Annotated in this window: 55 protein-coding genes and 1 pseudogene (1 of these 56 running past the window's edge); 20 read left to right on the top strand and 36 right to left on the bottom strand. The window is 66.9% G+C overall.

Translation table 11 applies throughout. From position 1 onward, the window contains the following. Both JO236_RS11770 and JO236_RS11775 read right to left on the bottom strand, forming a co-directional pair. Positions 1-2122: arylsulfatase (locus JO236_RS11770; RefSeq protein WP_293329781.1), on the bottom strand; the 2122-nt coding region annotated here is incomplete at its 3' end. Positions 2123-2529: 407 nt separating this feature from the next. Further along, complete coding sequence (locus JO236_RS11775; RefSeq protein WP_293329784.1) at positions 2530-3201, bottom strand: GAP family protein; 672 nt, start codon at positions 3199-3201, stop codon at positions 2530-2532. A gap of 171 nt (positions 3202-3372) precedes the next feature. On the opposite strand from JO236_RS11775, the gene JO236_RS11780 reads away from it, so the two are divergent. From JO236_RS11780 to JO236_RS11810, 7 genes are all read left to right on the top strand, one after another. Then, on the top strand, positions 3373-3840 hold the full coding sequence (locus tag JO236_RS11780) for a hypothetical protein (RefSeq protein WP_293329787.1): 468 nt from the start codon (positions 3373-3375) through the stop codon (positions 3838-3840). A 137-nt stretch (positions 3841-3977) separates the two neighbouring features. Further along, positions 3978-4148 carry a hypothetical protein gene (locus JO236_RS11785; protein ID WP_293329790.1) on the top strand — a complete coding sequence of 57 codons (171 nt, stop codon included), beginning with the start codon at positions 3978-3980 and terminating at the stop codon, positions 4146-4148. A 44-nt stretch (positions 4149-4192) separates the two neighbouring features. Further along, positions 4193-4519, top strand: coding sequence for a hypothetical protein (locus JO236_RS11790; protein ID WP_293329793.1), 327 nt, complete (start codon positions 4193-4195; stop codon positions 4517-4519). Positions 4520-4714: 195 nt separating this feature from the next. After that, positions 4715-8848: a SpoIIE family protein phosphatase gene (locus JO236_RS11795; protein WP_293329796.1), complete on the top strand. Its 4134-nt coding sequence runs from the start codon at positions 4715-4717 to the stop codon at positions 8846-8848. Further along, positions 8845-9171 carry an STAS domain-containing protein gene (locus JO236_RS11800; protein ID WP_293329799.1) on the top strand — a complete coding sequence of 109 codons (327 nt, stop codon included), beginning with the start codon at positions 8845-8847 and terminating at the stop codon, positions 9169-9171. Before JO236_RS11795 ends, JO236_RS11800 begins: the two co-directional genes overlap by 4 nt. A 123-nt stretch (positions 9172-9294) precedes the next feature. After that, complete coding sequence (locus tag JO236_RS11805; RefSeq protein WP_416362225.1) at positions 9295-10137, top strand: acyl-CoA thioesterase domain-containing protein; 843 nt, start codon at positions 9295-9297, stop codon at positions 10135-10137. A 266-nt stretch (positions 10138-10403) separates the two neighbouring features. Beyond that, on the top strand, positions 10404-12581 hold the full coding sequence (locus tag JO236_RS11810; protein WP_293329805.1) for a glutamine synthetase III: 2178 nt from the start codon (positions 10404-10406) through the stop codon (positions 12579-12581). Between the two features lie 36 nt (positions 12582-12617). On the opposite strand, the gene JO236_RS11815 is transcribed toward JO236_RS11810, so the two are convergent. After that, complete coding sequence (locus JO236_RS11815) at positions 12618-13709, bottom strand: GGDEF domain-containing protein (protein WP_293329808.1); 1092 nt, start codon at positions 13707-13709, stop codon at positions 12618-12620. A 209-nt stretch (positions 13710-13918) separates the two neighbouring features. Between JO236_RS11815 and JO236_RS11820 the strand changes: the two genes are divergently transcribed. Further along, on the top strand, positions 13919-14812 hold the full coding sequence (locus JO236_RS11820) for a fructose bisphosphate aldolase (RefSeq protein ID WP_293329811.1): 894 nt from the start codon (positions 13919-13921) through the stop codon (positions 14810-14812). A 6-nt stretch (positions 14813-14818) separates the two neighbouring features. On the opposite strand, the gene JO236_RS11825 is transcribed toward JO236_RS11820, so the two are convergent. From JO236_RS11825 to JO236_RS11840, 4 genes are all read right to left on the bottom strand, one after another. Further along, positions 14819-15874, bottom strand: coding sequence for a DNA topoisomerase IB (locus tag JO236_RS11825; RefSeq protein ID WP_293329814.1), 1056 nt, complete (start codon positions 15872-15874; stop codon positions 14819-14821). Between the two features lie 137 nt (positions 15875-16011). Continuing rightward, on the bottom strand, positions 16012-16410 hold the full coding sequence (locus JO236_RS11830; RefSeq protein ID WP_293329817.1) for a heme-binding protein: 399 nt from the start codon (positions 16408-16410) through the stop codon (positions 16012-16014). A 272-nt stretch (positions 16411-16682) separates the two neighbouring features. Continuing rightward, positions 16683-17138: a hypothetical protein gene (locus JO236_RS11835; protein ID WP_293329820.1), complete on the bottom strand. Its 456-nt coding sequence runs from the start codon at positions 17136-17138 to the stop codon at positions 16683-16685. A 74-nt stretch (positions 17139-17212) separates the two neighbouring features. Next, a complete protein-coding gene (locus JO236_RS11840) occupies positions 17213-18340 on the bottom strand; it encodes a sensor domain-containing protein (protein ID WP_293329823.1) in 1128 nt (375 codons plus the stop codon). 36 nt (positions 18341-18376) lie between these two features. On the opposite strand from JO236_RS11840, the gene JO236_RS11845 reads away from it, so the two are divergent. Further along, complete coding sequence (locus tag JO236_RS11845; protein ID WP_293329826.1) at positions 18377-19111, top strand: 3'(2'),5'-bisphosphate nucleotidase CysQ; 735 nt, start codon at positions 18377-18379, stop codon at positions 19109-19111. A 79-nt stretch (positions 19112-19190) separates the two neighbouring features. Further along, positions 19191-20213, top strand: a complete 1023-nt coding sequence (locus JO236_RS11850) for an LLM class flavin-dependent oxidoreductase (RefSeq protein ID WP_293329829.1) — start codon at positions 19191-19193, stop codon at positions 20211-20213. A gap of 88 nt (positions 20214-20301) precedes the next feature. Here the strand turns inward: JO236_RS11850 and JO236_RS11855 are convergent, their stop codons facing one another. Continuing rightward, a complete protein-coding gene (locus JO236_RS11855) occupies positions 20302-21606 on the bottom strand; it encodes a flavin monoamine oxidase family protein (protein WP_293329944.1) in 1305 nt (434 codons plus the stop codon). 244 nt (positions 21607-21850) lie between these two features. Between JO236_RS11855 and JO236_RS11860 the strand changes: the two genes are divergently transcribed. After that, entirely contained in the window at positions 21851-22819 is a 969-nt protein-coding gene (locus JO236_RS11860; RefSeq protein ID WP_293329832.1) for an alpha/beta fold hydrolase, read from the top strand. Here the strand turns inward: JO236_RS11860 and JO236_RS11865 are convergent. From JO236_RS11865 to JO236_RS11875, 3 genes are all read right to left on the bottom strand, one after another. Continuing rightward, positions 22814-24160, bottom strand: coding sequence for a flavin monoamine oxidase family protein (locus JO236_RS11865; protein WP_293329835.1), 1347 nt, complete (start codon positions 24158-24160; stop codon positions 22814-22816). The genes JO236_RS11860 and JO236_RS11865 overlap by 6 nt on opposite strands. A gap of 76 nt (positions 24161-24236) precedes the next feature. Then, the gene (locus JO236_RS11870; RefSeq protein WP_293329838.1) at positions 24237-25352 is read right to left on the bottom strand and encodes a hypothetical protein; all 1116 of its coding nucleotides are present in this window, start codon (positions 25350-25352) and stop codon (positions 24237-24239) included. Then, entirely contained in the window at positions 25352-26506 is a 1155-nt protein-coding gene (locus JO236_RS11875) for a phosphotransferase family protein (RefSeq protein WP_293329841.1), read from the bottom strand. The genes JO236_RS11870 and JO236_RS11875 overlap by 1 nt, the downstream gene beginning before the upstream one ends. A 58-nt stretch (positions 26507-26564) precedes the next feature. Here JO236_RS11875 and JO236_RS11880 point away from each other — a divergent pair, with 58 nt between their 5' ends. Continuing rightward, the gene (locus tag JO236_RS11880; protein WP_293329844.1) at positions 26565-27167 is read left to right on the top strand and encodes a TetR/AcrR family transcriptional regulator; all 603 of its coding nucleotides are present in this window, start codon (positions 26565-26567) and stop codon (positions 27165-27167) included. After that, complete coding sequence (locus JO236_RS11885) at positions 27164-28033, top strand: SDR family NAD(P)-dependent oxidoreductase (RefSeq protein ID WP_293329847.1); 870 nt, start codon at positions 27164-27166, stop codon at positions 28031-28033. Before JO236_RS11880 ends, JO236_RS11885 begins: the two co-directional genes overlap by 4 nt. On the opposite strand, the pseudogene JO236_RS11890 reads toward JO236_RS11885, so the two are convergent. After that, positions 28030-28416: pseudogene (locus JO236_RS11890) on the bottom strand (DUF222 domain-containing protein); the annotation flags it as partial. The gene JO236_RS11885 and the pseudogene JO236_RS11890 sit on opposite strands and share 4 nt — an antisense overlap. An 84-nt stretch (positions 28417-28500) precedes the next feature. On the opposite strand from JO236_RS11890, the gene JO236_RS11895 reads away from it, so the two are divergent. The 6 genes from JO236_RS11895 to JO236_RS11920 are packed head-to-tail and all read left to right on the top strand — an operon-like array spanning position 28501 to position 33036. Then, positions 28501-28845, top strand: a complete 345-nt coding sequence (locus JO236_RS11895) for a VOC family protein (RefSeq protein ID WP_293329850.1) — start codon at positions 28501-28503, stop codon at positions 28843-28845. 55 nt (positions 28846-28900) lie between these two features. Further along, positions 28901-29875 (top strand): DUF4129 domain-containing protein, encoded by a 975-nt coding sequence (locus tag JO236_RS11900; RefSeq protein WP_293329853.1) that lies wholly within the window; start codon positions 28901-28903, stop codon positions 29873-29875. After that, a complete protein-coding gene (locus JO236_RS11905; protein WP_293329856.1) occupies positions 29872-30354 on the top strand; it encodes a hypothetical protein in 483 nt (160 codons plus the stop codon). The genes JO236_RS11900 and JO236_RS11905 overlap by 4 nt, the downstream gene beginning before the upstream one ends. A 23-nt stretch (positions 30355-30377) precedes the next feature. Next, a complete protein-coding gene (locus JO236_RS11910; protein ID WP_293329947.1) occupies positions 30378-31343 on the top strand; it encodes an AAA family ATPase in 966 nt (321 codons plus the stop codon). Beyond that, complete coding sequence (locus JO236_RS11915) at positions 31340-32596, top strand: DUF58 domain-containing protein (protein ID WP_293329859.1); 1257 nt, start codon at positions 31340-31342, stop codon at positions 32594-32596. The genes JO236_RS11910 and JO236_RS11915 overlap by 4 nt, the downstream gene beginning before the upstream one ends. A 2-nt stretch (positions 32597-32598) precedes the next feature. Then, positions 32599-33036 (top strand): hypothetical protein, encoded by a 438-nt coding sequence (locus JO236_RS11920; RefSeq protein ID WP_293329862.1) that lies wholly within the window; start codon positions 32599-32601, stop codon positions 33034-33036. Between the two features lie 14 nt (positions 33037-33050). On the opposite strand, the gene nuoN is transcribed toward JO236_RS11920, so the two are convergent. From nuoN to JO236_RS11990, 14 genes are read right to left on the bottom strand one after another with little or no spacing between them, the layout of a single operon-like run. After that, positions 33051-34640: an NADH-quinone oxidoreductase subunit NuoN gene (gene nuoN / locus JO236_RS11925; protein ID WP_293329865.1), complete on the bottom strand. Its 1590-nt coding sequence runs from the start codon at positions 34638-34640 to the stop codon at positions 33051-33053. Further along, complete coding sequence (locus tag JO236_RS11930; RefSeq protein ID WP_293329868.1) at positions 34637-36241, bottom strand: NADH-quinone oxidoreductase subunit M; 1605 nt, start codon at positions 36239-36241, stop codon at positions 34637-34639. The genes nuoN and JO236_RS11930 overlap by 4 nt, the downstream gene beginning before the upstream one ends. Beyond that, entirely contained in the window at positions 36238-38127 is a 1890-nt protein-coding gene (gene nuoL, locus JO236_RS11935) for an NADH-quinone oxidoreductase subunit L (RefSeq protein WP_293329871.1), read from the bottom strand. Before nuoL ends, JO236_RS11930 begins: the two co-directional genes overlap by 4 nt. Before the next feature lie 10 nt (positions 38128-38137). After that, positions 38138-38437 (bottom strand): NADH-quinone oxidoreductase subunit NuoK, encoded by a 300-nt coding sequence (nuoK, locus tag JO236_RS11940; RefSeq protein ID WP_044510267.1) that lies wholly within the window; start codon positions 38435-38437, stop codon positions 38138-38140. Beyond that, positions 38434-39222, bottom strand: coding sequence for an NADH-quinone oxidoreductase subunit J (locus JO236_RS11945; RefSeq protein ID WP_293329950.1), 789 nt, complete (start codon positions 39220-39222; stop codon positions 38434-38436). The genes nuoK and JO236_RS11945 overlap by 4 nt, the downstream gene beginning before the upstream one ends. 20 nt (positions 39223-39242) lie before the next feature. Then, a complete protein-coding gene (gene nuoI / locus JO236_RS11950) occupies positions 39243-39848 on the bottom strand; it encodes an NADH-quinone oxidoreductase subunit NuoI (protein ID WP_416362226.1) in 606 nt (201 codons plus the stop codon). Next, positions 39802-41064: an NADH-quinone oxidoreductase subunit NuoH gene (gene nuoH / locus JO236_RS11955; protein WP_293329888.1), complete on the bottom strand. Its 1263-nt coding sequence runs from the start codon at positions 41062-41064 to the stop codon at positions 39802-39804. The genes nuoI and nuoH overlap by 47 nt, the downstream gene beginning before the upstream one ends. Then, entirely contained in the window at positions 41061-43478 is a 2418-nt protein-coding gene (locus JO236_RS11960; protein WP_293329891.1) for an NADH-quinone oxidoreductase subunit G, read from the bottom strand. The genes nuoH and JO236_RS11960 overlap by 4 nt, the downstream gene beginning before the upstream one ends. Then, positions 43475-44812, bottom strand: a complete 1338-nt coding sequence (nuoF, locus tag JO236_RS11965) for an NADH-quinone oxidoreductase subunit NuoF (protein ID WP_293329893.1) — start codon at positions 44810-44812, stop codon at positions 43475-43477. Before nuoF ends, JO236_RS11960 begins: the two co-directional genes overlap by 4 nt. Then, positions 44809-45588 (bottom strand): NADH-quinone oxidoreductase subunit NuoE, encoded by a 780-nt coding sequence (nuoE, locus tag JO236_RS11970; protein WP_293329896.1) that lies wholly within the window; start codon positions 45586-45588, stop codon positions 44809-44811. Before nuoE ends, nuoF begins: the two co-directional genes overlap by 4 nt. Beyond that, positions 45585-46883 carry an NADH dehydrogenase (quinone) subunit D gene (gene nuoD / locus JO236_RS11975; RefSeq protein WP_293329899.1) on the bottom strand — a complete coding sequence of 433 codons (1299 nt, stop codon included), beginning with the start codon at positions 46881-46883 and terminating at the stop codon, positions 45585-45587. Before nuoD ends, nuoE begins: the two co-directional genes overlap by 4 nt. Next, positions 46883-47590, bottom strand: a complete 708-nt coding sequence (locus JO236_RS11980) for an NADH-quinone oxidoreductase subunit C (protein WP_293329902.1) — start codon at positions 47588-47590, stop codon at positions 46883-46885. Before JO236_RS11980 ends, nuoD begins: the two co-directional genes overlap by 1 nt. Then, on the bottom strand, positions 47587-48141 hold the full coding sequence (locus tag JO236_RS11985) for a NuoB/complex I 20 kDa subunit family protein (protein ID WP_293329905.1): 555 nt from the start codon (positions 48139-48141) through the stop codon (positions 47587-47589). The genes JO236_RS11980 and JO236_RS11985 overlap by 4 nt, the downstream gene beginning before the upstream one ends. A gap of 8 nt (positions 48142-48149) precedes the next feature. Continuing rightward, positions 48150-48527, bottom strand: a complete 378-nt coding sequence (locus JO236_RS11990) for an NADH-quinone oxidoreductase subunit A (protein WP_293329908.1) — start codon at positions 48525-48527, stop codon at positions 48150-48152. A gap of 397 nt (positions 48528-48924) precedes the next feature. Here JO236_RS11990 and JO236_RS11995 point away from each other — a divergent pair, with 397 nt between their 5' ends. Further along, on the top strand, positions 48925-50202 hold the full coding sequence (locus tag JO236_RS11995; protein WP_293329911.1) for a PPE family protein: 1278 nt from the start codon (positions 48925-48927) through the stop codon (positions 50200-50202). Between the two features lie 58 nt (positions 50203-50260). On the opposite strand, the gene JO236_RS12000 is transcribed toward JO236_RS11995, so the two are convergent. The 10 genes in view from JO236_RS12000 to JO236_RS12045 are tightly spaced (at most 32 nt apart) and all read right to left on the bottom strand, a layout consistent with a single transcriptional unit that may run on beyond the window. Then, entirely contained in the window at positions 50261-50662 is a 402-nt protein-coding gene (locus tag JO236_RS12000) for a hypothetical protein (protein WP_293329914.1), read from the bottom strand. 30 nt (positions 50663-50692) lie between these two features. Next, positions 50693-51229 carry a YceI family protein gene (locus JO236_RS12005; RefSeq protein WP_293329917.1) on the bottom strand — a complete coding sequence of 179 codons (537 nt, stop codon included), beginning with the start codon at positions 51227-51229 and terminating at the stop codon, positions 50693-50695. A gap of 32 nt (positions 51230-51261) precedes the next feature. After that, positions 51262-51687, bottom strand: coding sequence for a nuclear transport factor 2 family protein (locus JO236_RS12010; RefSeq protein ID WP_293329919.1), 426 nt, complete (start codon positions 51685-51687; stop codon positions 51262-51264). A gap of 19 nt (positions 51688-51706) precedes the next feature. Further along, positions 51707-52051 carry a DUF6285 domain-containing protein gene (locus JO236_RS12015; protein WP_293329921.1) on the bottom strand — a complete coding sequence of 115 codons (345 nt, stop codon included), beginning with the start codon at positions 52049-52051 and terminating at the stop codon, positions 51707-51709. After that, positions 52048-53010: a phosphotransferase family protein gene (locus JO236_RS12020; protein WP_293329923.1), complete on the bottom strand. Its 963-nt coding sequence runs from the start codon at positions 53008-53010 to the stop codon at positions 52048-52050. The genes JO236_RS12015 and JO236_RS12020 overlap by 4 nt, the downstream gene beginning before the upstream one ends. Next, positions 53003-54247, bottom strand: a complete 1245-nt coding sequence (locus JO236_RS12025; RefSeq protein WP_293329926.1) for an acyl-CoA dehydrogenase family protein — start codon at positions 54245-54247, stop codon at positions 53003-53005. The genes JO236_RS12020 and JO236_RS12025 overlap by 8 nt, the downstream gene beginning before the upstream one ends. 25 nt (positions 54248-54272) lie before the next feature. After that, on the bottom strand, positions 54273-54893 hold the full coding sequence (locus JO236_RS12030; RefSeq protein ID WP_293329929.1) for a TetR/AcrR family transcriptional regulator: 621 nt from the start codon (positions 54891-54893) through the stop codon (positions 54273-54275). Positions 54894-54898: 5 nt separating this feature from the next. Further along, positions 54899-55795, bottom strand: a complete 897-nt coding sequence (locus JO236_RS12035; RefSeq protein ID WP_293329932.1) for a hydroxymethylglutaryl-CoA lyase — start codon at positions 55793-55795, stop codon at positions 54899-54901. Further along, positions 55792-57009, bottom strand: coding sequence for a CaiB/BaiF CoA transferase family protein (locus JO236_RS12040; protein ID WP_293329935.1), 1218 nt, complete (start codon positions 57007-57009; stop codon positions 55792-55794). Before JO236_RS12040 ends, JO236_RS12035 begins: the two co-directional genes overlap by 4 nt. After that, on the bottom strand, positions 57010-57443 hold the end of the coding sequence (locus JO236_RS12045) for an alpha/beta hydrolase (RefSeq protein ID WP_293329956.1). 739 nt of this gene lie beyond the right edge of the window; 434 of the gene's 1173 nt are visible here — the last part of the coding sequence; its start codon lies beyond the right edge, outside the window; it ends in the stop codon at positions 57010-57012.

The following is a 57443-nucleotide window of genomic DNA, read 5'->3' on the forward strand; positions in this document are numbered from 1 at the left end:
GCCCTGCACCCACGGATGCGCCGTCGTAATACAGGGTGACGTCGCCGCCTTTGGCCAATCCGCCGCCATCGTAGGCGAATTCCATGCGCACCTGGTGCTCACCGGCGGGGATGGGCTGGTCGGCGGTGACCATGTAGTGGTGGATACCGAAGAAGTTGTAGCAATACTTCAGCCGGCCATGGTGGGTGTATAGAGTCCAGCCTCCGGCGCTGCCGCCTTGGGTGATGATGACACCGTGGGCTCCAGATTCCGGAATCACCAGGTTCGCGGTCACCGCGTGCGACTTGTTTTTCAGGGTGAGCACGCAATTCTCGCCGACGCGCATGCCCGCGAACAGGAGCTGGCTGTTGCCGCGGATTAGCTGCGGGCGACCGGCTAAATCGGGATTCAGTCGTTCAACGGAGCGATCATCCAGCGGCACGACGTTGTATTTGACGGCCTCAATCAGCCAGAGGCGCTGCAACTCGGCGAGTTTCTCGGGCATCTCGGCGGCAAGGTCGTGAGCCTGGGTCCAGTCCTCCGGGCCGTACAGCTCCCAGACGTCCTGGTCAAAGGGTGGCGGCGTGTCCCATTTCCACGGAGTGCGATGTTTGGTGACCGCGGTCCAACCCTGCTGGTAGATGCCCCGGTTGCCCATGATCTCGAAGTACTGCACATCGTGGGTTTCGGGCGCATCGACGTCACACAACGTCGCCAGCATGCTGATCCCTTCGAACGGTGCCTGCTGTATACCGTTGACGGAGTCGGGGGCGGGCAGTCTGGCCGCCTCCAACAACGTCGGGGCAACATCGATGACATGGTGAAACTGGTTGCGGGACTTGCCTTTATCGGCAATGCCGCTGGGCCAGTGCACGATGGCGCCGTTGCGGGTGCCGCCCCAATGCGAGGCGACCTGCTTAGTCCACTGATACGGGGTACATAGCGCATGCGCCCACCCGACCGCGTAGTGGTTATACGCCCGCGGGGTGCCGAAGTCGTCGATCTTGCTCAGCAGAAACTCGGTGGTCTCGATGCCGGGCATGCCGTTAAGTGAGCACATCTCGTTGAAGCAGCCGATGAGCGTGCCCTCGGCCGAGGCGCCGTTGTCACCGATGATGTAGTAGATCAGCGTGTCGTCAAGCACTGCCAGGTCTTGGATCGCGTCGATGACACGCCCGATTTCGTGGTCGGTCTGCTCGAGGAAGCCGGCGTAAATCTCCATCTGGCGGGCCAGCACCGGCTTGAGCTCGTCCGGCATGTCGTCCCAGGCGGGAATCTCGTCGTGGCGCGCGGTCAGTTCGGCGTGCTCAGGGATGACCCCGAGCTGCTTTTGCTTGGTGAAGATCTGCTCCCGCAGCACATCCCAACCCGCATCGAACTTGCCCTTGTACTTGTTGGACCACACGCCCGGCACGTGGTGCGGTGCGTGGGTGGCGCCGGGGGCAAAGTACATGAAGAACGGCTTATCCGGGGTGAGCGCCTTCTGCTGCCGCACCCAGGTGATAGCGCGGTCGGCCAAGTCCGCGGTGAGCGTATAGCCCTGCTCGGGTGTCTTCGGGGGCTCCACTGCGGTGGTGCCCTCGTATAGGCCGGGGTAATACTGGTTGGCCTCGCCGCCGATGAAGCCATAGAAGTACTCGAACCCAGAACCGGTGGGCCACTGATCGAACGGCCCCACCGGCGAGACTTCCCAGACCGGCACCTCGTGGCATTTGCCGAATTGGGCCGTCGAATAGCCGTTTAGCCGCAGGGTTTCGGCGATCGGTGCCTTGTCCTTGGGCCGGATACTGCTGTTTCCCGGCGCTGAGGTAGCGATCTCGGTGATTCCACCCATGCCGACCGAGTGGTGGTTGCGGCCAGTCAACAAGGCCTGGCGGGTGGGCGAGCACAGGGCGGTGGTGTGGAAGCGGTTGAGCTTCAGCCCGCCCGCGGCCAGCCGTTCGGCAATAGGCGTGTCGCATGGGCCGCCGAAGGCTGACGAGGCGCCGAAGCCGACGTCGTCGATCAGCACGATCAAGACGTTCGGGGCACCCTGTGGCGGACGAAGCATCGTGATCGGCGGATACTTCGTGTTCGGATCCTTCGCGTCGTAGGTCGTCAAACCGACATGCTTGTGATCCGGGATGGGTAGCGTTTGGCGCATAACGGGGTCCGGCTGATCGGTATCACCTCTCGATCGATCGGCTCGCGCCTTCGCTCCGACACGCGCCTCGCCGGCGCCAGAAGTTGTCGACATCGCGATCACCATCACCTTCCTAATCAATTGCGGCCGTTGATAATACGCTGTGCAGACTGCTTAAGATATGTTTTTGCCCAAACGCTCAGCGACGCCGAAGTGGCGACCCCATCAGCCTCGCCTTGCTGACGGTGGAGGCGCCGTTCATGCCGCCCGGCGGAGCGGCATATAAAGCAGATTCGACGGACGCCGATCGACCGGGTGCCACGTGCACCAAGCTGCGCGGCTATGGCACTCGCCGCGGCGACAACCCAGCGCCGCGCGGTCCGTTCGATACGTTGGATGGTGTGCGCGAAGGCGATCGGCACAGGTTGTTACAAAGCGTGAATTCCGTTGTAAAGCACCATTAAACCGATGACGACCAGGATTGCCGCCATCAACGCGGCGTTGTTTTTCTCCATCCAGTCTTTGAGTCGGACCATGGCATCGTCGAGACGGTGACCGGCAACCGCATAGGCCACTATCGGGATGGCGACTGTTGACGCGGCGATGGCGACGAAGAACGCCGCGGATATCCAGTCACCGGCGACGCCCAGGCCGCTGGCGCCGATTGCCAATCCGGCCGGAACGCAAATGAGAAGTACGTCGGGCCGCATCACCACCAGCGCGGCTGCTGTTATCGCCGCGCGCGCCGGGGTGATCGTCGCGAACGAGCGCATCCAGCCCGGCGACTCGGTCTGGCCATGCCGGGTCAGCCACCGAAAGATGCCGAACAGGATGAGCGCCACCCCCAGGGCCACGCGTAACCACGAAGCCCAGGTTGGCGGCGACTTGTGCAGACCGCCGAGCAGTCCGGAAGCCCCGACACAGAGCGCCGTCAGACCGGCCAGGCCCAGTAACCAGCCAGCGAGGAAAGCAAGGCCGCTCGGCCGCGGCCGCGCCGCCTGCAAGACCAGCACCGCTGGGATGACCGTGATCGGTGAGAGTGCGATGACCAAGCCGAGCGGAATGAGTCCGGTTAGGACAGGGCCCCAGCTTCCTGCCATGGGCAGCACTCTAGCGTGCCGCAGGGCGGCGCGATCATGCCTAGCAGCGTGCCGCTGCGATGGCGAACGAAGGCCGGGAATCGAGCCGGAGCCCCGGGCGCAGTGTGAACCCGCCAGGTTAATCCGCGCAGCACGACCAGCCTTGGGTAGACGAAGCAAGGTGGCGGCAATTTGAAGTCAGCAATAGTGAGCGCCGCGGTCACCGTTGGGCCGATCGCCATCGCCATCGCCACGCCCGCGCCGGCCGACCCCGCCGGCGCGCTGACTGTCGAGGTATTGAAGTACGTCACCCCCGAGTTCGGGGTGCGGTTGGCCGACCTGGTCAACGGGGCGCCCCCCTTCGACATGGACATCAAGGCGCCGCCCGACAACGAAAGAGACATGGACGGCGGGCAAGTCTCCCATTTCTATGTGGCGACACCCCGCAGCCAACCCTCCACCGCCTCGGCCGTTTACGACGTCGAACAGAACGGGCGGTTGCTCGGCAAGTTTCGGATCGACCTGAAACTCGGCTGGGGAGGCAACCCGAACAACCTCGAAGTGAGCTGCGATGAGCAGGATTCACCCATCGATTGCTACGCGTTCGAAGACCCATTTATCGTGCGGGTGTATCCCAAGGACCCAGCGCGCAGCGAGTAGGTGGATGGATCTTGTCGGACAAGCCTTGACTTGTGACCGGTGCCGCCTGGCGCGAGCCGTTGGCCGACGCATGGTTTGACCAGGGACGAAGCGGGTATTTGTCCGCCATCGTGGCGAGTAGAGGAACGGGGGAACTGATGACAATTGAGCACGGACATGCGCGGTGCCCGCGATGCATGGCGTGGGCGGAGTATCGGTTCCTGGACCACGGTGACAACAAGCTTGAGTATGAGGTGCAATGTGGCGCCTGCGGCAACATCCACTCCGAGGTAAATGTCCTCGCGACTCCCAACGCGGCTGCGGCGTAGTGGATTTCAGCCGCGCCAGACGGGAAGCTCGTGTCATCGAGCACATGCAGAGCGAGAACGTCCAGCAGTGGGACCGGACGATGGCGACGTTCAGCCACCCCCGCTACGAACTTCCCGACGGCAGCGTGATCGACGGCGCCCAGGACGTGATGCAGTACTGGATCGACGGCCGCACACTGGTCCCCGACCAGCGCAACGAACTCATCGAGCTCACTCATCTTGACGACGGCCAGGTCCAGATCGAGTTCTGGCTGCGCGGCACCCCGACGACGGGCAATCCGTTCGAGGTGCGCCTGTGGGCCGTGTTCGGCTTCGACGACGCCGACTTGATCACCGGCGAACGCGTCTACGCCCAGGCCCCCAGGGCGTAACAGATCACCGCCGAGTCCACTCCGTTGGCAGCACGGCGGCCGCAGGGCGGGCTCGGTTGAGTCTTCTGCCCTATCGAGGCCCGGTATAGGCTGCAGAAACGCATTGAGCAGCCAGTGCCCGGCGTTTGCCGCGAAACCTCTTGAAGCAACGATGGTGACCACCAAGCAGCCGTTCCTGGGACTGATCAGAGAGGGATGCCAGTGGTCTTCCGTGCAGACCAGGAGATCGGACGCGATCTAACCGCGGTCGACTGGTCGTCCACTCCGCTGGGCCCGGTCGCCGGCTGGCCACAAAGTCTTCGGACGGCCATAAATATCCTGCTGTCCTCGCAGTTTTCGATGTGGCTGGGGTGGGGCCCGGAGCTGACCTTCTTCTGCAACGCCGCCTACCGCCGCGACACGCTGGGCCGCAAATATCCCTGGGCACTGGGCCGTCCGGCGCGCGAGGTGTGGGCGGAGATATGGACCGACATTGGCCCGCGGCTCGACCACGTCCTGTCGACAGGGGAGGCAACCTGGGACGAGGCCTTGCTGCTCATCCTCGAGCGCTCTGGCTACCCCGAGGAGACCTATCACACCTTCTCCTACAGCCCACTGCGCGACGAGGCCGCGCAGGTGGTCGGCATGCTCTGCGTGGTCAGCGAGGACACCGATCGGGTGATCGCGGAGCGTCGCATGGCCACGCTGCGAGACCTGGGCTCCGATCCCAGCGTCGTGCGCACCGAGCAGCAGATGCTGGACTTCGCCGCCGAACAGCTCGGTGGCAATCCCTACGACCTTCCCTTCACGCTGACCTACCTCTTCGGTGACAACGGAGACGCGCAGCTGGCCGGCCTCAGTGGAATCGCCTACGGGCACCCTGCGGCTCCGGAGACACTTCCGAGCGCCGGCACCTCGATATGGCCGGTCGACAAACCCGCGCAAGGAAAAGCCGAACTCGTCGAACTCGATGGCGGTTCCTTCGACCTCCCCGTGGGCGCCTGGCCCGAGCCGCCCACCGGGGCGCTCGTGGTCCCGCTGTTGCAGCGCGGTGGCGCGCCAGTCGGATTCCTGGTCGCGGCGCTGAACCGGTACCGCCCGTTCGACGACGGCTACCGAGGCTTCGTCGAACTCCTGGCCGGGCATATCGCCGCAGGCGTAGCCAGCGCGCGCAGCTACCGCGCCCAGCAGCAGCGTGCCGAGGAGCTGGCCGAACTTGACCGGGGAAAGACCACGTTCTTCTCCAACATCAGCCACGAGTTCCGGACGCCGCTCACCTTGATCCTCGGACCGCTCGACGACTTGCGCGGCCAGACGAGCGGGATCGACGAGCACGCGCGCCATGAACTGGAGCTCATCCACCGCAACGGCTTGCGGCTGGCCAAGCTGGTCAACACGCTGCTCGACTTCTCGCGCATCGAGGCAGGCCGCATGCGGGCCCGCTTCGAGCCCGTCGACCTGGCCTCCGTCACCGCCGAACTGGCCAGCGTCTTCCGTTCGGCGATCGATCAGGCAGGGCTGGCGTTGGTCGTGGACTGCCCACCCCTCGACGAACCGGTGTACGTGGACCGCGAGATGTGGGAGAAGGTCGTGCTCAACCTGCTCTCCAATGCGTTGAAGTTCACCGTCGACGGCTCCATCGCCGTCCAGGTGGGCCGCCAGGACACCGAGGCGGTAGTCACCGTGACCGACACCGGTATCGGTGTGCCGGCCTCGGAGTTGCCCAAGCTCTTCGAGCGTTTCCACCGCATCGAAAACGCGCGCGCACGGTCTACTGAGGGCAGCGGAATCGGGCTGGCGTTGGTCAAAGAACTGGTCGGGCTGCATGGGGGCACGATCACCGTCGATAGCCGGGAGGGCGCCGGCTCGACTTTCACCATCCGCCTGCCCTTCGGGGCCGGGCATCTGCCGACCGATGAATTGGCCCCATCGCCGGGCGCCGGGGCGGTACCCGGCGCGATCGCCGAACCGTATGTGCAGGAGGCCTTGCGCTGGCTGCCCACCGACAACATCTCCGCGTCGCCCGGGCCGACCACGCCAACGACGACCGCCCCGCCGGCCGGGAGCGACGGTGAGCGGGCACGCGTGTTAATCGCCGACGACAACGCCGATATGCGCGAATACCTCACCAACCTGCTGCGGACTTCAGGCTATGCGGTTACTGGCGCCAGCAACGGCCAGCTGGCGCTGGAAGCCATCCGCTCCCAAGTGCCCGACCTGGTCATCAGTGACGTCATGATGCCCAGGCTGGACGGTCTGCAACTGCTCGCCGCGCTGCGGGGCGACCCGCGGACCGCGGCGCTACCCGTGCTGTTGCTGTCCGCGCGCGCCGGACAGGAGGACTCCATCGAAGGCTTGCTGGCAGGCGCCGACGACTACCTCGTCAAACCCTTCGTCGCCGCGGAGCTGCTGGCAAGGGTGCGCGCCAACATCGAGCTGGCCCGGCTGCGCAACTATCACGCTCGCTGGCGCACGGCCCTGGTGGACTCGCTGCAGGAAGCGTTCTTCGTCTGCGACGAACACGGTGCCGTCATCGAGATCAACACCGCATTCACCGATATCCTCGGCTACGGCCCCGAACAACTGCCGTACGAGCCCATCCACCCGTGGTGGCCGGACGCCGACACCGAGCCCGAATCCCGGCGGCAAGTCGAGACGGCCTTCGCGCGCATGCTGAGCGAAACGCACGGCACATTCACCGTTCCGGTAACCCACCGAGAGGGGCACCTGCTGTGGATCACGGTCAACTTCAACCATGCTGAGGACCCCGAATCGGGCCGCCGGATCATGGTCGGCACCTTCCGCAACGTCACCGCCGAGCATTACGCTGTTCAGGGCCAGACGGCATTGGCCGAGCTCAATCAGCAACTGGCTCAAGCAGATACGCTGAACGACGCATTGCACGGCGCCGCCGAGGTGTTGCGCCGGGTGTGGCAGGCCCGCCACGTTCTGGCGGTGACGTTCGTTAGCGACTCGCCGCGCGAACGCGCGCCGGACGTGGTGTGTGCCGGCGAGCCGACCGAATGGACCGACCTGTCGCCGCGTCGCCGGCACGCGATCGATGCGCTGCGCGACGCCGATCTGCTGAGCGTCAGCACCGCGGAAGCCGGCGTCGCCGGAATAGCGTTGCGGCATCCGCGCGGTGTGCTGGTCGTCTGGATCGAGTTGCCCGAACAACGTCCATTCACCCGGGAGGACGACACCCTGCTCACGGTGCTGGCTGGGCGCCTCGGGCAAGGCCTGCACCGCATCTACCAGTTGGATGAGCAACGCGAAACCGCTGTGGCGCTGCAGCATGCGATGCTTGGCCCGGCGACCCTGCCCGGGGGCTTCGTGGTGCGCTACCACCCGGCGAGTCACCCGTTGCAGGTCGGCGGCGATTGGTATGACGTCGTCGATCTGGGCGACGGGCGGGTGGCGCTTACCGTCGGCGATTGCGTCGGTCACGGCCTGTCCGCCGCCACCGTGATGGGTCAGCTGCGCAGCGCATGCCGCGCCCTGCTGCTCGAGCGGTCCAGCCCCAGCGGCGCACTCGCGGCGCTGGACCGCTTTGCCGCGCGCCTGCCCGGCGCGCGCTGCAGCACCGCGTTCTGCGCGGTGCTCACCCTCGAGACCGGCGAACTGGTCTACTCCAGCGCAGGCCATCCGCCGCCCATCATCGTGTTCGCCGACGGTGCCACCGTGATGCTAGAAGGTGGGCACGGACTTCCCCTGGGTCTGCGGACGGTACGGGACCGACCCGAGGCCAGCATCTTTATGCCGGCGCGCGCGACGTTGTTGCTCTACACCGACGGTCTGGTTGAACGCCGCGGCAGTTCGATCGACGATGGCATAACCCGCGCCGCCGACCTCGTTCAGGACGGTCGTTCGCAGGCGCTGGACGAGGTGGCAGACCATCTCATGTCGCAGCTGGAGCCCGGCGGCGGCTACCTGGACGACGTGGCCATGCTCCTCTACCGCCAGCCCGCACCGTTGGCGTTGGAATTCGTTGCCGACGCCAACCACCTCGCCGGGAGCCGTGCCGCGTTGCGCGGTTGGCTGACCCGTGCGGGGGTCGAGCGCGATCAGATTCAAGACGTGCTCACCGCCGCCGGCGAGGCCGTTGCCAACGCGATCGAACACGGCCACCGCGAGCGACCCGAGGGCACTATCTCCTTGCGTGCCACCGCAATCGTCGACCGCCTGCAGGTGACCGTCGCCGACACCGGCGCCTGGCAGGTGCCGCGCAAGGTCGTCGGCACCAGTCGCGGGCGGGGTATCTCGCTGATGCGCGTCCTGATGGACGAGTGCAGCATTTACTCCAGCGAGATCGGCACCACCGTTCAGATGCACGCGAGGATCACGCCATGACCACACCGCTCAACCTGACCACCGATCGCGGCGCCGACGGAACGCCGCGGGTCATCGCCGCCGGGGAGATCGATCTCAGCAACATCGGTGTGTTCACCCGGGCGCTTGCTGACGCCAGCGGGGGCACCCGCGGACCGATCACCGTCGACCTCAGCGCGGTCAAGTACGTCGACAGCGCGGGCATCAACGCGCTTTTCGACAAGGCCGACGAGGTCGACCATCTGCATGTCATCGTTCACCCGTTGCTGATCCGGGTCCTCACGATCAGCGGTCTGTCCGATATCGCGACCGTCGAGGCCGCGACCGCAGACGGACGGGACTAGTCGTAGCCCGGCGAGAACGCCGCGCAGGTGGCGCGAGGATCCCCGAGGACGGCGTGGGATCGTTGACGGCGTGGTGATTGCTACCGAACTTGTGGCCTGCGTCAGGATGATCGCCGGCGTTGAATGGGCGGCTGCGGAGTGACCCAGCCCAGCGCCGTGCCCGATGAATCGTCGGCATCGCTGCCGTACCTGCTGCGTGACGACGAAAACCGTTATGTGCCAACCGTTAGCGCGCGCGGAGGCTGGGGCCCGTCGGTGTCCGGCCACGTCGTTGGCGGTCTGTTGGGCTGGGCGGTCGAACGCGCGGTGGGCGACCCGCAACTGCAACCGGCGCGGCTGACGGTCGACCTTCCGCGGCCGACCACCCTCGAACCCGTCGAGGTGCACACCCGGATCCGGCACGACCGACGCCGATTGCGCCTCGTCGAGGCCGTGCTCGTGCAGCATGGCAGTCCCGTCGCGCAGGCTAGCGCGCTGTTCCTGCGACGCGGCCCACAGCCCGACGGACACGCGTGGTCGCCATCGCTGCAGATGCCGCCGCTGCCGACCGACGGCACCCACCCCTCGCTTTTCATCCGGACCTATGGCTGGGGTTCGGGGGTCCAGAATCCCGACCCCGACTGGCCACACGCTTCCGGGCGGAAATTCACCTGGTTGCACGAAACACGCCCGTTGATCGACGGCGAACCGTTCACCGCCTTCACCCGCGCGGCGATGGCGGCCGATATCACGGCCTCGATCGCCAACTGGGGCACCCGGGGGTTGCAGTTCATCAACGTCGACTACACCCTCACGCTGAGCAGGCTGCCCGAGGATCCCCAGATCGGGTTGGCCTCACTGACTCACCACAGCGACGACGGCGTCGCCACCGGCTCGGCCACGCTCGTCGACCAACGAGGACCGATAGGCACCGCGGTGTCGAGCGCGATCGCGCACTCCGGATTCCGTCCAGTACCGAATACATGAGCGGGACGTTCTGGACGCTGATCACCGAAGCGGCGCAGCGTGATTCGGTACGGCCCCGCTGGCCGACGAGTACGGCCGGAGCCTGACCGCGCGCGAGCTGCACGACGCCGCGTCCGCGACGGCCGCCGCGTTTGCCGAACGCGGGATGCTGACCCACGTTCGCAACCGTTGCAGCGCTTCTTTTGACGCGCGCGTAACAAGTTTGCCATCGAACGTTCCTAGGGTGAGTCGGTCCATCTTGGACTTACACAGTGATAGGAACTCAATTGAGCGGAAACGCGGCCCGCCTGCAGGCGATCAACAACGTCGAGGCATATGTACCCCCAGCCATCAGTTTCGTAGCGGGTGAAGCCCCCGGCGAGATCTTCGGCTCCAACGTCTTCACCAAGGCCGAGATGCAGGCCCGACTGCCCAAGGCGGTCTATAAGTCCGTCGTGGCGACCATCGAGAAGGGCGCCAAGCTTGACACCGCCGTCGCCGACGCGGTCGCGGCGGCCATGAAGGACTGGGCGCTGGAGAAGGGCGCCACCCACTACGCGCACGTGTTCTACCCGATGACGGGCTTGACCGCGGAGAAGCACGACAGCTTTTTGGAACCCATCTCCGACGGGCAGACGCTCGCCGAGTTCGCCGGCAAGACACTCATCCAGGGCGAGCCCGATGCCTCCAGCTTCCCGTCCGGCGGCCTGCGGAGCACCTTCGAGGCGCGCGGCTACACCGGCTGGGATGTCACCAGCCCGGCCTACATTCTGGAGAACCCGAACGGCAACACCCTTTGTATCCCAACGGTTTTCGTCTCGATGACTGGCGAGGCGCTGGACTACAAGACGCCGCTGCTGCGTAGCCAGCAGGCGATGGGCGTGCACGCCGAGCGCATCCTGAAGTTGTTCGGTCACAAGGACCCCGAGAAGGTTGTCTCGTTCTGCGGTCCGGAGCAGGAGTACTTCCTGGTCGACCGGCACTTCTTCCTGGCGCGGCCCGACCTGGTCAACGCCGGCCGCACGGTATTCGGCGCCAAGCCGCCCAAGGGGCAGGAGTTCGACGACCACTACTTCGGCGCGGTGCCCGAGCGTGTCCTGGGCTTCATGATGGACACCGAGCGGGAGCTGTTCAAGCTCGGTATTCCGGCCAAGACCAGGCACAACGAGGTGGCCCCGGGCCAATTCGAGGTTGCGCCCATGTTCGAGCGGGCCAACCTCGCCTCCGACCACCAGCAGCTGCTGATGACGGTGTTCAAGACGCTGGCCAAGAAGCACGGCATGGAATGCCTGTTCCACGAGAAGCCCTTCGCCGGTGTCAACGGCTCGGGCAAGCACGTGAACTTCTCCGTGGGCAACGCCGAGCTGGGCTCGCTGCTGGTCCCGGGTGACACCCCGCACGAGAACGCACAGTTCCTGGTGTTCTGTGCCGCAGTGATCCGCGCCGTGCACAAGTTCAGTGGGCTGCTTCGGGTTTCGGTCGCCTCGGCCACCAATGACCACCGGTTGGGCGCCAACGAGGCACCCCCGGCGATCATCTCGATCTTCCTCGGCGAGCAGCTCGCCGACGTCTTCGAGCAGATCGCCAAGGGCGCGGCCACGTCGTCAAAAGGTAAGGGCACCATGATCATCGGTGTCGACACACTGCCCCCGTTGCCCACCGACCCTGGTGACCGCAACCGCACCAGCCCGTTCGCGTTCACCGGCAACCGATTCGAGTTCCGTGCGCCCGGCTCCGGGCAGACGGTTGCGGTGCCGATGATCGTCTTGAACACGATCATGGCCGACTCCTTCGACTACATGGCCACGATCCTGGAGAGCGCGGTGGACGACGGCGAGGACTTCGACGTGGCGGTGCAGAAACTGCTTACCGAGGTCATCACCGAACACGGCGCGGTGGTGTTCAACGGCGACGGGTATTCGGAAAATTGGCAGATCGAGGCGGCCGAACGGGGCCTGCCCAACCTCAAGACGACGCTGGATGCCATCCCGGAGCTGATCAAGCCGGACGCGGTCGAGGTCTTCGAGAAGTATGGGGTGTTCACCGAACGCGAACTGCACAGTCGTTACGAGGTCCGCGTGGAGCAGTACGCGCTGACCATCGCGGTCGAGGCGAAGCTGACGCTGGAGATAGGCACCACGGTCATCCTGCCGGCCGCGGTGCGCTACCAGACTGAGCTCGCGCAGAACGTCGCCACCTTAAGGGCGGCGGGTGTGGAGCCCAGTCTGTCAGTGCTGGAAGCGGTTTCGGCGCCGCTCACCGATCTGACCGCGGCGCTGTCGACGCTGAAGGCGGCGCTGTCCGATCACTCGGCGACGTCGGCGCTCGAGGAGGCGATCCACGCCCAGCAGGCGCTGCTGCCGGCGATGGAGGCGGTGCGTGCCGCGGTAGACGTGCTGGAAAGCGTTGTCGCCGACGACCTGTGGCCGCTGCCCACCTATCAGGAGATGCTGTACATCCTCTGAGGGATCCCGACCCCACGTCCGGCGATCCGTGGCAACTCAGCCGCGCTGGTCGTGGTCGCAGAGGCCCTGGTGGTGGGATTGGTTGCCGCCGTTGCGTTTCGCGTGGTACATGGCCGCGTCGGCGGCGCCGATCAGATGATCGAGCAGGGCCCGGTAGGTGTGCTCGGCGCGGCCGTCCATTGCCGCGCATACGGTTCCGACGCTGGCGGTAATCCGCGCGGGCAGCATGGCGATCGAGTCGCAGATCTGCCGGGCGAGCGCGGGCGGATGGTGCGGTGACTGGACCGTGTCGGCGATCAAGAATTCCTCGCCACCGCTGCGCGCGATCACCGCGCTGTGCGCGGTGGCCGCCCGCAGCGCGTTGGCGACCTCAATCAACGCCTGATCACCCGCGGGGTGGCCGTATTTGTCGTTGAGCATCTTGAAGCGGTCGAGGTCGACCAACGCCACCAACAGATAGGTGTCGGGACGCCGACTCAACAGCAGACCGAGAGTCTTGTGGTGAAACGCGCGCCTATTGAGCAAGCCGGTGAGGGGGTCAAGGTCGGCATTGACAAGATCGTCACCCAACGCGCGGACCAGAATCTGGATCGCCAGCGGCATCGAGATGTTGATCTGCAGGACCAACCACAGATCCACGCCCGCCAGGCTGAGGTGTCCGGCGTGCGCAAGCCGTACGGCTTGGAAGATGGCCACCGCGGTAGCTACGACGAAGTTGATCAGCACCAACGGCGCCGGGAGGAAGAAGGCTACGTAAGCCCCCGAAGTGGCAAAGGCAATGCAGCCCAACAGGGCGGCCAACGGATTGGGGTACGCGGCGCAGGCCAACGCGATCGCGGCGATGGTCACCACGCCGTATGCCGTCGACTGTGCCCGGTTCGGCCAGCGCCATGCCCACAGCGCCGTTCCGAGCACCCCACCGCCGACCGCGATCCAGGTCATGGTGACCGCGACGGGGTGCACGGGACCGTCGGACGGGGATCCCAGCAGTGCGAGCAGACAGAGGACCATCGCACCGGTGACGAATCCCATCAGCGCCCGCGTCGCCGTGATCATGCCGTGCGCTTGGAGGTAACCACTGAACCATTCGTAGTGGTCGGCTGATCGCTGCCACCGCTTCGTCCGCACCCTGTGCCGCTCCCTGCCCCGTACGTTTCCACGCATCATCCACCAATCTGGACATCCCGCGGCGCAAATGGACCAAACACTCGACCGATGACCAGTAGTCGTACTCATACGCGCGGTTGCGCGGGCACACGTTCGGCCTGAACAACGGCCGAATATGATCGACACTCGTCGGGCCTGATGCGGCGACCGCGAAAGATGGGGAGAGTTTCATGCCGAACGAGAAGCAAGCGGACCGAATGACCTCGGGCAAGGGATTCATCGCGGCCCTGGACCAGAGCGGCGGATCGACACCAAAAGCCTTGCGCCTGTATGGAATCGAGGACAGTGCATACTCCTCGGAGGAGGAGATGTTCGATCTCATCCACCAGATGCGATCGCGGATCATCACCTCCCCGGTGTTCAACGGCGACCGGGTGCTGGCGGCGATCCTGTTCGAGCAGACCATGGACCGCGAAATCGCGGGGCTGCCGTCGACCACCTACCTCTGGGAGACCAAGGGTGTGGTGCCCATCCTCAAGATCGACAAGGGCCTGGCCGAGGCGTCCAACGATGTGCAGCTGATGAAGCCGATCCCGGGCCTCGATGAGTTGCTGGACCGGGCCGTCGGCAAGGGGGTCTTCGGTACCAAGGAGCGCTCGGTCATCGGCGGGGCCAACGCCGACGGCATCGCCGCGGTGGTCGCCCAGCAGTTCGAGTTGGCCCATCAGGTCCTTGCGCACGGCCTGGTGCCCATCATCGAACCCGAGGTCACCATCTCGATTCCCAACAAGGCGCAGGCCGAGGACATCCTCCGCGACGAAATCACCAAACAGCTCGAGACGGTGCCCGAGGGGCAACGGGTGATGCTGAAGCTGACGCTGCCCAGCCAGGCCAACCACTACAGTCCCTTCGTCGAGCACCCGAAGGTGATGCGGGTGGTTGCCCTCTCGGGCGGCTACTCGCGCGAAGAGGCCGACGAGTTGCTGGCTGAGAACACCGGGGTGATCGCCAGCTTCAGCCGCGCGCTCACCGAGGGTCTATCGGCGGAGCAGTCCGACGAGCAGTTCAACGCCACACTGGACAAGTCGATCCAGTCGATCTACGACGCGTCGATCGCCGGCTGAGCAGTCTCACGCACTCTTGGCTAACGCCGGGGGTCCAGAAGCGCTGTCGTCCTTGGCCACTCGCCGAATCAGCATGCGGGTAGCCTTCTCCAGAATTTCCTGCGCCGCTCCAGCTCGGCGCGCACGCTCGGAGCGGCGCACGGCTTTGGTGATCGTCAGCCCATGCTCGTAACCGATGACCACGCGCGGATCCACGTAGGAGCCACGTGCCACGGCGGGCGTGTTGCCCAGCGACTCGGCGACTTGCCGCATCACCGCCGCCTCGACACGCTTGGTCACCCTTTGTGATACGGGCGGGTCGGCATCGGCGAATGCCACGGCGGCCAGGACCGTCCCATGCCAGGTTCGCAGATCCTTCACGGTGTATTCGGCGCCGACAAGCTCCTTGAATCGGGCGTTGAGATCGTCGGCCTTGACGTCTGCCCAACCGGATGCGTTGCGGCACACGAGGAGACGCTCGGTGCGTGCGGTACGACGCATCAGCGCGCGCACGGCGCGTACCACCTCGGGGTCCTCGATCTCCAGGGTGCGGCGCACACCGCTCTTGGCGGGGTAGTCGAATTCGACGGCGTCGCGGTGCACGGTCACGTGCTCACACAGCAGGGTGGCGATCCCGTAGGACTCGTTCTCCTCGGCGTACTGCTCACCGCCGGCCCGGAAGTAGCCCTGGTCAAGCAGGTGCAGCGCCAATGCCAGCACCCGGTCACGGGTCAGACCCCGCCGGGTCAGATCCGTCACAACTTGGCCACGCCACGCGGGTAAGCGCTTGGACATTTCCAGGACGCGGTCGAACTTCTCCTCGGCCCGCTCCTGCTGCCAGGCCTGGTGGTACAGATACTGGCGACGGCCGGCCGCGTCGGTGCCCACGGCCTGGATGTGGCCGTTGGGGTACGGCGCGATCCATACCTTCTTCCATGCCGGGGGAATCACCAGGTCCTTGATCCGCTGCAAAGTATCCGGATCGTCCAGCAGGTCACCCGTCGGCCCGTAATACGCAAACCCCTTACCCCGGCGCTTGCGGGCGATGCCGGGCCCGCTCAACACGCTACGACGTAGCCGCATTTAGATCTCCCGTCCCGTATGGCTGACTGGAAATTACCCGCGCCGCGGGCGGTTCACACCGCGCACTGAGAAGAATGAATTCGCTGTAGACGCAAAACGGCCCGCCACACCGTTGTGGCGGGCCGTTGCTGACTGGATCAGCCGGCCATGAACTCGTGGTAGGCCGATTCCAGATTTGCCGGCAGCGCCGACACATTGCATTGACGTTCGGTGTCACCGATCGGCGCCAAAATGCCGCGCAGGTCGTAGTACTCCTGCGGGTGCGCGGTGAAATAACTGCGCAGGCTGGCCGCCGCTTCCGCGCGCGGCTGGCCGTAGGCGGCGGTGACCACCTGGTTGGCGCCCGGGTGACCGGCCAGATACGCCTGGGCCGAGGTCTCCGCCGACGTGACCGTGGCGTTCACGCCATCGGGGCTGCAGTCGGGTGCCGCTGCGGCCAGCGGGGCGCTGACGACGCCCATGGCCATACCCCCGAGGACGCAGGCTGCGCCGAAGCCGGCTGCGTGCCGGCGCGCGACGATACTACTGATTTTCATGATCAGTTTGTCCTTCGAATTGATCAGCTTGATCCGAATTGATGGGCGCAACTTCTCAACCCCCGAAACCCAAAGTAGCCGAAGCGAATGGACCGATCCGTGGTCGTTCGCTCTCGACGAACGGCCGCGTGACGCGTTATCGCCACACGCGTCACAATTCGCTAAGCCAACATTCAGATCGGCGAGGAAACGCTGAGAACTCTCAGAAATACGGCCCACTTCTTAGGGGATCGTGATCTCGATCGTGACAAAATTGTGATCGTGTGGTGCCGTTATCCGCGTCGATTTCGTGCTCGCCGCGGGCCGGCCTGTGCCTCGTCCATCCATTCGTGTTCGACCCGACCGATTTCAAGCGACAGCAACACCACGGTTGCGTTGTCGCAGTTGACGTCCTGCGCGGTACGGAATTGTGCGCCTGCGTCGCTGCTGGACAGGTGCGGACGCAGGCCTTCGAACCACTCGTCGCCCACCGCGTTCGGCGGATCGCCATCGCGCGGTCCGGCCGCCCACTGCCGGTAGCTGTCGCGGGCACCGGCCAGGCCGGCCCGCCACCGCTGCACCGTGTCGGCACGTTGTTGTTGCACGGTGGCGAGCAGCTGGTGCCTGTGCTCGTTGTTTGCCGCCATGCCCGGGTAGTACATCTGGGCGATCGACCTTGCGGCGCCCACCATGCCCACGGCTGACGCGCCAACAACCGTGCCGAGGATGCCCATCATCGCTGCACTCATGCTCCGAGTATCTCCGAGCGGTCGCCAAAGCGCGGACGCCAGGGCAAGGCTCTAGTTTGTCGGCGAGGGAGACGTCAGGCGGGGATCTTGCCGAGAATGTATTTGGCGATCGCGACGGCGGTTTGCTTCGGACGATCGGTGCTGTCCTGCGAGCCGACGTAGGTCACGTCCAAGTCAAAGATGACGTTGGATCTGGTACCCATCGCCCGGACCGAGCGCCGCGACTGTATCCCCTGGGTTTTGCGCCCCAAGGTGGTGATTCCGTCGCCGGCATCGGTGGGAACGCCCACCGTAAACGTCAACGCCTGCCCGGAAGGAAACGTCACCTTCAGGTCCGTGCCTCCACATTGCTGCCATCCCGCCAGCAGGTTCGACAGTTGCTGTTGGGCTGCCGCCGCGTCGCGCAACGCCGCGACTCCCTGGATGACTTGGATCGCGTTGTCGGGCTCGGACGGGTCGGAAAACGACGAGGCATAGAAACCGAACAGCGCTTCGACGTTGTAGGCGTCCGGGCTGCCCGGCACGACGCTTCCCCAGCACTCCGCACGGTCGATGGTGCCTTCCTTGTCGTATCTGACGAGGTGGTCCCGGGTTTCGCCGGTCGTCAGGCTTCGATCGCCCGTGATGCGCCTGACCTCGTCGATGCCGGGCAACAGCTTGGCCAAATCGCCGGCCGACACCGTGGGCGGTGCGGCGGTGCCGGCTGCGGGAGGCGTTGCGGTCCTGCCGGCGCCGGTGACGTCCACCGTGGTCCACATGATGAGCCCCACCGCCGCGACGGTGATTACTACATACGAGAGCGCCATTCCGGCCACCGCGCGGCCGCGGCCCCGTTGGCCGCTACGGCGGATCTGCGCCAGGCCCAGATGTCCCAGGACGGCCCCCGCGGGCGCGAACAACAACGCGAACAGCAGCGACAGCGTCGCCAGCGTGTTCACCGGCGGCAGATGCCGCGGCGGGGGAGGCGCGCCGAACGAATCGTCGGCCGGATAATCGACGACGTGATCGCTGGCCGGATATTCAAGGATCGGGTCGTCACCAAACCCGTCGTCACCAAACCCGTTGTTACCCAACCTGTCGTTACCAAACATGTTGTGCCCGAACGGATCCTGGGGGTAGGTCATGGCGGTGGCCCCCGTTCGCATGTTGACGTTCGCCACAGTCGAATATACGGTTACCCATAACCCTATAAATCCGGTCAAGACTACCAACTTATCCGAGTTATTGAGGGACCGTGTATGGATGACCACACACTGGCCGCCCAGCTGGCCGCCGAGGCAGGTCGGCTGCTGCTGCGGGTCCGGGAGGAATTCGCCGGAGCCACCGCTGGCGAGCGAAAAGCCGCAGGCGACAAGCAATCCCACGACTTCTTGATGGAGGCGCTGGCCGGTCAGCGGCCCGCCGATGCGGTGCTGTCGGAGGAGGGCGCCGACGATCCGGTGCGATTGCGCTCCGAGCGGGTGTGGATCGTCGACCCGCTCGACGGCACGCGGGAGTTCTCCGAACTGGAGCGGCAGGACTGGGCTGTGCACGTGGCCCTGTGGAGTGCGGGTGAGCTCGTTGCCGGGGCCGTGGCGCTGCCGGCTCAGGGGATCACCCTGGCGACGCCGCGGGTTGACTCGCCGCCGGACCCGCCCGGCAAGCCGCGCGTCGTCGTATCCAGAACCCGCCCGCCCGCCATCGCGCTGGAGGTCCGCGACGCGCTGGGGGGCACCCTGGTAGAGATGGGTTCCGCCGGAGCCAAGGTGGCGTCGATCGTCCAGGGCCGGTCCGACGTGTACGTGCACGCCGGAGGCCAATTCGAATGGGACTCGGCCGCCCCGGTCGCGGTGGCCCGCGCGGCGGGCCTGCACACTTCCCGCATCGACGGCTCCGCGTTGGCCTACAACCAGCCGGACCCGAAGCTGCCTGATCTGGTGGTCTGTCGTCCCGAGCTCGTCGACGCGGTGCTCGCCGTTACGCGTGCGAGTTGAACCCGCAGCGATTGCCGGGCGGAAAGTGGCACCCTCGTAGCGTACGTGGAACGAAATTTAGGTCATCTAGGAGTCGCCGTTGTTTACCATTCGGTTCGACATGCGCGCCCCGGCGTTTGGGGCCGCCCCGGCTGAGCTGTACGCGGCCGTCCCCGAGATGTGCGCGTGGGCGGAGGGTCGCGGCTGCCTGGCCGCTGTGTTGTGCGAGCACCACGGGTCCGAGGACGGCTACCTGCCCGCGCCGCTGATGCTGGCCCCCGCGATCGCCGCCCGCACCCAGCACCTGTCGTTGAGCCTGATCCTGATCCTGCCGTTCTACGATCCGATCCGGTTGGCCGAGGACATGGCCGTCCTCGACATCCTCAGCAAGGGGCGCGCGTCGTATGTCCTGGCGCTGGGGTACCGGCCCGAAGAGTACGAGCTTTTCGGCCTGTCGCTGCGCGATCGCGGGCGTATTGCCGACGAGAAGCTCAGCTTGTTGCGCCGACTGCTGGCGGGCGAAACTGTCGATCACGATGGCCGGCAGATCGCGGTGACGCCCAGACCCCTGACGCCAGCCGGGCCGGGTTTGATGTGGGGCGGCGGCACACTGGCGGCGGCCCGGCGGGCGGGCAGATACGGCCTGAGCCTGTTGGGGAACGCCAACCTTCCCGGCATGCGCGAGGCGTATGAGGACGCCTGTCACAGGCACGGCCACGCGCCCGGCGCGACTTTCCTGCCCAGCCGCGATCATCCCTCGGTCTGCTTCGTCGCAGAGGATGTCGACCAGGCCTGGTCGGAGCTGGGCGAGCACCTCCTGCACGACGCACGAACCTACGCAGCGTGGAATCCGGGAGACCAGACGACGGCGGGTTTCAGTCATGTCGACACCGTGGAGGAGCTGCGCGAGGCAGGGGCGTCGCACGTGATTATCTCTGTGCCGGAAGCGATTTCGCGTGTCCGTGCCGGCCAGTCGCTGGCCCTGTCGCCGTTGTGCGGCGGGTTGCCACCCGAGATCGCGTGGCCGTACCTCAAGCGCGTCGGTGAGGTCGTGGTGCCCGAGGCCCGTAAGTCGGGGTCCGGCGAGGCGCTCGACCCTCTGCTGTTGGACCGCAAGGCCTGATCGTGGCCGGAGCCAGCGCGACCGAGATGTACTACGACCCGTTCGATTTCGATATCGACGACGACCCGTACGGCGAAGCTTCCGGTGTTCACCGGCTAGGGCCGCCCAGTCGCTGCATCAGCTGGTTGGCTGCGTATTGACCGCTGCGCAGGGCGCCGTGCACGGTGGAAGGGTTGTCGACACCGACGGCCTCACCGGCCAGGTAGAGCCGGTCGCTGATGGGTTCCTGCAGCCGGCGTCGGTCGTCGAGGCCCGAACCGACCGCGTGAAACGAGTAGCTGCCGCGCGCGTAGGGGTCGGTGGTCCAACTCGACGTTCGGATCTCGACCGGCGTGGTGTCGTCGCCGAAAAGTTGGCGGGCGAAGGGCGCCGCGCTGGCCAACAGATCACCGGGAGCGGATGACTCCGCCGATCGGCCGCGCTCACCGGCGTTGAAAGCCAACACAATTGGCCCCGCGGCGCTAGGCAGGGTGAACCATTGCGCCCACTTCCCCGATTCGGGGCCCAAGTATTCATAGAAGGCGTTCTCCTGCTTCCAGGTTCGCCGGCTGAACCGAAAGTAGCTTTTGGACAGCACACCGAAGCCCAGGGCTTGCACGGCCTGCAGATGCCCGTCGGGAAGCACCGGATCGAAGGTGATCGCCCCGGATTTAAGCACCCCGAGCGGCACCGTCACGATCGCTGCGGAACCCTCGAAGGACCGGTCGCCGGCTCGCACGGTGACGGATTTGTCCTTGCGCTGCACGGCCGTGACGGGCGCACTCAGCACGATTTGCAGCCCGTTGGCGAGTAGCTTTGGTAGCGCGTCGTAGCCGCTGGTGATGGCGACCTGATCGCCACCGCTATACGTTCCCAGGTCAAATGTCTTGGCGGAGAGCTGGTTTGCGTCGGCGGCGTATTCGTCTTCGATCTCGGTGCTGACATAGAAGGCCAACTGGGCGCGCTCGGATTCGGAGAGTTCTTCGCTGCTGGCCGCCGCGTTGACGGCGTCACCCAGGCTGCCGCCGTCGACCTGGTCGCGGGCCCGGTCGACGAATGTTCTCCAAGTCTTCTGGTGGTAGTCCAGCGGACGTAGTTGGGGATCGACGGTGATCTGCGCGGGCGTGTAGTAGTCGGTCGGAACGAGCTGGGCCTGTGCCTTTTGCGCCAGCTCGTTGAGCGGATTGTCCTTGTCGCCGTGGATCCAGGAGGCGCCCATTTCCAGCGGGCAGCCCCAGTCGCGGGTCGTGTAGATCCGGCCCCCGATGCGGTCGCGGGCTTCGATCAACCGCACCGGCCATCCCGCATCGGCAAGGCGGCGCGCGGCCGCCAGGCCCGCCATGCCGGCGCCGACGACGAGGACCGCCTTGGTGTCCGATGCCGGTGGTTGGTCTCGGGCGCAGCCGGTGGCCATGCCGGTTGCCAGTGTGCTTGCCGTTGCCGCCAGGAATTCCCGACGCGACACCCGGGGCAGCCGGGACAGCCGATACACCCGAGACACCCGGCCAGCGTCTCACATCTGGGCGGGGCCGAAGCCGCAGTTGGCGGGCATTTTCTGGGCGACGCGTCCGCCAAACCCGCCTGGCCGGTCGTTACGTTCGGGTAAACTCGCCGGTATCCAGGAGGCGGCAATGCGGCCGTATTCGAGGGGAACAGCGATGAGTACTCGGAAGTCCACCCGCGGCAGCGCGGTGAGCCAATTGCCCGATCTCCCTGCGCCGGCTCGCACTCTTTCCGTCCGCGCTTGCGACGGCACACCGCTGAACACCCAGGTTTTCGGTCCGCCCGATGGCTATCCGATCGTGTTGACGCATGGTTTTGTCTGCGCGATCCGGGCCTGGGCATACCAGATTGCCGAGCTGGCCACCGACTACCGGGTGATCGCGTTCGACCATCGCGGGCACGGGCAAAGCGGCATTCCGCGGCGCGGCAACTATAGCCTCAAATACCTTGCGTCCGATCTGGATTGCGTGCTGGATGCGACGTTGGCCCCGCACGAGCGCGCGGTGCTGGTCGGGCATTCCATGGGCGGCATAACCATCGCGGCCTGGTCGGTGCGCTACCGCCACAAGGTGCACCGGCGCGCCGACGCTGTGGCGCTGCTCAACACCACCACCGGGGACCTGGTGCGGAAGGTGAGACTGCTGTCGGTGCCGCGGGAGTTGTCACCGGCCCGAGTTTTGGTCGGCCGAGGCCTGATCAACACGTTCGGCGGATTCCCCGTCCCAGGTGCCGTCCGGTTCCCGGCCAGCCTCCTGGTCGCGATGATGGCGGTCGGCGCCGGGTCCGACCCGAGCGCGGCGAGGCTGGTCTACGAGTTGTTCGCGCAGACGTCGCCGGCCGGGCGCGGGGGCTGCGCAAGGATGCTCGTCGAGGAAATGGGCACCCGGCACCTCAACCTGGACGGTCTCACGGTGCCGACCCTGGTGATCGGCAGCGAGCGAGACCGGCTGACGCCGATCAGCCAGTCGCGCCGGATCGCCCGCATCGCGCCCAACGTCGTCGGCCTCGTCGAACTGCCCGGCGGCCATTGCTCGATGTTGGAGCGCCACCACGAGGTGAATCGCGAGCTGCGCGCACTCGCCGAGTCCGTCGCCCCGGCGCACCTCCAGCGGATCAGCTCATAGCAGCGCGGCGACTTCGGCCGCGGCCCGCCGCCCGGACCTGACGGCGCCATCCAGAAATCCGGTCCATTCGTCTGCGGTCTCGGTGCCGGCCCAGTGAATCGGCCCGAGCGACTTGCGTAACCATGGCCCGTATCGCGTCCAGGACCCCGGGGGTACCGCGGCGGTCGGGCCGCCCGGCGCGAATTCCTCTGTACCCCAACGATGGTCAACATAGTCGACGGGGTGCAGTGCTTCGTCGCCGAACAACGCCGCGAAGCAGCGCAACGCATCGCGCCGACGGTGTTCGGCGGGTAGTGAGTCGAACGCGCGGGCGTCGACGAACCCCAGCAGGATGCCGGGTCCATCGGCGCGCGGGCTGACGTCGAAGGTGATGAACACCGGTCCCTGGTCCGACAGGGCCTGGCCCGAGAACCCCTTGGCCCGCCAGAACGGCGTGGAATAGCCGGCGTAGGCCTTGCTGAGCCGTCCCTGCGGCCAATGCTCGGCGAGCTCCGAGTACACCGGCGGCAGCGGGGGATCGAACTGGATGGCAGCCCGGTGGGCCGGGGGGATGGCGACGATGACGAAACCGGCCTTGACCCGGCCCCGGTCGTACGCGACCGTCACACCGGCGCCGTGCCGCTCGATGCGTCGGACCGTGGCGTCGAGCACCACCCGTGCGCCCAGTTCGGCGGCCACCGCATCGGCGATCTGCTGTGTGCCACCAGGGAACCGGTCTTGCTGGGCGCCGTTGTCCACGTCCAGCAAGCGGTCCAGGCCACCGGCCGCGCGCACATAGCGGACGGCGTGCAGCATCGACACCTCGTCGGGCTCGCACCCCCAGGTGACCCGGGCCATGATCGCCATCAACTGGCGCGACGAAGCGGTCGCACGCACCGCACGCAACCACCCGTCGAGCGAAACGCCGTCGAGTTCGCCTGCGCGCCGCGCGTTCCACGGGTCGGCCAGCGGAACGGCGCGGCCGATTCTCGCCAACTGCCAGCGCAACCGGGCGATGTCGAGCAGGCCGATCAGCGAAAGCCTGGGAATGGTGCCGCTGTAGGAGCGCGTCTCACCGCGCCACCGGATTACGTTCTTGCCGTCGTTGTGGGTCGGGGCGGTCGGAATCTTCAGCTCTGCGGCCAAGGCCAGCACGGCGTCTTGGCTGGGACCGACGAACGAGGCACCCATATCCACGGGCAAACCAACGAGGTCGCCGGTGAATGAGCGTCCCCCGACCCTGCCGCGGCCCTCCAAGACCAACACGTCGTGGCCCTGCCGGGTCAACTCGCGGGCCGCGGCCAGGCCGGCGAAGCCGGCGCCCACCACGACAACGTCGACGGTCCTCGCTGGGTTTGTCACGCCCCCTAGTCAACCGCATCGGTCCCGCCCTGGGCGTCGAGCGGCCGAACGTACGGCTGCCGCCGCGAGCTAGCGGTCAAGGCGCAACGGTTAACCAGTCTTTGAAGCCCGACGGGTCGTGGCGCCCGAGCGCGCCGTGCTCGTAAAGACCCCAGCCCTCAACGGGTTTCGCGTCGCCGTCCCGGCACACCGCGCGGCCGACGTGGTCGATGACGCCGAAGCCCGACCGCGCGATGATGCCCGGGTCGGTCATGTCGTAGGTCAGCCGCTCGACGAACTTCTCGCCCTTCCACGTTCCGTGCGCCCAGTCCGAGTCGCCGCCGTATCCGGCTCCGACGTGGATGGGGACCGGCAGCTTGGACTCGACATCGAAGTGCACCGGCGTCCCGTCGGGTGCCGTCGCGTCGATGGTGGCTCCGGTCGGAATGCGGGTGCCCGAGCGGTAGTGGATCTTGACCCGCGGCCAGCCGAGCTGCTCGACCCGGCCGTCACGCCAGACCCGCGTGCAGTCGTTGAGCGAGCGGAATCCGTCGGGCGCCTCCTGGATGATCAGCACAACGGCGAAGTCGTCGAACGCCATCGGCACGTACAGCCACCACATGCCCTCGAACGGCGGGTCGGCGGGCCGGCCGGCCGGCTCCGGTTCGCCGATCGGGCGGATGCCCCACGATCGGTCGCGGCTGCCGATCCAGACCGCGGGATCGACGGGGATCTCTTCGCCGTCGATCCTGATCCGGCCGCTCCAGCTGCCGAGCTGGGCGAAGCGCTGAGCGTCCAGCGTCACGCGGTTGCCCGACCGCAGGATGTGCGGCTGTTCCTGGACGACGCCGAACAGTCCCTCCCAGGTCAGATCGGCTGCGATGCCCTCGGTTTCGTCGAGAACGATCCGCAGTTTGCGCAGCGGCTCGATGACCTCGATGCGGTAACCGTTGACGTTCTGATTCAGCCGGTCCTGGTCGATCGCGTCGCAGAGGTGCACCGCGGTCTGCGTGTCGCCGCGGCGGACGAGCACGAACGCGTCCTTGACGCCGAGGTTGGGGTAGTAGCCGATGCCGCTGATCAGAAAGATGTCACCGGTGCGGTCGTGGGCGTTGAAGTAGGAGCGGTCGTAGAAGTTACGGTCCGAAGAACCTGGCCAGGCGATCGGCTGTGGGACCTGGTGTACCGGGTACTCGTCGAGCGGTCCGAGCATCAACTTTCCTCTCCGATAAGCCTTTTCATCAATTGGGCGTGGTAGAACAGCGACTCGGCGAAATTCGGATCGTCGGGCTTCTCTATTTCACCGAAGTGCACCCGCCGCGCACCGGTGCGCATGAACACGCAGGCCCACATCACTCCGGAGTACACATAGAACCAGTTCAGGTCCCCCACGTCGATACCGGTGAGGCGCTGATAGGTGGTGCGGACGTCGTCCGCACGCATCACCTCCGGCAGTCCCGGTAGTCCCGCCAGGGTGGCAAGCTCTTGAAAGACCATGTGCGCGTAGATCATCCACGCGACGTCGAGCTCACGCGGACCCAGCGTCACCATTTCCCAGTCCAGGACAGCCACGGGCTCAAAGTCGCGGTATAAGACGTTGCCCACCCTCGCGTCTCCCCACAGCAGCACCGGCTCGCGCGCGGCCGCCTCGTCCGGCCAGTTGTCTTGCAGCCACTCCAAGGTCCGTTCCACCAGCGGTGACCGACCGATGTCCGGGACCGCGAAGTCGTACCAGGACCGCACCCAGTTGAAGTGCCTGTGCAGCGCCGTGTCACCCGTCTGACCTTCGGTGAGGAAGTCAAACGTCTTCTCCGCGTTGGGGATTGAGTGCAAGGAGGCCAACACCCCGACGCTGGCGTCTTGTAGCTTGCGCTGGTCTTCGACCGGCGCGTCGGCGAACCAGTTGCCGCCGAAGGTGTAGGGCATCACGTCGGGCGGCACCACGCCGTCGACGTAGTCCATCAGGAAGAAGGGCGCGCCGAGAACGTCGCCCGTGGTCTCGATCCAGCGCACCCTGGGGACCGGAACGTCGGTCAGCTCGGCAACCTGTCGTATCACCTCGAATTGGTGGTCGAGTCGATACGTCGGGAAGACCGGTACGTCCTCGGCAGTGGGCGCCACCCGGGCCACCAGTTTCTGCTCGGTGGGCTGCCCGTCCTGCTCCCAGCGGGCCGTCAAGATGATGGTTTCCGACGACATGCCCGTCGAGTCGACGCCGCTCTCCACGGTCACCTCGGGCGCCGGCTTCTCGGAGCCGCCGGGCAGCACGGTGGCCAGCCACCGCGATATCAGGCGCGGGACAGCGGCGGTGTCCCGGCTCGAGCGCTGCATGCGACCGACGTCCTGGATCGCGAATTCCTCGGCCACGGGGTGCCTCCATTCTCCGAGACTTCTTCGCGGCAATTACGATACGGTAGGTAGCGATATGAAAGCAGACCCGTCCTCCCTTGACAAGGCCCCCGGCGCCGGGCGGCCCCGGGATCCGCGCATCGACTCGGCCATCCTTACCGCGACCGCGGACCTGCTGGTGCAGATCGGTTACTCGAACCTCAGCCTGGCCGCCGTGGCCGAACGCGCCGGCACCACCAAATCCGCGCTCTACCGGCGATGGTCGAGCAAGGCCGAGCTGGTGCACGAGGCGGCGTTTCCGGTGGCACCGAGCGCGCTCGTGGCCCCGGCCGGCGATATCGCCGCCGACGTCCGAATGATGATCGAGGCCACGCGCGACGTGTTCACCACCCCGGTGGTGCGGGCCGCGCTGCCCGGCCTGGTGGCCGACATGACGGCCGACCCCGAACTCAACGCCCGGGTCATGTCGCGCTTCGCCGACGTGTTCGTGGCGGTGCGCGACCGGCTGAGCGCGGCCGTCGAACGTGGGGAGGCGCATCCCGATGTCGACCCGGATCGATTGATCGAGTTGATCGGCGGAGCCACCATGCTGCGGATGCTGCTGCGCCCGGAGGAAGAGTTGGACGACGCGTGGGTACAGCAGACCTCCGCCATAGTCGTGCACGGGGTGACCCGGTGACGTCGCCGCCGCTGTCGGGCCGGACGGCGATCGTCACCGGGGCCAGCCGCGGATTGGGCCGGGCGATCGCGCTTGCGCTCGCGGCCGAGGGCGCCGCCGTGGCCGTCGTGGGACGCACTGAACAGGTGTGGGACCAGCGGCTGCCGGGAACCATCGGCGAGACGGTCGCCGCCATCGAGGCGGCCGATGGGCGTGCGGTGCCGGTGCGGGCCGATCTGACGGAGCGCGACGATATCGCGCGGCTGGTGGACGAGGCCCGAAACGCGTTGGGCCCCATCACGATCCTGGTGAACAATGCCGCCTTCACCGCACCCGGCCGCCCGCCTGCGCCCGGCGGCCAGCCGCGCACCAGACCGTCCAGGCCGGGCGGCAGCAAGCCGGGCTGGCCCGGGTTCGTCAGCACGCCGTTGGCGGCGTATCGCCGTCACTTCGCCATCGCCGTCTTCGCCGCCTACGAGTTGATGCAACTAACCTGCCCCGACATGATCACCGCCGGCCGTGGCTCGATCATCAACATCACGTCTGTGGCGTCGCGACTGCCCGGCGACGGGCCCTACCCGGACCGCAGCGGCGGCGTGCTGCCCGGGTACGGGGGATCCAAAGCGGCGCTCGAGCATCTGACCCAGTGCGCGGCGTACGACCTCGCCAACCACAACATCGCGGTGAACGCGCTATCGCCGTCCAGGCCGATCATGACGCCGGGCCTGTCCTACTACGCCTCCGGTTTCGACGAAGTGAGCTCCGCCGAGGAATTCGCGCGGGCCGCAGTGCAACTGGTGCGGGTGGACGCGCGGGCGGTCACCGGTCGCACGATCGGTCATCTCCAGGCGCTCGACGGCAGCTTCACGGCGTTCAAGCCCGGCTAAGTCTCGTCTGGTCCGGGTGGGTCGGGGTCGCCGTGTAGGAGTTCGTCGGGGTGGTGGGCGTGGTTGATTGTCGGTGGGCTGGTGCCGTTGGTCCAGCCGAGTCGGCCGCTGGTGGTGACTACGGTGTGCAATTCGCCGCGGCTGGCCGCGCCGTGGTGGTAGCTGCAGGCGAAAAACAGCTTGTCGGCATCGGTGCGCCCGCCCGTGGCCCACTGGGGTGCGTGGTGGACTTCGCAGCGATAGCCGGGCACCAGGCAATCAGGACGGGTGCAGCCGCGGTCGCGGGCATGACAGATCAGGCGCTGCTCGGGGGTGGCGATGCGTTTTTGGCGGCCCAGATACAGCGGGCGCTCGGTGTGCTCGTCGAACACCGCCAGGTAGTGATCGCGTGGATAAAGCCACGGTTCTGTCGGTGGCCTCCGCGATACTCGTGCTGATTGATCAAATCGAACGAAGGGATGCTCGCTATGCCTAATGTGATGAACTATTTCGAGGTCGGCACGCCTGATGCCGAGGCAACACGCGCCTTCTACGGCTCGTTGTTCGACTGGCAGATAGCCGACTCCGGGGACTATCGCGCGGTGGGGGGCGACAAGGGCGGCGTGTGGGATAGGTCCAACCTGGACGGGGAGTCATGGGCCATCTTCTATGTCCAGGTGGACGACGTGCGCGCCACCCTCGCCAAAGCGACCGAACTCGGCGCCACGGTGCTGGTGCCCTTCAGCGATCAGGGCCCGGTTGAATTCGCCCATCTGCAAGACCCACACGGCAACCGGTTCGGGGTGTGGCGACCCAAGGGGCCCACGGCCTGACCGACTCCGCGGTCGTTCCTAGCGGCGGGTGCGGCTGACGTGCGAGTATGGGAGCTTGCCCGGTACGACGCCCGGTATCGATAAGCCGACGTGGCGCGTGGTCGCCCTGATCGTGCTGTTGATCCTGGTTGCCGCCGCTCTGCGGGGCTATCTTCCCGGTCGCGACCACTCGATGCGGTCGGAGGCCGGCAGCGGCCGCGCGGCGCTGACGTTCATCATCGTGATCCTTGCGGCGGGGACGTCGTTGTTGGCGGTTGCGGTGATCGCGCGGTTGCGAGATCCCCGCACCGTGGCGCCCAGCGCGGGGGATCTGTCCGACATGCTTGGCGGCGGCCGGGTCCGACCGAGTTGGCGCGTGCTGTTGATCGGTCTGGCGCTCATCGTGGCCTGGTTGCTGACCGCGACGCTGCTGGCCCATTTGTTCGTGCCGCACAACGTCGGGGCGCCGGCGGTTACACCGGATCCGACGCCGCCGCCCTCGGCGAGCGGCAACGTCCCGCCCGCAAAGCAGCCCGCGCAAGATCACGGTCGGGATGTCTTTCGAGCCCTCGTTGCGAGCGCGGTTCCGCTGGTGTTCATTCTCGTTGCCGGTGCGGTCCTCACATCCCGTCGCCGCAGGACGACGCCGGGCGCACTTCTCGAAGAGGCAGACGGCGGCGAATCTCCCGCGCCCCCTACGCATTCGGAATCGCTGGCGCGCGCGGCCGAGGTCGGGCTGGCCGAGATCGCCGACCCACGACGCGAACCCCGGGAGGCGATCATCGCGTGCTACGCCGCGATGGAGCGCGAGCTCGCCAACGTTCCCGGTGCCGCGCCCCAGGACTTCGACACCCCAACGGAGGTATTGGCCCGCGCCGTAGAACACCATGTGCTGCATGTGGACAACGCCGCCCAGTTGGTGAATCTGTTCGCCGAGGCGCGGTTCAGCCCGCACGTCATGAACGAGGGCCACCGTGACGTGGCGGTGCGGGTGCTGCAACTGGTTCTCGACGAGCTGAGGCCCAACATGACGCCGAGCGGTTCTGCATGAAAAGACTTATCGCCCTTGGCGTTTTCCTTATCGTCGGGATAGAGCTGCTGGCACTGATCATGCAGGATCGCCGGTTTGTGCTGATCGGCTCGGGACTCGCGCTGGCGCTGGTCCTGCTCAATGTTCGCCGCGTCCTGGGTCACACGACGCAACCTGAGGCTGAGCCGAATCCTGACGATCTCGGGGAGGGCTTGCGCCGCTGGCTGTCTAATACCGAAACGACGATCCGGTGGTCGGACTCCAACCGGGCGGATTGGGACAGGCATCTGCGTCCGATGCTGGCGCGACGATACGAAATCGCCACCGGCCAACGGTTGACGAAAGATCCGGCGGCGTTTTACTCCACCGGTCGGATACTTTTCGGCGACGAATTGTGGGAATGGGTGAATCCGAACAACGTCACGCGCACCGCTGACGGCGAACCGGGTCCCGGCCGCGGGGCGCTGGAGGCGATTCTGCAAAGGTTGGAGCAGGTATGACTGGCGCGACGATGCCGGCGCCGATGCCGGCCGCTACGACAACCGCCCACTGCGAAGCGGTGCTCGACGAAATCGGGCGCGTCGTGGTGGGAAAGCGCTCCGCGCTCACGCTCATTCTCACCGCCGTCCTGGCGCGCGGCCACGTGCTCATCGAAGACCTGCCAGGTCTCGGCAAGACCCTCATCGCACGATCGTTCGCCGCCGCGCTCGGGCTCGAATTCACCCGGGTGCAGTTCACGCCGGACCTGCTGCCGGCCGACCTGCTCGGCTCGACCATCTATGACATGCAGTCGGGGCGCTTCGCCTTCCGCAAAGGCCCGATTTTCACCAACCTGCTGCTTGCCGACGAGATCAACCGCACCCCGCCGAAGACCCAGGCCGCACTGCTCGAGGCCATGGCCGAAGGACAGGTGAGCATCGACGGCGAAACCCACAAGTTGCCCACCCCGTTCATCGTTCTGGCGACCGACAATCCGATCGAATACGAGGGGACTTACCCGCTACCGGAGGCGCAACTGGATCGGTTCGCCATCCGGCTGGAGCTCCGGTACCTCTCGGAGCGCGACGAGACGTCGATGTTGCGCCGGCGCCTGGAACGCGGTTCGGCCGAGCCGACAGTGAACCAGGTGGTCGACGCGCATGATCTGCTCGCCATGCGCGAATCGGTGGAGCAGGTGACCGTGCACGAGGACGTTTTGCACTACGTCGTGTCGTTGGCCACCGCTACCCGCCATCACCCGCAGGTCGCCGTCGGTGCCAGCCCGCGAGCCGAACTTGACCTGGTGCAGCTGGCCCGGGCCCGTGCGCTGCTGCTCGGGCGCGACTACGTGATCCCCGAAGACGTCAAGGCGCTCGCTGTCGCCGCGGTGGCGCACCGGATCACCCTGCGGCCCGAGATGTGGGTGCGCAAGATCCAGGGTGCCGACGTGGTCGGAGAACTGTTGCGGCGCTTGCCCGTTCCTCGAGCCAGCGGGACCGACTCGGCGTGATCGAGACCCGCGAGGTCGAGTTACGCTGGCGTGCTTCGCCTTTGACGCAAGCGATCGCCACCTGCGCCGGCGTGGCGCTCGCGGCTGCCGTCGTCGGCGCGCACTGGCAGCTCATCGCCTTCGCGGCGCCGCTGCTCGGCGTGCTGTGCTCGATCAGCTGGCAGCGCCCGGTGTCGACGATCCACGTGCACGGTGAACCCGATTCGCAGCGTTGCTTCGAGAACGAGCAGGCGCGGCTCAAAGTGTGGGCGACTCAGCAATCGGGCTCGACCGAGGCGGTCCTACTTACCGTCTCGGCGGTCCCGGGAATACAGCTCGAGGTCGTCCAATCCGATCCCAACCAGGTGAAAACCATTGCGGCAGTGGCACAAAGATGGGGTCGCTATCCGATCCGGGCCCGGGTCGATATCGTCGCGCGCGGCGGATTGCTGACCGGGACGGGAACTGTCGATGCCGGCAATGTCATCGTGTTTCCGCTCACGCCGCCACAGCCGACGTCAATCCCGCAGACCGAACTTCTCGACCGTCTCGGCGCCCATCTGACCCGGCATTTCGGCCCGGGTGTCGAGTACGCGGACATCAGGGCCTATGTGCCGGGTGACCAATTGCGCGCGGTGAACTGGCCGGTGAGCGCGCGTCGTGGCCAGTTACACGTGACCCAGCGCTTGACCGACCGCGCTGCCGACATCGTGGTATTGATCGACACCTATCGTCAGCCCGCCGGCCCGGCGACCGAGGCCACCGAGCGACTCGTGCGTGGCGCCGCCCAAGTGGTGCAGACCGCGTTGCGACAGGGTGACCGCGCCGGGATCGTCGCCCTGGGCGGCAACCGTCCGCGCTGGCTCGGCGCTGACATCGGGCAGCGGCAGTTCTATCGGGTGCTCGACACGGTGCTCGGCGCCGGTGCGGGATTCGAAAACACTACCGGCACACTGGCTCCGCGCGCGGCCGTTCCCGCGGGAGCGATCGTCATCGCGTTCTCCACCCTGCTCGATACCGAATTCGCGCTGGCGTTGATCGACTTGCGCAAACGGGGCCATGTCGTGGTGGCCGTCGATGTCCTCGACGCCTCCCCCTTCGAAGGCGAGCCGGATCCGTTGGTTGCCCGGATGTGGGTGCTGCAACGTTCCGCCATGTATCGGGACATGGCCACCATCGGAGTCGACGTGGTGTCGTGGCCGGGGGAGCGCAGCCTGGAGCACGCGATGGGTACGCTTCCGGACCGCCGTCGCCGGACCCGGCGAGCGCGATAGGCATGGCGCTGCTCACGCAACCCGGAAGTCGGGCTTTCTCAACGGTATTCGGCGTCCTGATGGTAGGGACCGCCGCCGTCGGCGCCCACGGGCTGGCCGCATTCGTCGGAGCCCTCGCCGTGGTCGCGGTGGGGGTGGGCACCGTGCTGCGCCGAACCGCGACGGTGGCCGTGCTGCTGTCGGTGCTCACGGTCGTGCTGTCCGATTCCTCGCACGTGTTCGCCGCGCTCTCAGGCCTGTGCGCCGCGGCCTACCTGGTCTGCCGTTACGCGACCGGACACGCTGCGGTGAGCATCCCGACAATCGTTGCCGCCCTGGGCTTTACCGTCGTCGGCGTGGTTGCGACGTCGTTCCCGTTGCAGTTGCCGTGGTTTCCGCTCGTGGCGCCCCTGGCTGTGTTGGCGATCTACGTGCTGGCCACTCGGCCGTTCATGGGTTGACCCGGACGGCTGACTCAGTGCAGCAGCTGTGCGGCGTGATCGGCCAGGTCGAGCAGCGGCTGGGGAACGATCCCCAAAACCACTGTGACCGCGGCGCATATCGCGATGGCGGCCTTGCTCAGGATGCCAGGCTCTACCACGTGCGGTGTGTCGTCGGTCGCTTCGGTGAAGAACATCGACACGATGACCCGCACGTAGAAGTAGGCGGCCACCCCGCTTGAGATCACACCGACAATCACCAGCGGCACCGCCCCGCCCTGAGCGGCGGCCTTGAACACGGTGAACTTGCTGATGAACCCGCTGGTCAGTGGAATGCCCGCAAACGCGAGCAGGAACATCGAAAGCATCACGCCCACAATGGGAGAGCGCTGCCCCAGCCCGGCCCAATGCGACAGGTCGGCGTCCTCCACTCCGTCGGCGCCACGGATCAGGCCGACGATCGCAAACGCGCCCACCGTGCTGAAGCTGTAAGCGACAAGATAGAACAGTGTGGCCGACAGGCCCGCGGGGTTGTCGGCGATGACGCCGATGAGGATGAAGCCGACGTGGGCGACCGAAGAGTAGGCCAGCATTCGCTTGACGTCGGTCTGGTTGACGGCGGTGATGGTGCCGACCGCCATGGTCAGGATCGCGATCGCCCAGAGCACGGGCCGCCACTGGTCATGCAGGGGCGGCAGCGCGACATACACCACGCGTAGCAGCGCGCCGAACGCCGCGACTTTCGTTGCCGCCGCCATGAACCCGGTGACCGGGGTCGGTGCGCCCTGGTACACGTCGGGAATCCAGGAGTGGAACGGGACCGCGCCGACCTTGAACAGCAAGCCGACCGACAACAGCGCGACACCGACCAACGCCATCGAGGTGTCGCCGTGCGCGGCCAACGTGTCCCGGATGCCGGTCAGGGACAGCGTGCCGGTAGCCCCATACAGCAACGAGACACCATAGAGGAAGAAGGCCGACGAAAACGCGCCCAGCAGAAAGTACTTCATGGCCGCTTCCTGCGAGAGCAGCCGGCGGTGCCGGGCCAGCCCGCACATCAGGTAGAGCGGTAGCGAAAGAACTTCCAGCGCAACGAACATCGTCAACAGGTCGTTGGACGCGGGGAACACCATCATGCCGCCGAGGGACAGCATCGCCAGTGGGAACAGCTCGGTCTGAGCGGCTCCGGCCCGCTCCGCCTCGCGTTCGGCGGCGCTGTCGGGGACCGCCGAGCCCTGCGGGGTGAAGGAATCCAGTCCCCGCGAACTGCCCACGGCCGCAGTCGCCTTGGTGTCACTGGCCGCGCGGACGGCATGCGTGCGTTCGGCCATGAAGATGACCGCCATGATCGCGACCAGCACGACGGTGCCTTCCAGGTACAGCGTCGGCCGGTCGATCGCCACCGCTCCCAGCACCGCGGTGTGACCGGCCGCCGGCACGGACCGGGCCACGCCGACGACGGCAACGAATGCCGCGATCAGGCCGCCCAGGGTCAGCGTCACTTGCGCCACGTAGCGGGCCGGACGCGGCACGAACGCTTCCACCAGCACGCCGACCACCGCGACTCCGAACACGATGAGCATCGGGCACAGCAGGAAGTACTCGACGCTGGGGGTGGGGATCATCGGTGCGGTCCTTCGGCTGTCCGGGGTGCTGTGCCCGCTGGGTTGCCGGCCGGCACCCGCGGCGCGGGATCGTGCTGGCCGATCGTGGTCATCGTGTGGTCGACCGCGGGGTTGATCAGGTCCAGCATCGGCTTGGGATAGACCCCCAGTACGAGCAGAATCGCGATAATCGGTGCGACGACGACCAATTCACGTGCCCTCAGGTCGGTGATGCCCTCGTTGCCGTCGGCCACCGGCCCGGTCATCACGCGCTGGTAGAGCCACAGCATGTAGATCGCCGCCAGCACCAGCGCGGTGACACCGAACGCCCCGGCCAGCCAGTAACGGTTGAAAGTGCCCAACAGGACCAGGAATTCGCTGACGAACGGGGCCAGCCCGGGCAGGGAAAGGGTGGCCATGCTCGCCACCAGGAAGGTGCCGGCCAGGACGGGGGCCACTTTCTGCACGCCGCCGTAGTCGGCGATCGAACGGCTGCCGCGCCGTGTGACCAGGAATCCCGCGATCAGGAACACCGCCGCGGTGGAGATGCCGTGGTTGAGCATGTACAGCGTCGACCCGCTCTGCCCCTGGCTGGTCATCACGAAGATGCCCGCAATGATGAACCCGAAGTGCGAGATCGAGGTGTAGGCGATCAGGCGCATCATGTCGGTCTGGCCGATCGCCACGATCGCGCCGTAGATCACGCCGATGATGGCCAGCGTCACGATCACCGGGCGGAAATACGTCGAGGCGTCGGGGAACAGCTGCAAGCAGTAGCGCAGCATGCCGAAGGTGCCGACCTTGTCCATCACGGCGGTGATCAGCACTGCGGTCGCCGGTGTCGCTTCGACCGCGGCGTCGGGCAGCCAGCGGTGGAACGGCCACAGCGGGGCCTTGATGGCGAAGGCGAACATGAAGCCCAGGAAAAGCGCCTTGAACACGGCGGGGTCCACGCCGGCAAAGCGGCCGGACGCGAGGCCGGCCACGATTTCGCGGAAGTCGAAGGTGCCCGAGCCGTGCTGCGCGGTTACCACGTACAGCCCGATCACCGCGGCCAGCATGATCAACCCACCGAACAGGTTGTACAGCAAGAACTTCACCGCGGCGCGGGAACGGCCGGCCCCCTGGCCGAAGCCGCCGATGAGGAAGTACATCGGGATGAGCATGGCCTCGAAGAACACATAGAACAGCAGCACATCGAGCGCGATCACCGAGATCAGCACCATCGATTCGATGGCCAACGTCAACGCCACGTACGCGTGGACGCCGCGCGGGTTGCGTTCGCCGCCGTCGTTCCAGCCGGCCACCAGCAGCAGCGGGATCAGCACCGCGGTCAGTAGCACCAGGATCACCGCGATGCCGTCGACGCCCAGGGTGTAGCCGGCACCGAACGCCGGTATCCACTGGTGGCTCTCGACGAATTGGTAAGGCGCGCCGTGGGTGTCGAAGCCTGCGGTGATCTCGATCGCGAGCGCCAGCACCGCCAGGCTGACCACCAGGCCGGTCCACTTGGCGACCCGACGCAGGCCCGGCGGCAGCAGGATGATCAGCACCGAACCGGCCAGCGGCACCAGCCACAGCAGCGTCAGCCACGGAACGTCGTTCGGGTAGGGCCCGTTCACCACAGCTTCACCGCCAGGATCGCCGCGGCCACCAGGGCCGCGCCGGCCAGCATCGACAACGCGTAGTTACGGGCGAAGCCGGTTTGGGCCTGCCGCAACCGATTCGAGATCGTGCTCACCAGCGCTGCCAGCGCGTTGACCGAGCCGTCCACACCGGCGTTGTCGACGTCGACCAGTGCGTGGGTCAGTTCCGCGCCAGGGCGCATGAACACCTCCTCGTTGAAGGCGTCGCCGTAGGCGTCGGCGCGCGCGGCCGTCGTCAAGACGGAGACCCGAGCGGGCGCCACCCGGGGAATCTGCGCCTTGGCTCCGTACATCCGGTAGGCCACCGCGACGCCCACCGCGACGACACCCAGCGCCAAGGTGGTGCTGACCCATTTCGGGGCGGCGGCCTCGGTTTCCAAGTGGACGCCGACGACCGGCTCCAGCCAGTGTTGCAGCGTTCCCCCGACGGCGAACAGGCCGCCGGAGAGCACCGAGCCGACGGCGAGCAGGATCATCGGCCACGTCATGAGGGCCGGCGCTTCGTGCGGATGTAAGCCTGGGGCCCAACGCTTTTTGCCGAAGAAGGTCATCAGCATCACGCGGGTCATGTAGAACGCGGTGATTCCCGCACCCAGCAGTGCGGTGCCGCCCAGTGCGTAGCCGCGCACACCGCCGGCGCCCAGCGCCGCCTCGATGATGGCGTCCTTGGAGAAGAAGCCCGCGAACGGGGGCACGCCGATGATCGCCAGATAGCCCAGCCCGAACGTGACGAACGTGACCGGCAGGGCCGCGCGCAGGCCGCCGTAGCGCCGCATGTCCTGCTCTTCGTGCATCGCGTGGATCACCGCGCCGGAGCCCAGGAACAACCCGGCTTTGAAGAAGCCGTGGGTGAGCAGGTGCATGATCGCGAACGCGTAGCCGGCCGGACCCAGACCCGCGGCCAGCACCATGTAGCCGATCTGGCTCATCGTCGAGGCCGCCAGCGCGCGCTTGATGTCGTCCTTGGCGCAGCCGATGAATGCTCCGAGCATCAGGGTGGCGGCGCCGACGGTGACCACCGCCAGCTGCGCGTCGGGCGCCAGGTTGTACAGCGGGTTGGACCGCACGATCAGATACACGCCGGCGGTCACCATGGTGGCGGCGTGAATCAGCGCGGACACCGGGGTGGGGCCCTCCATGGCGTCGCCCAACCAGGCCTGCAGCGGCACCTGGGCGGACTTGGCGCACGCGCCCAGCAGCAGCAACAACCCCATCGCCGTGAGGGCTCCCTGATCGGCGCCGGGCGCGGCCGCGAACACCCCGGCGTAGGACAGCGTGCCGAAGTTGGCGAACATGACGAACATGCCCACCGCCAGCCCGGCGTCACCGACCCGGTTCATCACGAACGCCTTCTTGGCCGCGGTGGCCGCGGAGGGCTTGTGGTACCAGAAGCCGATCAACAGGTACGACGCCAGGCCCACCCCTTCCCACCCGACGTAGAGCACCAGGTAGTTGTCGGCGACCACAAGCAGCAGCATGGAGGCCAGGAACAGGTTGAGGTAGCCGAAAAACCTGCGGCGGTCGGGGTCTTCGGCCATGTAGGCGACCGAGTAGATGTGGATCAGCGACCCGACCCCGGAGATCAACAGCACGAAGCACATCGACAGCTGGTCGATCTGTAGCCCGAAGTCGACCTGCAACTGGTTGACGGGTATCCAGGTGAACACCGTCTGGTGGATGGTCCGGTCGTCGGCGTTGCGGCCCAGCATGTCGGCGAGCAGCGACGCGCCCACCCCGAACGGCGCCAGCGCGGCGGCGCAGCCCAGCCAGTGGCCCCAACGATCGGTGCGCCTGCCGCCGAACAGCAAGACGGCGGCACCTGCCAGTGGCAGGGCCACAAGCAGCCAGGTGTAGTGAATCATCTTGGCGTTCTTAGCCTTTGAGTAGATTCGCGTCGTCTACCGACGCCGATTTGCGGGCACGGAAAATCGTCATGATGATGGCCAGGCCGATGACGACCTCGCAGGCGGCCACCACCATCGTGAAGAACGCGATCATCTGCCCGTCCAGGTGGCCGTGCAGGCGCGCGAACGTGACGAAGGCCAAATTGACGGCGTTGAGCATCAGCTCCACGCACATGAACATGACGATGGCGTTGCGTCGCAACAGCACACCGGCGGCGCCGATGGTGAACAGCAGCGCCGAAAGGTAAAGGTAATTGGCCGGATTCATGATGTCCCGCCTTTGATCGCCTCCCGGCCGGGTTCGCGGGTGGCGGTTTTCTTGCCGTCCGCCCCGCGGATTTCCAGGATCGGGGATACCGACAGTTCCGAGTAGGAGCCGTCGGGCAGCAGCGCGGCCACGTCGACCGCGTTGTGACGGGCGTAGACACCCGGGCTGGGTAGTGGGGTGGGGTGGCCGCCGGGGCGGAACCGGTCTTCGGAGAGCTCGCGCTGGGTCTTGCGGCGCTCGAAGCGTTCTCGGTGGGCCAACACCATCGCGCCGACGGCCGCGGTGATCAGCAGCGCGCTGGTCAACTCGAACGCCCACAGATAGCGGGAAAAGATCAGCGCGGCCAACCCCTGGACGTTGCCGTTGGCGTTGGCGGCGGTCAGCCCGGCGAAACCTCCCGTTGCGACGTTGCCGATGGCGGCGATCAGCAGAATGCCGAATGCGAGACCGGTGCCCACCGCGGCGACGCGCTGCCCGCGCAGCGTTTCCTTCAGGGACTCCGCGGAATCCACTCCGATCAACATCAGCACGAACAGGAACAGCATCATCACCGCGCCGGTGTAGACCACGACTTGGACGACACCGAGGAACACCGCGTCCTGGACCGTGTAGAACACCGCGAGGCTGATCATCGTCATCGCCAGGAACATCGCCGAGTACACCGCGTTGACGGCCAACACCACCCCGAGCGCGCCGGCCACGGCCACGGCTGCCAGCACCCAGAAAGTCACCGCCTCGCCGGTAGAGGTGCGAACTATGGTGTCGGAGGCCAGATTCGAGGCCAGCACAACGCCCGGTAATACGGTCACCGGGCTGCTCCGTCGGATCCCGCGCCCTGGGTCTCGTGCAAGCCCTGCGCGGTCACGTTGCCCTGGTAGTAGTCCTTGTCGGTGGCCCCCGGCGCCCTGGGATGCGGCGGGGCGGTCATCTCGGGCAGCAACGGGGCCAGCAACAGGTTCTTTTCGTAGATCAGGTCGGCCCGGTTGTCGTCGGCCATCTCGTAGTTGTTGGTCATCGTCAGCGCCCTGGTGGGACAGGCCTCGACGCACAGACCGCAGCCGATGCACCGCAGGTAGTTGATCTGGTACACCCGGCCGTACCGTTCCCCGGGCGAAAACCGCGCCTCCTCGGTGTTGTCGGCGCCCTCGACGTAGATCGCGTCGGCCGGGCACGCCCAGGCGCACAACTCGCAGCCGATGCACTTCTCCAGGCCGTCGGGGTACCGATTGAGTTGATGACGCCCGTGGTAGCGCGGCTTGACCGGGCCCGGCTTCTCCGGATACTCCTCGGTGACCCGCTTTTTGAACATCGACCCGAACGTCACACCGAATCCGGCCAAGGCATCCAAAGAATGCCGGATAGATCTAGCCACGTGTTTTCTCCTTGCTCGCGCCGGCCAGGGACTTCGCAGGCAGCGGCGGCGTGGGGAACGCCGGCTCGATGGCCTTCGGGGTTGGGGCTTGCTTGCTCAGCCGGCGCTGCTCCCGCTCGAATTGGCGAATACTGGGCGTGCTGAACGGTTTTCGCAGCAGCAAGACCAAGGCCACGGCGAAGACGATGCTGCTGGCCACCAGAATCGGGGTCCAGTGCGACAAACCCTGGTCGCGCAGCGTGCGGATGACCGCGGCGATCAGCACCCAGACGAGCGAGGCAGGGATGAGTAGCTTCCAGCCCAACGCCATGAACTGGTCGTAACGGAGCCGGGGCAGGCTGGCTCGCAGCCACATATAGATGAACAGGAAGGTCCACATCTTGGCGGTGAACCAGAGCACCGGCCACCAGCCGACGTTGGCCCCCGGCCACATGTTGATCGGCCACGGAGCATGCCAGCCGCCGAAGAACATGACCGTGGCGAGCGACGAAACCGTCATCATGTTGACGTATTCGGCCAACATGAACATGGCGAACTTCAGCGACGAGTACTCGGTGTGGAAGCCGGCGACCAGCTCACCCTCGGCCTCGGGCAGGTCGAATGGGGCGCGGTTGGTTTCGCCCACCATCGAGATGAGATAGGTGATGAACGACGGCAGCAACAGGAACACGTACCATACCCGGTCCTGGGCCGCCACGATCTGCGATGTCGACATGGTGCCGGCGAACAGGAAGACGGCCGCGAACGACAGCCCCATCGACACCTCGTAGGAGATGACCTGCGCGGTGGAGCGCACCCCGCCCAGCAGCGGGTAGGTGGAGCCGGATGCCCAGCCGCCCAACACGATGCCGTACACCCCGATCGCCGACAGCCCCAGGATGAACAGCACCGCGACCGGCAGGTCGGTCAGCTGCAACGGCGTGCGGTGGCCAAAAACCGACACCTCCGGGCCGAACGGGATGAACGCGAACGCGGTGAACGCGGGGATCGTCGAGATGACCGGCGCCGCCATGTAGACGAACCAGTCGACGCCGCGGGGAGTGATGCTCTCCTTGAGCGCCAGCTTGATCCCGTCGGCGAGGCTCTGCAGGGCGCCCCATGGCCCCGCCCGGTTGGGGCCGGGCCGCAGCTGCATCCAGCCCAGGATCTTGCGCTCGAGCAGGATGGCGACCAACACGTTCAACATGAGGAACACGAAGATGGCCAGCGCCTTGCCCAGCACCAGCCACCAGGTGTCGTGTCCGAAGGCGGTCACGCTCCCACCCCGATCGCCACGACGCCGCCGTTAGTTACGCCCAACTGCCGGTGCACCGCGGAACCCGGCGAGTTCAGCGGCAGCCACACCACCCGGTCGGGCATGTCGGTGACGGTCAGCGGCAACGTGATCGAGCCGCGCGACGTGCTGACGGTGACGTCCTCACCCTCGGCGGCGCCTATCTCGGCCGCGGTGTCGGCCGACAACCGCACCACCGGTGCGCGCGCGGTGCCCGCCAGATACGGTTCGCCGTCCTGCGAGCGGCCCTCGTCGAGCAGCAGGCGCCAGCCGGTCAGCACGGCCTCGCCTTTGCCGGGCTCGCGGGGACCGGTTGCTTCGACATTCGGGCCGCCGGGGCGTTTTCCGCTCCAGCTGCCCAGCCCGGCCGCCTCGGCCCGCGCCGCCTCCACGGTGGACACCCCCAGATAGACACCCATCTCGTCGGCCAGTGCGTCCAACACCCGGTGGTCGGATTGGCTCGCCTGCAACGTGCTGCCGCGCAGCGCGGGCTCGAACGGGCGGTAGCGGCCCTCCCAATTGACGAAGGCGCCGGCCTTCTGCGTCGTCGGCGCGACCGGAAAGACCACGTCGGCGCGCGCGGTGACGGCGCTGTGCCGCAGCTCCAGGCTGACCACGAAGCCCGCCGCGTCGAGTGCGGCCAGCACCGCGTCGGGATCGGTGAAATCGGCTGGCTCGACACCGCCGACCACCAGCGCGCCCAGGGTTCCGTCGGCGGCGGCGGCCAGGATGCCATCGGCGTCCCGCCCAGGGGCAGTGGGCAGTTCGTCGACGTGCCAGGCCGCGCGCACCTCCGCGCGGGCGGCGTCGTCGGCCAGGGGACGGCCACCGGGCAACAGGTTGGGCAGCGCGCCGGCCTCCAGCGCGCCGCGCTCGCCGGCCCGACGCGGCACCCAGGCCAGGCGCGCCCCGGTGGCGTCGGCGAGGCGGGCCGCGGCGGACAAGCCACCGGGCACCGTGGCCAGGCGCTCACCGACCAGAATGACCGCGCCGGGCGTGGACAGCAGGTCGCCCAGTTCACCGGTGGCCAGGCCGTCCAGCGTCGCGGGCTCGGCGCCGGGAGCGGTCTTGAGCAGCCGGCCGGACATCTTCTTCAGCGACCGAGTCTCGAACGGGGCGACGGCGTAGATCGGCATCCCGTGCTTGCGCGCCGCCTTGCGCAGCCGCAGGAACACGATGGGCGCCTCGTCTTCCGGTTCGAACCCGACCAGCAACACCACGGGCGCGGATTCCAGGCCGGAGTAGCTGACGGTGATCGGGCGTCCGGCGACGCGGGCCGCCAGGAACTCGGTCTCCTCGGCCGAGTGCGGACGGGCACGGAAGTCAATGTCGTTGGTGTCCAGCGTGATTCGCGCAAACTTTGCGTAGGCGTAGGCGTCCTCCCAGGTCACCCGGCCACCGACCAGCACCCCGGTGCGGCCGCGGGCCGCCTCGAGTCCGTGGGCGGCCGCCACCATCGCATGCGCCCACGACGCGGGCTGCAGCGCGCCGTCGGCGTCGCGAACCAGGGGAGTGCTGAGCACGTCGGGTTGGGTCGCGTACCTGAAGGCCCACCGGCCCTTGTCGCAGTTCCACTCCTCGTTGACTTCCGGGTCGTCGCCGGCCAGCCGCCGTAGCACCTTGCCGCGGCGGTGGTCGGTGCGCTCGGCGCACCCGCCCGCGCAGTGCTCACACACGCTCGGGCTGGACACCAGGTCGAACGGGCGCGCGCGGAAACGGTAGGCGGTCCCGGTCAGCGCACCGACCGGGCAGATCTGCACCGTGTTTCCCGAGAAGTAGGAATCGAACGGCTCATTGGCGTAAATCCCGACCTGCTGCAGGGCGCCCCGCTCCTGCATGTCGATGAACGGATCCCCGGCGATCTGCTCGGAGAACCGTGTGCAGCGCGCGCACAGGATGCAGCGTTCCCGGTCCAGCAGCACCTGGGAGGAGATGTTGATCGGCTTGGCGAAGGTGCGCTTGACGTCGGTGAAGCGTGATTCGGCCCGGCCGTTGGACATGGCCTGGTTCTGCAGCGGGCATTCGCCGCCCTTGTCGCACATCGGGCAGTCCAGCGGGTGGTTGATCAGCAGCAGTTCCATCACGCCGTGCTGGGCCTTGTCGGCGGCCGCCGACGTCAGCTGGGTGCGCACCACCATGTCGTCGCTGACCACGGTGGTGCAGGAGGCCAGCGGCTTGCGTTGTCCCTCGACCTCGACCAGGCACTGCCGGCATGCGCCGACCGGCTCGAGCAGGGGGTGGTCGCAGAACCGCGGGATCTGGATCCCGATCAGCTCGGCCGCGCGGATCACCAGAGTCCCCTTGGGAACGCTGATTTCGACCCCGTCGATCGTCAGCTTCACCATCTCCGGTTGGGCAACCCCGTCGCCGGTTTCAGTTTTGGCCGCACTAGTCACTTGGCTGTCGTCCCCTTCACGCTTTCGCGCCCACTGGTCAGCATGGAGTCTTTGGGGTCGAACGGGCATCCACCGTGTTCGACGTGGGCGATGTACTCGTCGCGGAAATGCTCGATCGACGACGTCACCGGGCTCGCGGCGCCATCGCCCAAGGCGCAGAACGACTTTCCCAAGATCGCGTCGGAGATGTCGAGCAGCTTGTCGAGATCCTCGCGGATGGCACCGCCGGTTTCCAGACGCTTGTAGATCTGGTCCAGCCAGAAGGTTCCTTCGCGGCACGGCGTGCATTTCCCGCACGATTCGTGTTTGTAGAACTCGGTCCAGCGCCGCACCGCGCGAACCACACACGTGGTCTCGTCGAAGATCTCCAGCGCCTTGGTCCCCAGCATCGACCCCGCGGCGCCCACGCCCTCGTAGTCCAGCGGCACGTCCAGGTGCTCGTCGGTCAAAAGCGGCGTCGACGATCCACCCGGCGTCCAGAACTTGAGCCGGTGACCGGCACGGACCCCGCCGGCGTACGCCAGCAACTCGCGCAACGTGATGCCCAGTGGCGCCTCGTACTGGCCCGGCCGGGTCACGTGCCCGGACAGCGAATACAACGTGAAGCCGGGCGATTTCTCGCTGCCCATCAACCGGAACCAGTCGACCCCGTTGAGGATGATCGGCGGCACGCTGGCGATGGTCTCGACGTTGTTGATCACCGTGGGGCAGCCGTACAGGCCGGCCACCGCGGGAAACGGCGGGCGCAGCCGCGGCTGACCGCGGCGGCCTTCCAGCGAATCGAGCAGCGCGGTTTCCTCGCCGCAGATATAGGCGCCCGCTCCCGCGTGCACCACCAGTTCCAAATCGAAGCCCGACCCGGCGATGTCGCGGCCCAGGAAGCCGGCGTCATACGCCTCGGCCACCGCGTTCTGCAGCCGCCGCAACACCGGCAGCACCTCACCGCGCACGTAGATGAACGCGTGACTGGCGCGGATCGCGTAGGAGGCGATGATGACGCCTTCGACGAGCAGGTGCGGTGTGGCCAGCATCAGCGGAATGTCTTTGCACGTACCGGGTTCCGACTCGTCGGCGTTGACCACGAGGTAGTGCGGCTTGGCGGCGGCACCGGTGTCGCCCTGCGGGATGAACGACCATTTCGTGCCGGTGGAGAAGCCCGCACCGCCGCGCCCGCGCAGCCCGGAGTCCTTGACGGCCCCGATCACCGCGTCGGGCTCCATCGCCAGGGCCTTCTTCAGCGCCTGGTAACCGTCGTAGCGCTGATAGGTCTGCAGGGTCCACGACTCGGGGTCGTCCCAGTACTTACTGATCACCGGGGTCAAAGGCGTGGTCATGACTGAGCCTCGGGTGCTTCCGGCGCCTGCATGCCCTGCTCGTGGGCCACCCGCAGGCCGGCCAGCGTGGCCGCACCGGCGCCGCCCTGGCCGTCGTCGGGACGCGGGTCGGGCAGGCCGGCCAGGATGCGCGAGGTCTGGCGGAAACCGCACAGCGGCGCGCCGCGGGTGGGCGCCTTGGGCTCGCCGGCGCGCAACGAGTCCACGAGTTCGCGCGCCGACTCAGACGTCTGGTTGTCGAAGAATTCCCAGTTGACCATCACCACCGGCGCGAAGTCACAGGCGGCGTTGCACTCGATACGTTGCAGCGTGATCGTGCCGTCGCCGGTGGTCTCGTCGTTGCCGATGCCCAGGTGTGCCTGGAGGTCGGAGAAGATGGCGTCGCCGCCCATCACCGCGCACAGCGTGTTGGTGCACACGCCGACCAGGTATTCGCCCGTCGGGCCGCGCCGGTACATGGTGTAGAAGCTGGCCACCGCCGATACCTCGGCGCCGGTCAGTCCCAGCTGGCTCGAGCAGAACTCCAGACCGGCCGGCGTCAGGTAAGAGTCCTCGCCCTGCACCAGATGCAATAGCGGCAACAACGCCGAGCGCTTGTTGGGGTAGCGGCCGATGATCTCCTTGGCCTCGACCTCCAGTCGCGCCTGTACTTCCGCCGGGTACGACTGCGGGGCGCCCTCGACCACGAACTGGCTGGGCTCTTCGGCCGGCGGACCGAGCCGGATGAATACGCGCTCTCCGGAGTGAGGGACCGGGTTGGAATCGGGTTCTGTCATCGATCCACCCCGCCCATCACCGGGTCGATGCTGGCGACCGCGGTGATCAGATCGGCGACCATCCCGCCCTCACCCATGGCGGCGACCGACTGCAGGTTGGTGAAGGAAGGGTCCCGATAGTGCACCCGGTAGGGACGGGTGCCGCCGTCACTGACCATGTGCACGCCGAGCTCACCGCGCGGTGATTCCACCGCCGCGTAGACCTGGCCCGCCGGGACGCGAATGCCCTCGGTGACCAACTTGAAGTGGTGGATCAACGCTTCCATCGAGCTGCCCATGATCTTGGCGATGTGCTCCGGGGAGTTGCCCATGCCGTCCGGGCCGACCTTCAGGTCCGCCGGCCAGGCGAGCTTACGGTCCTCGATCATGGTCGGTCCGGGCCGCAATTTGTCCAGGCACTGCTCGACGATCTTGATCGACTCCCACATTTCCTTGACGCGAATCATGTAGCGGCCGTAGGCATCACACGTGTCCGCGGTGATCACGTCGAACTCGTAGTTCTCATAACCGCAGTAGGGCTCGCTCTTGCGCAGGTCGTGGGGCAGCCCCGTGGAACGCAGGATCGGGCCGGTGATGCCCAGCGCGATGCAGCCGGTCAGATCCAGGTAGCCCACACCCTCGGTGCGCGCCTTCCAGATCGCGTTTTCATTGAGCAACTCGCCCATCTCGCGCAGCGGGACACGCAGCTGCTTGAGGGCTTCCTCGATCTCTTTTTCGGCGTTGGGCGGCAGATCCTGCGCGACGCCGCCGGGCCGGATGTAGGCACTGTTCATCCGCAGCCCGGTGATCGATTCGAACAAAGTCAGGACGATCTCGCGGCCCCGGAAACCGACGAACATCGGGGTCATCGCGCCCAGTTCCATGCCGCCGGTCGCCAAGGCGACCAGATGCGACGAGATCCGGTTGAGCTCCATCATCATCACTCGGATGACGTTGACGCGCTCCGGGATCTCCTCGGTGATGCCCAGCAGCTTCTCCACGCCCAGGCAGTAGGCGGTCTCGTTGAAAAACGGTGCCAGGTAATCCATCCGGGTCACGAAGGTGACGCCCTGCGTCCAGTAGCGGTATTCGAGGTTCTTCTCGATTCCGGTGTGCAGGTAGCCGATTCCGCAGCGGACGTCGGTGACCGTCTCGCCCTCGATCTCGAGGATCAGCCGCAGCACTCCGTGCGTGGAGGGGTGCTGGGGGCCCATGTTGACGACGATGCGTTCGCCGGGATCCGCGTTACGGGCCGCGTCGACGATCTCGTCCCAGTCCTGACCGCCGGCGACCAGGACGGTTTCTGTGTTGGTCATCAGTTATAACCCCTCCGCTCGTCGGGCGGAGGTATCTGCGCGCCCTTGTATTCGACCGGGACCCCGCCGAGTGGATAGTCCTTGCGTTGCGGATGCCCGTGCCAGTCGTCGGGCATCTCGATTCGGGTCAGCGACGGATGGCCGTCGAAGATGATCCCGAAGAAGTCATACGTCTCGCGCTCGTGCCAGTCGTTGGTCGGGTAGATCGAAAACAACGACGGGATATGCGGATCACTGTCCGGCGCAGACGCTTCCAGCCGGACACGGCGGTTGTGGGTGATCGACTGCAGCGGATAGACGGCGTGCAGCTCCCGGCCCGTCTCGTGCGGATAATGCACCCCGCTGACACCCAGACACAGCTCGAAGCGCAGTTCGGGGTCGTCGCGCAGCCGCTGGGCGACCTGCGGCAGCAGCTCCCGACGCACGTGCAGGGTCAGTTCGTTGCGATCGACCACGACCTTCTCTATCGCGTCTTCGTACTCGACGCCTTCGCGCTGCAACGCGTCTGCCAGCCGGTCGGCGATGTCGTCGAAGTAGCCACCGTAGGGCCGGGGACTGCTGCCGGGCAGCGTGACCTCGCGCACCAGGCGTCCGTAACCGGAGGTGTCACCACTGCCGGTCACCCCGAACATGCCGCGCCGGACGTTGATCACTTCCTGATCGGCCACCGCAGTTGCTTCCTGCGGATCCTGGTCTGGCGAACTCATCGCAGCAGTCCGCGCATCTCGATCGTGGGCCTGGCCGACATCGCGGCTTCCTCGGCTTCGGCGATGGCGTCCTGCCGGTTGACGCCCAGCGGCATTTCCTGAATCTTCTCGTGCAGCTTGAGGATTGCGTAGAGCAGCATCTCCGGGCGCGGCGGGCAGCCGGGCAGGTAGATGTCGACCGGCACGATGTGGTCGACGCCCTGCACGATCGCGTAGTTGTTGAACATCCCGCCCGACGAGGCGCAAACGCCCATGGCGAGAACCCACTTGGGCTCGGCCATCTGGTCGTAGATCTGGCGCAGCACCGGTGCCATCTTCTGGCTGACCCGCCCCGCCACGATCATCAGATCGGCCTGCCGGGGCGTCGCCGAGAAGCGCTCCATGCCAAACCGCGCGATGTCGAACCTCGGTCCCGCCGTCGCCATCATCTCGATGGCGCAGCAGGCCAACCCGAACGTCGCCGGCCACAGCGAGTTCTTGCGAACGTAGCCCGCCACCTTCTCGACTGTGGACAGCAGGATGCCGCCGGGCAGCTGTTCTTCCAGGCCCACGCCTTACCTCAATCCCACGTCAGGCCCCCGCGGCGCCACACGTATGCGTAGGCCACGAAAACCGTGAGCACGAACACCACCATCTCGACCAACGCGAACGTCCCGAGGGCGTCGTAGCTGACCGCCCATGGATAGAGGAACACGATTTCGATGTCGAAGACGATAAACAACATTGCGGTCAGGTAATACTTCACCGGAAACCGCTGCCCGCTGGCCGCGTGCGGGCCGCTGACCGAACTTTCGGTGGGCTCGATCCCGCACTCGTAGGCCGCCAACTTGGACCGGTTGTAGCGTGACGGGCCGGCCAGGCTCGCGATGAAAACCGAGCCCACGGCGAAGGCGGTGGCAATCGCCCCCAGCACCAGGATGGGTATGTAGACGTTCAACTCGCTCCAAGGTCCGTGTAAAGGGCTTGTAGGGGCCGCCAGCGCAGCGGTCAGGCGGTGACTGGGCTGCTGTGACGTACGGGTTCTGCGTACCGCCACAGTGACCTTCAACATAGCGTCGCGGCGGCTGGAGCTCATGCCCGGGGTCCGCTTGCGTTCCCGTGCACGCGGCAACCGAATCGGTGCGACCATCGGTCGCCACGGCGACCATCGGCGACCATCGGCGACCATCGGCGACCGGCGGTCGAATATCCGGTCGACGCCCTCGACCGGTGGAATTATGTAAATTTGGGGGAAGCCCGCGGCGACGGCGTTATAGGCTGGTCGCCATCGGTGTTCGGTCGGGGGTTTCGGTGATTGTGCGCGGCTGCGACACCTACTTACGGAGGACGTGGCGATGAGTTTCTTTGCTTTGCCGCCTGAGATTAATTCTTTGCTGATGTATTCGGGCGCCGGTTCGGGGCCGATGCTGCAGGCAGCGGCGGCCTGGGATGGATTGGCTGCCGAGTTGGGGACGGCGGCAAACTCGTTTTCGTCGGTGACCTCGGGGCTGGCCGGTCAGGCGTGGCAGGGTGCGGCGGCCCAGGCGATGTTGACTGCGGCGGCACCCTATGCGGGTTGGTTGAGCGCGGCGGCGTCCCAGGCCATGGGTGCGGCAACGCAGGCGCGGACGGTGGTTTCGGCGTTCGAGGCCGCGGCGTCGGCGACCGTGGCGCCCATCGCGATCGACGTCAATCGCAATGCTTTCGTGCAGTTGGTGATGTCGAACCTGTTCGGCCAGAACGCGCCGGCGATCGCCGCCGCCGAGGCCCAGTACGAGGAGATGTGGGCGGCGGACGTTTCGGCGATGGTGGGGTACTACTCGGGAGCCGCATCGGCGGCCGCCCAACTGCCCAGTTGGCAGGGTGCCCTTCCGAGCCTGGGGGGTTTGGCTGGCCTGCCGAGCGCAGGCGGCGCGGCGGGCGCCATGGGTGGCGGAGCAGGCGCTGGACCGATCGCGGCAGCGGGCGGCGGGCAGGGGCCCGTCAGCTCGGGTCCGGCGTCGGGCGCAGGTGCGGGTGTCGGCGCGGGCACGGTGGGTGCCACCGGTGCCGGCCCCACCGCGCTGTCGAGCGCGGGCACCGGGGACGCGGGCGCCGGTTCGGGGATTGCCGACGGCGCGAATGCGGGCTCCGGTAGTCCTGCGAGTGCCCCCGGACTCAGCGCCGCCACCGCAAACCTGACTAGCGGCGCGGTCGGCCTGACGGCGGTCCCGACCGGGGCCTTCATGTCGGTGGCGATGGGTGCCTCAAGCCTGCTGGCGGCGACGGGTTCGTCGGCGACCACCGGGGGTGTGGCCACCGGTGGATTCGCGGCCACGGCACCGCCGGCGCGGCCGGCCGAAGAGCAAGCGGCCCCGGAAGCATCGGAAGCTGGAGCGGCCGAAGCGGTCGAGACCACAGCGCCCGCCGCAGAGACCGTCGAATCGGCAGCCGCAACGGTGGCGGCGGTGGACACCGCGGCGAGCGCAGTGTCGGCCGCGCCGGCGGCCGCGCCATCCGCGCCGGTAGAGCGGACGCCGGCGGCAGAATCCGCCAGGGGCGTGTGGCCCGCGATCAGCTGGGACTCGCCACGCGCGCCGGAAACTCCAGCCGAAGAAACTCCCGACGAAGAGGGTTTCCGGATTCGGGCGTGACTGGGACGTGGCCGGGACGTCGTCGTGCCTGATCGCCGGGCCTGATCGCCGGCCTTGACTAAATCGCTGGAGCGCGTAGCAGCCCGAGCACCGTGCGACCCAGCACGATGGGGTCGATCGGGTGCGAGACCGCGGCCTCGGCCCGCGACCAGTTCGCCAGCCAGGCATCGTCGGGGCGTCCGGTGAGGACCAGGACCGGCGGGCATTCCGTCAGTTCGTCTTTGAGCTGCTTGGCGATCCCCATACCACCGGTCGGCGTCGCCTCGCCGTCCAGGATGGCCAGATCGATGCCACCCTCATCCATCAGCTGTATCACTCGGGGACCGGTGGCGACCTCGACGTAGTTCAGCTCGGGCAGATCCGGATGCAGGCGCTTGCCCAGGGCCCGGATCACTCGTTCGCGGGTTTGCACGTTGTTGCTGTAGACGAGGATCCGCAGGGCGACCGTGGGTTCAGGCACGGTGGAGATGGTACTGGGGCGAGGCCGGCTTTACCGGGTCGCCCGCACGAAGACGGCCTCAGCGGCCACCGTCGCCGCGTCGCCGATCATGCCGAGCCTGTTCCAGTCCAGCCCGAACTGGGAGCGCTCCACTTCGGTTTCACCCGATATCCGCACGGAGCCGTCGTCCAGCTCGGCGATCGTCACGGGCAACGGGACCCACTCGGTCCTGCCTTTGATCGTGAAAGTGGCCCGCAGGTCGGCGGCGCGGGCGGTGGTCGGTTGCAGGGCGGTGACGGCGACACTCATGTGCGGGAAGCGTTCGGCGTCGAAGAAGTCCGCGGAGAGCAGGTGCTTGTCACGACGGCCGATGCCGGTGTCCAACGAGGCGACCTGAATGTCGAGGCGGCCCGAGACCGAGCGGTTGTCGGCGAGCTGTCCTTCGCCGGTGAACTCGGTGAACTTTCCCTTCACGGGCACCAGGCCCCACATGTTCTTGATCTTGAACGTGATCGTCGAGCGATCCGGAACCAAGGTCCACGCACCCGCGCTATCGGGATCGTCGAGGAATGTTTCCAGGGTCGTCATCACCAACCTCTTCTCAATCAGTGGTTTGGATCTCAGTGGGTTTCGATTAACGGGGCGAGATCGGCGGGGTCGAAATACTCGTCGATGCGGTTGATCAGGCTATCCGCGTCCAGTTTGATGACGATGCAGACCCGCATGGCGATCGACTGCCCGGCGTGACCGGTGCCGCGCAGGATGTGCTGCTGGACGAAGCCCCTGCCGGAATCGTCGTGGAAGATCCGGCGGTCGAGGATCTCGTAGCTGCGTTCGGCCGTCGCCGCGATGAACCAATCGATCACCCGCAGCGCACGCGGTTTGTCGTTGTCCCGACGCGCGCCCACCCGCCAGACCGCGATGTCATCGCTCCACATTTGTTCCACCGCGGCGACGTCGCTGTTCTCGATGGCGCTGAACAGCCGATCGGCGACCTCGACGATGCCGTCCTGGGCTTTCCCGGTTCTCCCCGTTCTCGCGGGCATGGCGTGACCTCCGTTCGCCTTAACAGCTGTCGTATCCGGGATGGGCTGCCGCCAACCGATGCCCGACCACTGCGCGCAGGCCGGCGAGCACGTCGTCGGGGCCGGCGTCCAGCTCGCCGGCCCGGATCGCGGCGGCAAGGGCGGCCTCGTCGCCGAAGCCTAAATGCGCCAGCGCCGCGTCCACCTCCGAGTGATCGGCATTGAGCAGTTCGCGTTCGACCATCCGCAACGCGTTGGCGGCCACTCGGGCGTGAAAATTGACCTGCCCGCTGGTCGCGTCCCGGACATCGCCTTCGAGGAACTCGGCGACCGCCGCGACTAGTTCGGCCGCCGTCGGCCGGCCGTGTCGATTGGTGCCGCTCATGTGGCCGCCTCCTCGAGCAGGTCGAGCAGATCCCATTCGTTCTCGCAGACCCGGCGGCCTATCGTCGCCAACTCCACGGACCGGGACTGCCCGCTCAGGTGGCGCTCCGCCTGGTAGCGGCAGATGATTCCCCACCGCAGCGTGGCCAGCACCAGCCACCAGCGAAACGTCACCCGGTCGACGCTAGTCCCGCCGGCCTCCTGATAGGCCCCCAGGAAGCTGTCAATGCTGCCCAGACCCCCGGCCGCGAGTTCCGCCGGAGCGCCGAACCGCCAGGCGCGCACGCAAAACCAGGCCAGGTCCTCGTAGGCCTCGCCGACGTGCACCAGCTCCCAGTCCAGCACCGCGGCGAGGTCGGATCCGTCTACGACGAGATTTCCCATCCGGTAGTCGCCGTGCACCAGCACCGACGGCTGCGACGCCGCGGGCCGGTTGGCGTCGAGCCAGCGGAACGTCCATTCGAAGGTGGCGGTGGTATCGCCGATGTCGTCGAGGCGCGTCCGCCACTGTGCGACGGGGTCCTCGCGGGTCAGGCCTTGATCACTCGCGTCGGCCCGGTGGATGGCCGCCAGCGCGCGGGCGCAGTGGCGTAGCAGCCGCTCCCGGCCCGCACCGTCGCCGAGTTGACGTTGGATGCGCCGGACGATGGTTTCGCCCTTGATCTCTTCGCAGATCAGAAACGGATTGCCCAGTGCCGCAGGCGAATCGTCGGCGGTCAGGACGTGCGGGACGGGCGCCCCTGCTGCCGCGGCGGCCGCCTGTACCCGCGCTTCCAGCTCCATGGTGGCGTGCATGTCGTCGGGCGGCCCGGTGCGCAGGATCAGTGCCCGGCGGTCGGCGCCCGTGACAGCGTCGAACGCCCAGGTGGTTCTGCTGGCGCCACCGGTGAGCACACGCAGGTTGTCGATTTCTGTCCCCCCGCCGAGCACCGCTTTCAGTTTGGCGGCCAGCTCAGCCACGGGCCTTGCCAAACTTGAACAGCCGCTGCGCGACTCGGCGGATCTGAATCTCCTCCGCGCCCTCGGTGATCCGGTACCGGCGGTGGTGGCGGTAGATGTGCTCGAAGGGTTCGTGCCGGCTGTAGCCCACGCCGCCGAACACCTGCATAGTGCGGTCGGCCGCGTCACAGACCAGCCGGTTGGCGCGGTAGTTGGCCATCGACACCTTGTCGGACACTTCCATGTGGTGGTTGCGGTCCAGGTGCGTGGCGGCGTAGTAGACCAGCAGCCGCACCATCTGTGCCTCGGTCTGCAGCTCGACCAGCGGCCACTGGATGGCCTGGTTCACCGCCAACGGCTTGCCGAACACCGTGCGTTCGCCGGCGTAGGCCACCGCCCGGTCGATGCAGTACTGTGCGGCACCGAGGCTGCTGGCGGCCTGACGAATCCTGTTCTCGTGCAAGAAGGTCTGGCCCACCTCGAGGCCGCGGTCGACTTCGCCGAGGACGGCGTCGTCGGGCACCCGGACGTCGTCGAGCTCGACCTCGCCGTGGTCGGTCGGCATGTTGAACGTCCACCAGTAGTACGGCACGGTGAAGCCGGGGGCATCGGTCGGAACCAGGAACGCGGTGATGCCGCGCGTCTGGCCGGCCTCGCCCGAGGTGCGGGCGAACACCAGGTCGTGCGTGGCGCGATGCACACCGGTGTTGAATCGCTTGGCGCCGTTAATGACCCAGCCGGCGCCGTCACGCTCGGCCCGGGTCTGCAACCAGGTGGCGTCGGACCCGTGATTCGGCTCGGTCAGCCCGAACGCCATCGAGCGCTCGCCGGTGATGAGCGCTTCGGTCCACTCCTGCTTCTGGGCCGCGGTGCCGAACCGGTCCATCATGATGACCTGGGGGAAATTGCCGACGATCGACGACTCGTCCTGCAGGTCGTTGTGCAAGCCGAGTCCCTTGTGCGCCAAATATTCCCGGATGACGGCCATGTCGATGTTGGTGCCGTCGCGACCGCCGAACTGTCGCGGCAGGCCGTAGCGCAGCCAGCCGGCCTTGTCGGCGCGCCTGCGCATCTCGCCGAGCAGGTCCTCCCATTCGCGTCGCGGAATGCCACCGTTGTCCCAGTCGGTGCGGGCATTCTCGCGGCGATGATCGAAGTATTGAATGTGTTCGCGTTCCAGTGGCTTGATCTCGGTCTCGATAAACTCATCCATCTCGGCGAGTAGGCCCGGAAGATGTTCTGGGAGGCTGAAATCCACGTTGATGATCTCCTCTTGTCGAACGCTAGGATCCGTACAGCGTCTTCTTCCAAATCCGCGACAGTGTGGTTATGGCGTCCGCGTCGTCGATCTTGACTCCGAGGTCGGATGGTCCCACGAAGACGGTCGTGAAGTTCTCGAACAGCAGGGCGATGGCGGCCGCGGTGTGCTCGGGATGGAGTTCACCGGCGTAGCCCTGCTCCTGGGCGCGCCGAACCGACGCGGCCACGATGTCCATGCCGAAGCGGCGGAATTCGTTCTGCACGGTGGCGAACCGCGGCTGGGTGACGGCCAGTTGGGCGACGGCGATCATGATCCCGATGTTCTGCTTGAAGATGTTCCAGTAGCCGGTGACCACCGAAGTGAAAAATGTGTCGTCGGCGGCGGAGTCCGGCAGGTGAACGCTTAGCCCGGACGGTTCGACGACGTCATGCAGGAACGACTCCGCGAGGGCGGCCAGTAGGTCTTCCTTGTCAGTGAAATACCGGTAGAACACCGCCGAGGATTTTCCCGCCGCGGCCGTGATGTCGGCCAGGGTGGTGCCGTGAAAGCCGCGCTCCGCGAACAGTTTCCGCGCGGCCTGTTCGAGTGCCTGCCGGGTCTGGAGGCCTTTGGGACTGAGCTTCCGCAATTCTTCGGCGGCCATCAGCATCAGTCCCGGATCCGGTCTCCCGCGCGCAGCAGGGCGCTCGGCAGGTCGTGGCCCACAACAGACTTCGCGACCTCGGCTGCCTCGAGGGAGGCAGACAGGTCGACATCGACGTGCAAACCGCTGTCGGTCAAGAGGTACACCAGATCTTCGGTGGCGATGTTGCCGGTGGCGCCCGGCGCGAATGGGCAACCGCCCAGGCCCCCGACCGAGGCGTCCAGCCGGGTGACACCGGCGCCCACGGCCGCATAGGCGCTCGCCAGTCCCGCGCCGCGGGTGTTGTGGAAGTGACCGCCGAGCGGAATGTCACCGATGACCGGACGAAGTTGCGCGATAAGCGAACTCACCCTGCCCGGGGTCGTGGTGCCGATGGTGTCCGCGATCGAGAACCGGTCCACGCCCCGGTCGCGGGCGGTGGCCCCGATGTCGAGCACCCGGCGGGGCGCCGTGGGCCCCTCGAACGGACAGTCCCACGCGGTGGCCACGATGACCTCCACGGAGACGTCGCTGTCGTGGGCGATCGCGACGATCTCGCCGATCTGTGCGGTGGCCTCGCCGCTGGTCCGCCCGACGTTGGCCATGCTGAATGCGTCGCTGGCCGCCACCACGTACTCGATCGACCGCAGCCCGGCCGCAACGGCGCGCTTGGCGCCGTTGGGACTGGCCACCAGCGCCGAGAACTCGATGTCGGGGTAGTTGTGCAGCTCGGCGGCCAGTTCGGCGGCGTCGGCCATGGACGGCACCTTCGTCGGCGACACGAACGCCGTGGCCTCCACCTCACGCACCCCGGTCGCGGCGACCGCGGCCAGCAGTTCCAGCTTGGCCGACAACGGGATTGGCTTCTCGATCTGCAGGCCGTCGCGCAGGGACACCTCACGGATGTCGATGTGGGGGTTCACAGCACCTCCTCGGCGCGCAATTCCTCGAGCTCCTCGGCGGTCTTGCCCAGCAGCCCGCCATAGACGTCGTCGTTGTGCTGGCCCGGTCGCGCCGGGCCGGCGTTGCGGACGCGGCCCGGCGACTCGGACAGCACCGGAACGACACCCGGTCCGAGGACGGCGCGCCCGACCCGTTCGTCGAAGTGTTCGACCAGCATGTCGCGGGCGCGTAGCTGCGGATCGTTGACCACCTCGGCGACCGTGTTGATCGGTCCGGCGATCACGCCTGCGGCAGAAAGGGTTTCGATGATCTCTGCGGGTTGGCGCTCGGCGGCCCACGCGCCGATGATCTTGTCCAGTTCGTCCTGGTTTCGGCCCCGCGCGACGTGCGTTGCGAAGCGGTCGTCGGCGATCAACTCCGAGCGTCCCATCGCCTGGCAGAGTCGGGCGAACACGGTGTTCTGGTTGGCCGCGATCACCACCCAGGACCCGTCGGCGCTGCGGTAGATGTTGGACGGCGCGATACCCTCCAGCCGGGTGCCCGACGGTCCGCGCACCACCCCACCCAGGTCGTAATCCGGAATCGTGGATTCCTGTACGGCCAAACATGATTCGGTCAGCGCGACGTCCACCACCTGGCCGTGCCCGGTGACGCTGCGGCGGTACAGCGCGGCCAGCGCGCCCTGGGCGCCGAACATGCCGGCCAGGCTGTCGCCCAGCGACAGCGCGAGCCGGGGCGGCGGCCCGCCGGGGAAGCCGTTGAGGTGACGCAGCCCGCTGGCGGCCTCGGCCACCGAGGCGTAACCCGCCTTGTGCGCGTCGGGCCCGGTCTGGCCGTAACCCGAGACGCGGACCAGGATGATGCCCGGATTGCGTTCGCTCAGCACGTTATAGCCGAGGTTCCACTTTTCCAGCGTGCCCGGCCGAAAATTCTCCACCACGATGTCGGACTTCTCGACGAGTTCCAGGAAGAGGGCCCGGCCGCGCGGCCGGCGCAGGTCCAGCGTGATCGCCCGCTTGTTGCGGGCGTGCACCGTCCAGAACACGTGCTGGCCGTCGAGTTCGGCCTGCCCCCAGGTGCGCAACGGATCGGGGGCGCCGGGCGGCTCCACCTTGATGACGTCGGCGCCCATGTCGCCGAGCAGCCGGCCGGCGAACGGACCGGCGATCAGGGTGCCCAGTTCGAGCACCCGGACGCCGTCCAGCGCACCGGCGGGGTTTGATCCCGAGGTCATTCACCCGCTCGCGAAGTCGTGGCGGATCAGCCAGTCGCTGACGATGTCGACGGCCTGGCGCAGCTTGTCCCGCTGGTCTGGACCCGCGTAATAGTGTGTGGCACCGGGAATTTCGTACATCTCCTTGTCGGGATGCCCGATCGCCTCGAAGAGCCGACGGGTGTGGCTGGGTGTGCAGGCATCATCGCCCAGGTTACCGATCACCAGCGCGGGGATCGCGACGTCCTTGCCGCACACCACGCCGTCACCCCGCGCGTCGTCATAACTCCACTGCGACAGCCAGCCCCGCAGGGTCGAGAAGCGGGCCAGCCCAACCGGGCCCATGTTCACCACCCGCGGATCGCCGAGGTAGCAGGTGCCCGGCGTGCGTTCGTTGGGGTCGACGGCCGGATCCAGCCAGCGCGGGTCGGCCATGGTGCCGTGCACCACGAACC

The organism is Mycobacterium sp. (genome assembly GCF_019247635.1).
Taxonomy (GTDB): Bacteria; Actinomycetota; Actinomycetes; order Mycobacteriales; family Mycobacteriaceae; genus Mycobacterium.

What these genes read in the sequence shown, in the direction of transcription:
- JO236_RS11860 (WP_293329832.1), top strand. Translation starts at nt 21,851, where the DNA reads ATGAGTACTCGGAAGTCCACCCGCGGCAGCGCGGTGAGCCAATTGCCC.
- JO236_RS11790 (WP_293329793.1), top strand. Translation starts at nt 4,193, where the DNA reads ATGCAGAGCGAGAACGTCCAGCAGTGGGACCGGACGATGGCGACGTTC.
- JO236_RS11825 (WP_293329814.1), bottom strand. Translation starts at nt 15,874, where the DNA reads ATGCGGCTACGTCGTAGCGTGTTGAGCGGGCCCGGCATCGCCCGCAAG.
- JO236_RS11775 (WP_293329784.1), bottom strand. Translation starts at nt 3,201, where the DNA reads ATGGCAGGAAGCTGGGGCCCTGTCCTAACCGGACTCATTCCGCTCGGC.
- JO236_RS11905 (WP_293329856.1), top strand. Translation starts at nt 29,872, where the DNA reads ATGAAAAGACTTATCGCCCTTGGCGTTTTCCTTATCGTCGGGATAGAG.
- nuoN (WP_293329865.1), bottom strand. Translation starts at nt 34,640, where the DNA reads ATGATCCCCACCCCCAGCGTCGAGTACTTCCTGCTGTGCCCGATGCTC.
- nuoL (WP_293329871.1), bottom strand. Translation starts at nt 38,127, where the DNA reads ATGATTCACTACACCTGGCTGCTTGTGGCCCTGCCACTGGCAGGTGCC.
- JO236_RS12005 (WP_293329917.1), bottom strand. Translation starts at nt 51,229, where the DNA reads ATGACGACCCTGGAAACATTCCTCGACGATCCCGATAGCGCGGGTGCG.
- JO236_RS11785 (WP_293329790.1), top strand. Translation starts at nt 3,978, where the DNA reads ATGACAATTGAGCACGGACATGCGCGGTGCCCGCGATGCATGGCGTGG.
- JO236_RS11820 (WP_293329811.1), top strand. Translation starts at nt 13,919, where the DNA reads ATGCCGAACGAGAAGCAAGCGGACCGAATGACCTCGGGCAAGGGATTC.
- JO236_RS11830 (WP_293329817.1), bottom strand. Translation starts at nt 16,410, where the DNA reads ATGAAAATCAGTAGTATCGTCGCGCGCCGGCACGCAGCCGGCTTCGGC.
- nuoF (WP_293329893.1), bottom strand. Translation starts at nt 44,812, where the DNA reads ATGACCACGCCTTTGACCCCGGTGATCAGTAAGTACTGGGACGACCCC.
- JO236_RS11795 (WP_293329796.1), top strand. Translation starts at nt 4,715, where the DNA reads ATGCCAGTGGTCTTCCGTGCAGACCAGGAGATCGGACGCGATCTAACC.
- JO236_RS11870 (WP_293329838.1), bottom strand. Translation starts at nt 25,352, where the DNA reads ATGCTCGGACCGCTCGACGAGTACCCGGTACACCAGGTCCCACAGCCG.
- JO236_RS11910 (WP_293329947.1), top strand. Translation starts at nt 30,378, where the DNA reads ATGCCGGCCGCTACGACAACCGCCCACTGCGAAGCGGTGCTCGACGAA.
- JO236_RS11845 (WP_293329826.1), top strand. Translation starts at nt 18,377, where the DNA reads ATGGATGACCACACACTGGCCGCCCAGCTGGCCGCCGAGGCAGGTCGG.
- JO236_RS11800 (WP_293329799.1), top strand. Translation starts at nt 8,845, where the DNA reads ATGACCACACCGCTCAACCTGACCACCGATCGCGGCGCCGACGGAACG.
- JO236_RS11805 (WP_416362225.1), top strand. Translation starts at nt 9,295, where the DNA reads ATGGGCGGCTGCGGAGTGACCCAGCCCAGCGCCGTGCCCGATGAATCG.
- JO236_RS11835 (WP_293329820.1), bottom strand. Translation starts at nt 17,138, where the DNA reads ATGAGTGCAGCGATGATGGGCATCCTCGGCACGGTTGTTGGCGCGTCA.
- JO236_RS11995 (WP_293329911.1), top strand. Translation starts at nt 48,925, where the DNA reads ATGAGTTTCTTTGCTTTGCCGCCTGAGATTAATTCTTTGCTGATGTAT.
- JO236_RS12015 (WP_293329921.1), bottom strand. Translation starts at nt 52,051, where the DNA reads ATGAGCGGCACCAATCGACACGGCCGGCCGACGGCGGCCGAACTAGTC.
- JO236_RS12040 (WP_293329935.1), bottom strand. Translation starts at nt 57,009, where the DNA reads ATGACCTCGGGATCAAACCCCGCCGGTGCGCTGGACGGCGTCCGGGTG.
- JO236_RS11895 (WP_293329850.1), top strand. Translation starts at nt 28,501, where the DNA reads ATGCCTAATGTGATGAACTATTTCGAGGTCGGCACGCCTGATGCCGAG.
- JO236_RS11855 (WP_293329944.1), bottom strand. Translation starts at nt 21,606, where the DNA reads ATGGCCACCGGCTGCGCCCGAGACCAACCACCGGCATCGGACACCAAG.
- nuoK (WP_044510267.1), bottom strand. Translation starts at nt 38,437, where the DNA reads ATGAATCCGGCCAATTACCTTTACCTTTCGGCGCTGCTGTTCACCATC.
- JO236_RS11920 (WP_293329862.1), top strand. Translation starts at nt 32,599, where the DNA reads ATGGCGCTGCTCACGCAACCCGGAAGTCGGGCTTTCTCAACGGTATTC.
- nuoE (WP_293329896.1), bottom strand. Translation starts at nt 45,588, where the DNA reads ATGACAGAACCCGATTCCAACCCGGTCCCTCACTCCGGAGAGCGCGTA.
- JO236_RS11980 (WP_293329902.1), bottom strand. Translation starts at nt 47,590, where the DNA reads ATGAGTTCGCCAGACCAGGATCCGCAGGAAGCAACTGCGGTGGCCGAT.
- nuoD (WP_293329899.1), bottom strand. Translation starts at nt 46,883, where the DNA reads ATGACCAACACAGAAACCGTCCTGGTCGCCGGCGGTCAGGACTGGGAC.
- JO236_RS11880 (WP_293329844.1), top strand. Translation starts at nt 26,565, where the DNA reads ATGAAAGCAGACCCGTCCTCCCTTGACAAGGCCCCCGGCGCCGGGCGG.
- JO236_RS12010 (WP_293329919.1), bottom strand. Translation starts at nt 51,687, where the DNA reads ATGCCCGCGAGAACGGGGAGAACCGGGAAAGCCCAGGACGGCATCGTC.
- JO236_RS12030 (WP_293329929.1), bottom strand. Translation starts at nt 54,893, where the DNA reads ATGGCCGCCGAAGAATTGCGGAAGCTCAGTCCCAAAGGCCTCCAGACC.